The sequence below is a fragment of the Litoreibacter sp. genome (genome assembly GCF_058136045.1).
Genome location: NZ_JBYVDD010000004.1, coordinates 55,142 through 109,503 on the forward strand (window position 1 = coordinate 55,142; position 54,362 = coordinate 109,503).

Genomic DNA, 54,362 nt, shown 5'->3' on the forward strand with positions numbered 1-54,362 from the left:
TTGTTTGGCCCCGGCGAGGAGCGCCATTCGCAAAGTCAGCTAATGCGGCACTGGACGCTCGGGCGCGCCACCGTCACCTGCATGATCTATCTGCCTGATCAGGTGAACCCTGACGCTTTGCCCGCGCGCATCAAGCACCAGCCCGACGCCCTGAGCGAGGCCTGCATTTGCGTCACCCCCGCGTGGCCTGCACCTTAACTGGCGCTCAACTCCGCGAACCGTCGCGCGAACCGCCACCACAGCAAAACACACGCCAACGCCAGCCCCAGAACCAGCCCCAGCCACACGCCAACGCCGCCCATCCCGAAGGTGATACCCAGCACATAGCTGGCCGGCACGCCCGCGCCCCAATAGCTGAACGCCGCCGCATACATCGGCCAGCGCGTGTCTTGAATGCCGCGCAACAGGCCCAACGCCATAACCTGCCCCGCATCCGCCAGTTGGAACAATGCGCCCACCGCTAACAGACTGGCTCCATAGACAAAAATTACCTCTCGGTTGATGTCTCCGGGGGCCAAGAAGCCCGACATCAGCACCTCTGGTATCGTCAAAAACGCCAACATGGTCATCGCCACAACTGCCATCGACAGGGTCATGACCGCGCGCGCACCACCCGCCAGACGCCCCCAATCTGCCAAGCCCATCGCGCGACCTGCACGCACAGTTGCCGCCTGCGACAGGCCCACATGCGCCATAAACGTGGCAGCGGTGATTTGCAGCGCGATCCCGTGGGCAGCCAGCGGTAAAACCCCGATCAACCCGATGATCAACGAGGCGGCGGTGAACATTCCGCTCTCAGCTAAATTCGTCAACCCGATCGGCCAGCCCAGCTTGAACACATCGCGCATCGCCTCCGGGTCGGGCTTCCAAATGCGCTGGAATATCGCATGTGCACGGGTGCCTCGCCCGCGCGCCACATAGGCCACCAACACCAGCAGCGACGCCACTTCTGTGATCACCGAGGCCAGCGCCGCGCCGCGCAATCCCATCTCCGGGACGCCAAAATTGCCGAAAATAAACGCGTAATTCAACGCCCCGTTCACCGCCACGGCCACCATCGTCACCCACAACACCACCGCCGTGCGCTCCAACGCGGCAAGGTAGCTTTTGAGCACCATAATCAGCAGCGCTGCAATCAACCCCCAGCTCGCGATGCCAAGATAGTCTTGCGCCAACTCCGACAGTAAATCCTCTTGACCCAGCGCGCGCAAAACCGGTGCCGACCAGATCATCAGTGGCAACACCGCGCCCGCATAAATCAGCGACAACCACAACCCCATGCGGGTCACACGCCGGATGCGAACGTCATTGTCGGAAGCCGACGCTTCCGCCACCATCGGCATCACGGCAAAGGCAAATCCCGCCCCCATAATGAACAACACAAAGTAGAAGGTGCCCGCCAAAACGCTCGCCGCCAAGGCCGTCACATCGTACCACCCCAGCATCACCGCATCGACCAGATGCACCGAGAATTGCGCAAGGTGTGACCCCACCAAGGGCAGGCCTAGAATCAGTACAGCTTTAAGGTGTTGAGAGAACGTCATGCCCTAGCCGTAGGCTGAATTTCATGCTCCGGCAAGTGGTGACTAGCAGCTTTCACATGGCCTAAATTCCGCCAAAGTAACGCCCAGATCATCGGGCATTAATAGCAACAATTAGCTAAGAATTGGCCCCAATATTGAAGGGGCCCGCCCCTGTTGGGCATTTTACGAGGATCGCAGTACAATGATAAAAACCGCATATACCCCACCGAAGCGCACCCTGATTGCCCGCTTTTTCGCCGACACTTGCGGCGCAGTGGTCGTCGATTGGGTCATCCTGACTGCTGCCATTGCAGGCATTAGTATAGCCGTGGCCTCCGTCGCCTCTGACGGGCTGCAAAACAGTTCTCGCGACATCAAACGCTGTATGAAAATTCAGGGCAAAATGTGGACCAAGGACAACAACGCCACCTATCAAAAACGCCTCAAACGCATCAAACGCCGCTGCGCCAAGCTCTAGGGTGTGACGCATTCTACGACGCATAAGGCCGCCCCGATTTCCAAGGCGGCCCCAAGCCTGTTCACCTCAAACCCTCGCCACTAATGGCCGTGACCGCCGCCATCGTCCTCATTGCCGAACAGTTGGGCGTCCAACTTCTCTTCAGCTTCCCACTGGGTTCGAAACGACTTTTGGCATTTCGCCTCGCTGCCGAGATTGCATTGCCCCGTGGCATTCAGGTCGCCGCGATACGCAGACGGCGGCATATCCGCGGGGTACAAAAACAGCGTGTGTGACACTATCGTCTTGCCCCGGTCCTTTTCCGTGACCCTGCTGCGAACGACGCGGTAATCCTTCTGCCCGAACGTGTACATCACCCCAATGTCTTTATAGTCATCATAGGTTTCAAAGCAGCCTGCCAGCATCAGCACCGCACCTGCCATTATAATATTTCGAAGCATTTATTTCCCTTTCCATTGCGGGAGGATTCCACAGTAATCGAGAATTTCGAGCATGTTTCTACAAGGTGAGTCCAGTAGCCCGTTCCCGCATTTAAGATATTACAACACCAGAGGAATTGTGCGTTGAGCTAGGTCAACCAAGCACCGTTTCCTCACCCAAGACAGCCAAAAGGCCACTGCAATCTGCAATGGCCTCCCACCCGTTACTTCAAGCACAGAATTGCCCCGCAAGTCAGAGAGGCATTCCACTCATTTCCGTGTCAGTGCCCGTCACCCTCACCGCCATCACCGCTACCGCCGGCTTGGGCTGCACCCGCCCGCGCTATACGCTCTTTCGGGCTTCGCAGCCGATTTGGCTCATATTTAGTATGAAAATCTACGCTCGACTGGAATTTACGCCCGCACAAAGACGCACTCCCTTCCTCGCACTCCGACACGGCATTCGAGCCATGATACTCCGAGGGCGGCATCCAAACCGGATAGAGTAAAAACACACGGCTCACTGTCTCCGTGCCCCCCTCGTATTCTTTCGACCGTTTGGTGCTTTGAATGACGCGGTAATCCTTGCCATTGATGGTTTTAACGATCCCCAAATCTTTGCTCTCGCCATAGGTGTCGATACACCCCGCCAGTGCCAGAACGACGCCCGCCATAATGCTCATTCGAAATTTCATGCTTTCCCCTTTGCATATACGCGTTGCCACCTGACACCTTTAAGCGCGCCAAGTCGACAAAACTATTGTCGCATAGCCTACATGCGTTAACAAAATTCCAAACGAACCACCTCTTTCCCCGCCGCGTCCCCTCTGCCATAATCGCGCGCAAATCAAATAAAAACGAGCAGCGGTATGAACGATCTCCTCTCTGGCGGCCAAGACGACGACTACAACGCCTCCTCCATCGAGGTCCTTGAGGGCCTAGAGCCTGTGCGCAAACGTCCCGGCATGTATATCGGCGGCACCGACGAGCGCGCGCTGCATCACCTTGTGGCAGAAGTTCTCGACAACTCCATGGACGAGGCCGTCGCAGGCCACGCCAACCGCATCGAGGTCACACTAAACGCCGACTACTCCGTCACCATCCGCGATAACGGGCGTGGCATCCCGATTGATCCACACCCCAAATTCCCCGACAAATCCGCCCTCGAGGTCATTCTTTGTACGCTTCATGCAGGCGGCAAGTTTTCCGGCAACGCCTACGAGACCTCCGGCGGGTTGCACGGCGTCGGTGCCTCCGTGGTTAACGCGCTGTCTGACAGCATGATCGTGCAGGTTGCACGCAACAAAGAGCTGTACGAGCAACGCTTCTCTCGCGGTATCCCACTTGGCCCGGTCGAGAAAATCGGCGCGGCCCCCAATCGCCGCGGCACCACCGTCACCTTTCACGCCGACGAGGAAATTTTCGGCAATCACCGCTTCAAGCCTGCGCGCATGTTCAAATCCATCCGCTCCAAGGCCTACCTCTTCTCTGGTGTTGAAATCCGCTGGAAAACCGAGATCGACGACGGTGAAACCCCAAAAGACGCCACCTTCCACTTCCCCGGCGGCCTGTCCGATTACCTGCGCGAAACCCTTGGCAAATCCACCACCTACGCGGAAAACCCCTTTGCAGGCACCGTCGATTTCCAATCCCGCTTCCAAGTCCCCGGCAAGGTCGAGTGGGCCATCAACTGGACACCTGCGCGCGATGGCTTCATCCAAAGCTACTGTAACACCGTTCCCACCCCCGAGGGCGGCACGCATGAGAGCGGCTTTTGGGCCGCCATCCTCAAAGGCATCAAAGCTTACGGCGAATTAATCTCTAACAAAAAAGCCGCGCAAATCACCCGCGACGACCTGACCACAGGCGGCTGTGCGCTGGTCTCTTGCTTCATCCGTGAGCCGGAATTCGTCGGCCAAACCAAGGACCGCCTCGCCACAGTCGAGGCTCAGCGGCTAGTGGAAAACGCTGTGCGCGACCATTTCGACAACTGGCTTGCCTCCGATACCAAATCGGCCGGCGCAATCCTTGATTTCCTTGTGCTGCGCTCAGAGGAGCGCCTGCGCCGCAAGCAAGAAAAAGAAACCTCGCGCAAATCTGCCACCAAGAAGCTGCGCCTGCCCGGCAAGCTTACCGATTGCACCTCGAAGACCCGCAAAGGCACCGAGCTGTTCATCGTGGAAGGTGACAGCGCGGGTGGCTCTGCCAAGGGCGCGCGCAATCGGGTCAATCAGGCGCTGCTGCCGCTCAAGGGCAAAATCCTCAACGTGCTTGGCGCGGCCTCCTCCAAATTGCATTCCAACTCAGAAATTTCCGATATTTGCGAGGCCCTTGGCGTTAACATGGGCACGCGCTTCAACGTCGAAGACCTACGCTACGAGAAAATCATCATCATGACCGACGCCGATGTGGACGGCGCGCATATCGCCTCACTGCTGATGACCTTCTTCTACGTGCAAATGCGCCCGATGATTGACCAAGGCCACCTCTACATGGCCTGCCCACCGCTCTACCGCCTCACCCAAGGCGCAAACCGCCTCTACGTCGCGGATGATGCCGCCAAAGACACCGCACTTGCTAAAGGCTTGGGCGGACGCGGTAAAATCGACGTGCAACGGTTCAAAGGCTTGGGCGAGATGGACGCAAAAGACCTCAAAGAAACCACCATGGACCCAAAATCCCGCCAACTCATCCGCATCACCGTGCAAGAAGACGAGCCGGGAGAAACCGCCGATCTGGTCGAGCGCCTCATGGGCAAAAAGCCGGAACTGCGGTTCGAGTATATTCAGCAAAATGCGAAGTTTGTTGAGGATGTGGATGTTTGAGGGATATGCTAAAATTTTAGACATTTAGAGGATAAGTTCGTTGATTATTGAATATTCTACACTGCCAAGAGATCCTACTGATGCCTTAGAAGTTCTATTGGAGGCCCTAATCAAGGAAATTCCCGCATCAAACAATACACTGAGAGCTTACCGAGCCACACAACGACACAAAGCCGACCAAATTACTACTCGTCTTGCTGCAACATTAAAGGTTGCACAAAGGGTCCCTGATCCAAATATTCGCTCGATTGCAATGGGTAATCTAGAGCCGGAACCGGACAGGTCACTCAGCAAGATACATTCAGATTTACTTTCGGTGATTGACGCTTTGCATGCGTCCAAAATTGACGATCATTTTGTTGATCCGGAAGATGTCGCCGCCTTTGATTCTGCTGAGCTATCTGACGCCGACAAAGGAGAAATTCGAGTGCTCATGAGTGATGCGCGGGGGAAAGTTAATGTTGCGCAGTTCCTGACGGGTAAACAAAAACGTTGGATACTTTACCGAATTGGCCAAATTGAAGATGAGCTTTATAAACCATTATCAGTGTTTAAAACATTTTTAGCGGCTGCAGCTGATATGTCATCTTTGGTGAAAACGGTCGGCGAAGACGCCGAACCAATTGCAAAGGCTATCCAAATGGCCCGAACTGTCACACAGCGAAAAGTTGAGGGCTATCTCGAGCTCGAAAAACCGGAAGAACAAAAGAGAATAGAAGGCCCCAAGTAGCAAGCGTAGAGTGCATTTTCATTTGCACTACCAAACAAAACTCTCGCCCGGCGGCACGCCGGGCAGCGCCCGACCGGAGCTCCATCCGTTCTGATCTTGCAACCGATCCACTGGACAGGTTGCAAGACGACCTTCATCCTCCTCCATGGGGAGGGCCTTCGCACCCTGCCCCGAGGTCCAAGCATGCCCTCTCCAAAACCCGTAGGGCGGGGTTCACCCCGCCACGCTCTAAACGACACACCACACCGGCGGGCTAAACCCCGCCCTACACCGTCATCACGCGCTCCGACCATTCCGGCCCGACACGCCCCAACCGGATATCGCGATGGATCGACGAATGCGGCCAATCAACCGCCCGCTCTACATACCCGTGCTTTACGGGGTTCAACCAACAATACTCCACATGCGCGCGGTAATCGGCCTCATCGCGAATGCAATGCTCCCAAAACCGCCGCTGCCACACTTTCCCTTCTTGTCGCATGACTTTTGACTTTGACCGTAGGGTGGGGTTCCACCCCACCGTTCCTTGAACCATTCTGTCATCTACACTTGCGGTGGGTTGAAAACCCACCCTACCGATCTCCCGCGTAAACCGCGCTTTGATCGCACCCCAGCGTGTTGAAAAATCCGCGTCCCCCACAGGCAAAGTCCAGACGGCATGCAGATGGTTCGGCAAAACCACCATTGCATCCACCTCAAACGGCCGCTCTCTGCGCGTCTGCCTTACCGCATCTCGCAGCAGGTCAATGTGCTCCACCAACAATCGCCCACGGCGATCAGCCAGATTGACGCTAAAGAAGTAACGCGCGCCGGTTACACAGGCTCGGTGGTAGTTGGGCATGATCCCCCCTTACCCAACATACGTTAAGCTCACGTAAACCACCCCGCGCCCCCTCGCGCGGCGCATCCAAATCGCACGCTACCGTACAAAATGCGCAAAACCCTGTACGTGCTGTACCCCACGTACCGCCGCGCCTATTTTTGCAAGCTGCGCAGGTACTCCGCCACCAGCAACAGCGGCTCCGGCACGGGCGTCATTACCCCGTCCAGTTCAATCTGGTCCATCGGCCCCGAAAAGAAGCTGCCAAACTCCGGCATCGCCGTCTCGAACCGTGGGTTCCGATGGAACCCGTCAATCGTGCTCAGCACCATCTGCATCGGGAAAACCCCACCATTCCGGTTGCTTAGCAGCGTCAAATCTGCGGGCTTGCGCTGCAATCCAGCCCCAACCCAACCGCTCCCCGTCGCATCCGCCCCGTGGCAGGCCGTACAATTATCGGCAAATAATGCAGCCCCCGTCGGAACCTCAACCTCCGCGCATCCCGCAATCCCGGCAAGCATCAGTAAATAGACAATTTTCATTTGTTCCTCACAGTAGTTCAGGAAAATTTTAACACCTTTCCCGAAAACTATCTTGAGCCAGATCAACCCCTTGCCCCCAACCCAAAGACGCGCCACTCTACCCTCATGCGAATTGCCATTCTCCTTGTATTCCTGACCCTTAGCGCCTGCGGGCGCCCGCTCTCCGATGCGGAATCCCGCTTCGCCGCACAGTTCCATGGCCCCGATCTCGACACCTCCAAAATCCGCCTGCGCCCCGCGCCCATCCTCAAGCTCTACAGCACCACCTACCCCGTCGCCCCGCGCACCACCTGCGCCCGAAAACTGCTGCCCCCACCACAGGGGCCCACAACAACAGGCACCCCCGCCGCCACGGTTATATTCAATACAATCAACGTGAACCCGGACTTCAACGCACGCGATTACATGCCCGCCTACCCCGATGCGGCCTTGTTGCTGGCCGCCATGTTCCTCGCCCACGAGCTGGTTCACATCTGGCAATGGCAAAACCGCGACATCACCAATTATCACCCCCTAAAAGCCGCACATGAACATCAATCCAGCCCGGACCCCTACCTATTCGACCTCGCCAATCAGGCACAATTCCTCGACTTCGGCTACGAGCAACAAGGTGCCATCGCCGCCGAATACGTCTGCTGCGCCGCCCTCGCCCCCAAAGCCCCGCGCACCGCACGGCTGGAACGCCTGCTTAGCGCACATTTCAAACTCGAAGACATGACGCCACAACTCAGCCAAACCAAAATGGTGCTGCCATGGGATGGTGTTGAAATTTTAGAAATTTGTAGCTAGGTTTGCATTCTTCCATGAGATCAGGAAGCAAAAAGAAAACGTCAGGGAACACCGACGAAAACCTTCTTCACCCGCCTCATGAATGCCACCAATCTTGGCATCACGAAAAAAACCCGATTAAATGATCTCAAGGCTCGGGAAAATGGCTTTTTGACCTCGCCTTCATTCAATCAATGCCCCGCGAGCACACGCATGCCTGCCTTGATGCGCTAGATAAATCGCCGGCACAGTTGCGCCAAGATCTGTTTGCGCTCGCAATGACAAACTTCAAACGAGGTGGTTTTTTCGTTGAATTCGGGGCCACCGACGGGTTGGAATTATCCAATACCTGGATGCTTGAACAGGACTATAGCTGGTCTGGGATTTTAGCCGAACCCGCGCACATGTGGCACACTGATTTGCAAGCCAACCGAAGCTGTAGCATCGAAAACGACTGCGTCTGGCGGACAACCGGCGAGACATTGGAATTCACTCAGGCTCCTCGCGGTGAAAACTCTGCGATTTCCCAATTCACAAACGCACGCCGCAAAGCCCGCGGAGACAATTATCAAGTTAAAACAATCTCGCTAAACGACCTTTTGATCAACCATAAAGCCCCTAGTATTATCGACTTCATGTCCGTCGACACCGAAGGGTCTGAGTTGGACATATTGCAGGCCTTCGATTTTTCAAAACACCAATTCCGTGTGCTTACAGTCGAACATAATTATGCGCCTCAACGCGAGGGGCTGCATGCATTGCTGACAAAAAATGGCTATCATCGCGTGCTTGAGAAGGTGTCCAGATTTGACGATTGGTATTTAGGGCCTGACGAAGCTGAATATTTCGATAAAGCTGGGGCACCAAAGTAGCCGCCTATTATGTATCTAGGCGGCCGCCTGCACGCTTCTGGCCCGGCTCTCGCCACTCGGAACGGGGCGCTCTAAAACTAAATCAGGTCTCACCACGACGGCACAAACCCCGTGCAACATCTGTCAGCAATTCCCTCTGGCTACGCTGCAAATGCAGCCACCTCGAATCATCGTAGATACTCTTCGTCTCTAAGTCAGACCTTGCAGGCTCCGCCACAAATCATCCGCGACCTCAACGGCCAAGACTTCGACCCGAGACGCCCCCGGAATACGTGCACCCGGTTGCTGTGCCACCGCATCTGCCACCCGCACCACCCGGGCATCAAAAGCATCCGTATAAACCCCCGGATCCATCAACATATAGAACTGCCCAAGCCCATGCGGCGGCCCATCGGCCAGCTTCAACCCGCCCACATCAAGCGAGTTAACAGAGCCAGTCATCGCCGCAGCCATCACTTCGCCCATCAGGCCAAACCCCCAGCCCTTATAGCCACCCGCCGAAACCAATGCGCCACCCAGCGCCGCTGTAGGGTCCGTTGTCGACTCGCCATCAGCATCGACCGCCCAGCCAAGCGGGATACGCTCGCCGGCAGCTTTTGCCATGGTGATTTTCCCCAAGGCCACGGCAGATGTTGAAAAGTCAAAGTGCATCGCGGGCGCGTCTGGCCCCGGCACTGTCATAGCAATGGGGTTGGTGCCGATCACGGCCTTATTGCCCCCCGGAGGGGCCACAACAGGTGACGCATTGGTGAAGCCAATCGCGACCAAACCCTGCGCCGCGATTTGTTCGGTGAAAAACCCCAGCGACGTGCAGGTATGCGAGTGCGCGACCGCCAGTGACGCCGTGCCGTTCGCCTTCGCTGCTGCCACCGCCTCGGGCAACGCGCGTGTAAAAGCGGCTTGCGCAAAACCAAACTTCGCATCCGCTTTCACCGATCCGGGCCGGGGGCGCGTAATCTCTGGCTCGACCCGCCCCTGCACCCGCCCCGAAGTCAGTTGCACGCAGTAACTTTCCAGATAATAAAGCCCGCAAATGACGTTTCCGGTCTCCTCGGCACGCCGCACAGAGCGCGCGACTTCTCGGGCAACCCACTCAGCCGCCCCATGCCGGACCAATGCCCCGACACTCAAGGCTTCAATCTCGTCCAGCGTTACGGTCGTCATGGCTTAGCCCGCCTTTTCTTCCAATATCATCCACTCTTCTTCGGCAGCATCGAGGACAGCCTGCCGTTCCACCAAGGCATCCATGGCCTTTTGGAACTTGGCCGGGTGATCGGTGAACAAGTTCGGATCAGACATGAACTCCACCAGTTTTGCAATCTCCGTCTCCAAGCGTGCCATCTCAGCGGGCAAGGCCTCCAAGCGGTGTTTCTGCGTGAATGACAATCCTGCTTCACCTTTGCTTGCCTCAGCCTCGGCACGCCCCTTGGCGCGACGCGATTGCACCGGCTTATCTGACAGAACCGCCTCCGCTCCGCCCTCGGCCGCTTGCGCCTTATAGTCCGACCAACCGCCCGCATAGGCCGTCGCTTTGCCGTCCTTCAGCGCGATGGTGGTCGAGGCCACACGGTCAAGGAAATCACGGTCGTGGCTGACCAAAATAACCGTGCCGCTGTAATCCCCGATCAACTCTTGCAGCAGATCCAGCGTCTCGATGTCCAAATCATTCGTCGGCTCATCGAGGATCAACAAGTTGCTCTCGCGCGCCATGATCCGCGCCAGCAAAAGTCGCGCTTTCTCGCCGCCAGACAGGGACCGGATAGGCGCGCGCGCCTGTGCCTCATCGAACAGGAATTCCTTGAGGTAGCCCACCACATGTTTAGGCGTGCCGCGCACCATGATGTGGTCGCCTTGGCCACGCACACGGGTACTTGGGTCTTCAGTTAACGCCGCCCAAAGCGTGTCATCAGGGTTCAGCGCATCACGGTTTTGGTCAAACACCGCCATGTTCAGATTGGTGCCGATTTTCACCGTACCGCTATCGGGCGCAACCTCGCCGGTCATCAGCTTTAGCAGCGTGGTTTTGCCTGCGCCATTCGGTCCCACCAAGGCGATCCGGTCGCCCCGGTTCACCTTCAGCGAGAAATCTTTGACGATAATTTGGTCCCCAAACGCCTTGGAGACCTCCTCCATCACAAACACCTGCTTGCCGGACTTACTACCCGCATCCAGCGCCATGGCCGCAGCCCCTTGCCGCTTGATCTGGCCTGCTTTTTCGGCCCGCAAATCTTGCAAGGCGCGCACCCGGCCTTGGTTGCGCTTGCGCCGCGCCGAGATACCTTCAACGGCCCAACGGGCCTCGGCCTTGATCTTGCGGTTTAGCTTGTGGCGTTGCTGATCTTCTTCTTCCCACGCCTTGTCGCGCCATTCCTCAAAGCGGTCAAAACCTTGCTCTTGACGGCTGACTTGGCCCCGATCAATCCACAACGTGGCTCGGGTCAAGGCGCGCAAAAATGCCCTATCGTGCGAGATCAAAATATAGGCGGCGCGGGTCGAGCCAAGATGTGCCTCAAGCCAGGCAATCGCCTCAATATCCAAATGGTTGGTCGGCTCGTCCAGCAGCATCAACTCCGGCGCTTCGGCCAACAGTTTAGCCAAGGCCGCGCGACGACGCTCGCCACCCGATGCAGCACCTACCTCCGCCTCAAGGTTCAACTTCAACCCCTCGGCAGCGCTCAGCAGCTTATATTCTTCGCTCGGCTCCATCTCGCTCAAAGCAAAATCGCCCAACGTGGCAAAACCGCTCAGGTCAGGTTCTTGCTGCATGTAGCCCGTGGTCACCCCCGGCCCCAAGAAACGCGCGCCGGTGTCGGGCTCAATCAAGCCACCCATCACCTTCATCAAGGTTGATTTCCCCGATCCGTTGCGCCCCACAAGCGCGACACGGTCGCCTTGCTGAACCACAAGACCAAGGTCTGAGAAAATTGGATCTCCGCCGAAAGTCAGCGAGATGTCGGAAAGCTGGAGAAGGGGTGTACGTGCCATGCCCCTCCGCTAAGACCTCCGCTCGGGGGCGTCAACATGGCTTCTTTGTTCTTATAAATACGGGCGGCGCTGCGTTTAGCCTATAACAGCCCGAAGTAGACGCTTTCGCGCTGGTGGAATCGCGCCGATCTCTAGCCCGGTAAACACGTGCAATGTGTTCAAATCCCCGTCCACAACCGCATGATCACTGACCCAGCCGCCCATCATCAAATAAGTCCGCAGCAGCGGCGGCATGCCTTTCATGGCAGCTTTCAGGTCTGGCCTACGCAACCGCAACTTGCGCGCAAACGGAAAAATTCGCGCCGCTTTAACCCGCGGCAGCCAGCGCTTAGGGGCCAAATGGCGGTCTTTAAGCAACGAGAACGCATCCAGATGCGCCTCCACCGAAGTGCCTTTGAACGACGAGCACCCAAACAACATCTCCACGCCAGCCTCGTCAACATAGGCAGTCAACGCGCCCCATGCGATGCGCAGAATGTCGGGGTCATGGTGATTTGGGTGAATGCAAAACCGACCCACCTCGGCCATCGCGCCTTCAAATTCAGCCAGCTGCGCCAGCCCGTAATGCTGGGCGGAATAGCTCTGTTCAATCGCACGCCCACTATCAAGGGGCATCAGCCGAAAGCAGCACACCAAGGTGCCTGATTGCACCTCTTCTACCAAAACATGCTCGCAGAGATCATCAAAGACGTCGGCGTCCAAACCCTCACCCGGGTCGCGAAACGCAAGGTAGCGTAGGCGTTGTGCCGCCTCCACATCTTCCACCCCCACCGCAAAGCGGGCGGTGTAGCGACCTTTGCTCAGCAGTAGCATCTCGGCTCCTCCCGCATGGCCGCGCGCCACAATAGCGGGCGACCTCCTTAGCATTACCTAAGTATCACAAGGGCTGTTTCGCAAGCTCTCGTAACAAAACCGTAAAGTTCGCAAGCTCTCGTAACAAAACCGTAAAGATTGAGGGGTACTTAGCCGCCCAAAGCCTCGCCTAGGTCGATCCGGCCAAAGTTGCGGATAATTTGGCGGATAAAGGTCGCATCGCGCACGGTTGTCTCGGTCACACGGCGTGACAGTGTGACAACCCGGCCCTCTTCCAGCCCGAACCGCTCCACATTTTGCAACACATCATCCTCACCAAAGCGCAGGGCCACCACTTGGCGGTCAACCTCTGTCGGCTTCTTGTAAGCGAAATGACGCACCTTGCTGCCCACGAAGAACCAATCCCCGCCGCGCAACACCCCCGAGGCTGACGGCTTGCCGATCAGATCCTCAACCGAGCCGCGCGTGTCCACGCCCACGGTAAGGGACTGCAAGTCCTCTTCCAGCGGCACATAGCCGTGATTGCGAATAATTTCCGCGCAACCAGCCACAACCAGCAATGCGGCTGCTGCGGCCAATGTAATCAGTCGCGATGCCCGTTTATTTTTTACGTGCCGCATGAGCGACCCCCGTTTTTTGTTCGTGTCTTGCTCTACTCGCCCCCAAAGGCTTACAGAAGGGCTTACAGAAGGACGCCCACGTGATCAAGAAAGATAGCTCCCCCATGGCGAACCAGCCAACCGTGTTGAGGCTGGCAGAGATGCCAACCCGTAAATCCACACCGATCCTCTATATCCCCAATGCCGCTGCAATGGCAGCCTTAGCGCAAGAGATGGGGATTACCGCGCTGCGCAAAATGCGCCTCGAGGGCACCTTGCAACCTGTTGGCAACTCCGACTGGCGGCTGGACGCGCGCCTTGGCGCAACAGTGGTGCAGCCCTGCGTCGTGAGCCTTGTCCCCGTGACCACCCGAATTGAAGAACCCGTGGCGCGGCAATACATCTCGGGCTGGCGGTTCGCTGACGAATCCGAGACCGAGATGGACGGCGATGACGTCTCCGAGCCACTGCCTGCCACGCTTGATCTGGCCGAGATTGCAGCCCAAACGCTGGCCTTGGTGGTCCCGCCCTTCCCGCGCGCTGACGGTGCAACGCTAGAGCAGGCCAACTTTGCCCAACCCGGAACCACCCCGCTCACTGACGAAGATGTGAAGCCATTTGCGGGTCTCGCGGCCCTCAAGGCCAAGCTGGAAACCCCCGACAAAAACTAGGCGCGCCCACGTAAGGCGCGAATCCCCTTGCCAAACGTAACGGAATGCGTATTTTCGCGCTTCTTGAGATTATCACTCTGGACGGACCGCGCCCAAAGGTTTAGACGCCCACGGAACACCGTCACCAGACGTTAGAATTATACACACGGGCCCCAAAGCGGCCCCTTAACACCAAAGGTTGAGACATGGCCGTCCAGCAGAATAAAGTATCCAAGTCCCGTCGCAACAATCGTCGTGCCCATGACGCGCTGGTGGCTGACAACCCAAACGAGTGCACAAACTGCGGCGAGTTGAAGCGTCCACACCACGTATGCCCATCATGCGGCCACTACGCTGACCGCGAAGTGGTTGTTTTGGCAACCGAAGTCGACCTAGACGAAGACGCCGCTTAAGCCTAGGCTGCGTCGCACTCTATATAGCGACAAACAGACAGGCGTTTCAGTGGATTCATCTAAAACAGTTATCTCCATTGACGCCATGGGTGGCGATTTGGGGCCTGCCGCGATTGTGGCAGGCATGGCCAAATCCGCCGCCAAAAACCCCAACATTCATTTCATCGTGCACGGCGACAAGCCGGAGCTGGAAGCGCATATCGCCAAGCGCCGCATCGCGGACCGCTGCGAAATACGCCATACCGACGATGTGGTGACGATGGACGCCAAGCCCTCTCACGTTATGCGCCACGGCAAATCGACCTCCATGTGGTCCGCCATCGAGGCCGTGCGCGCAGGCGATGCCACGGTTTGCGTTAGCTGCGGCAATACGGGCGCGCTAATGGCGGTCTCGATGATCCGGCTGCGTAAAGTGCCCGGCGTGAACCGCCCCGCCATTGCCTGCCTGTGGCCGTCGCGCAACCCCTCGGGCTTTAACGTGATGCTCGATGTGGGGGCTGATATCCGCGCCGACCAAGACGATTTGCTGCAATACGCCCTGATGGGTCTCAGCTATGCACGCAACGGCTTTGACATCGCCCGCCCGCGCATTGGCCTGCTCAATGTCGGCACCGAAGACCACAAAGGCCGCGCCGAACTAAAAGTCGCCCATGAGATGATCGAGGCCGCCGCCGAGGCCAATGATTTCGACTATGTTGGCTTTGTCGAGGGCGGCGACATCCCCTCTGATAAGGTGGATGTGATCGTCACCGACGGGTTTACCGGCAATGTGGCGCTCAAAACCGCGGAAGGCACCGCCAATTTTATCTCCGAGAGCCTGCGCGCGGCGTTCAAATTCTCGCCCCTGTCACGCATTGCCGCGCTGTTCTCCTACCCCACCTTGCAGCGCCTCAAAAAGCGCATTGACCCGCGCCAAGTCAACGGCGGGGTGTTTTTGGGGCTGAACGGCACGGTGGTAAAATCCCACGGCTCTGCCGATGCCACCGGGGTATCCGCCGCAATCAAACTGGCCGTGCAATTGGCACAATCGGGCTTCTCCGAGAAGCTGGCCGCGCGGGTTGCATCCGCAAACGATGCAGGCCAAGTTGAAGGCCCGGTCAAAAAGACGCCGGGTGACGCGAAGGGCAAACCTAAAACATGACCATGATTCGATCCGTCCTGCGTGGCATGGGCCACGCCCTGCCAGACCGCGTTGTTGAAAATTCCGAGATGGAAACTTTCGTAGATACAACCGACGCTTGGATCAAATCGCGCTCCGGGATCGAGCGGCGCCACTTTGCTGCCGACGGCCAAACCACCTCTGATCTGGCAACAGACGCCGCCCGCGCCGCGCTGGCTGATGCTGGCATGGACGCCGCCGACATTGACGCCATCGTCGTGGCCACCTCGACACCGGACACCACATTTCCCTCCGTTGCCACCATAGTGCAGGGCAATCTTGGAATGACATCGGGCTTTGCGTTCGATGTTCAGGCCGTGTGCGCTGGCTTCGTTTTTGCCATGTCGAACGCCGATGCAATGATCAAATCCGGTCAGGCTAAACGCGTTTTGGTCATCGGCGCAGAGACCTTTTCTCGCATCATGAACTGGGAAGATCGCACCACCTGCGTCTTGTTTGGCGATGGTGCTGGCGCGGTGGTTCTAGAGGCCCAAACCGGCACTGGATCAGCCGATGACGCGGGCATTCTGGCCACCGATCTGAACTCTGACGGCAGCTATCGCGATCTGCTGTATGTGAACGGTGGCGTCTCGACGACCCAGACCTCTGGCGTGTTGGTGATGCAGGGCAAGGAAGTCTTCCGCCATGCCGTCGAAAAACTCGCCAAAACCGCTGATGCGGCTCTGGAAAAGGCCGGTCTCAGTTCGGCAGATGTGGATTGGGTGGTGCCGCATCAGGCGAACCTGCGCATCATCAAAGCAACCGCTACAAAGATGAAAGTGTCGATGGATCAGGTCATTGTGACGGTCCAAGATCACGGCAACACCTCCGCCGCATCGATTCCTTTGGCACTGTCGGTGGCCAACTCTCAAGGTAAGTTTTCCCCCGGTCAGTTGTTGGTAATGGAGGCAATTGGCGGCGGATTGGCTTGGGGTTCGATAGTTTTACGCCTCTGAGGGGTGAAAAACCAATCAAACTGCGCATAAAGCGCGCAATCCAAGCCCTTGATATTGACTCGTAAATTCCCCCAAGCCTATCGTCGTCAAAAGATTTTTTAGGGGGACGACATGACTGCCAAAACATTGACCCGTATGGACCTAAGCGAAGCTGTGTTCCGAGAGGTCGGCCTATCGCGTAACGAGAGCGCCGAATTAGTCGAAAGTGTGCTCAAACACATGTCCGACGCGTTGGTCGAAGGCCAGCAAGTAAAAATCTCATCTTTCGGCACATTTTCCGTGCGTGAGAAGTCTGCCCGCGTTGGGCGCAACCCCAAAACCGGGGAAGAAGTCCCAATCCACCCCCGCCGGGTGCTGACCTTCCGCCCATCACATCTGATGAAAGATCGCGTGGCCACCGGCAACAAGTCCTAACCCGACCAATGAGGGAGGCCTGATCTATGGCGACCAAAGCGCGCGATGCGTTCCGCACTATTTCCGAGGTGGCCGATTGGCTGGATGTGCCCGCACATGTGCTGCGCTTTTGGGAAAGCAAGTTCACTCAGATCAAACCCGTTAAACGGGCCGGAGGGCGGCGCTACTACCGCCCCGATGACATGGAGTTGATCGGTGGCATCAAGAAGCTGTTGCATGAAGATGGGATGACCATTCGCGGCGTCCAGAAAATGCTCAAAGAGGATGGCATCAAGGCCGTCAGTGCTATGTCTCCCTCACTTGACGCAGTGGATGATGCGGCCAGCCCGCGCACGATACGTCAAAAAGATGCCGTGGCAGATCTCGCCGAAACGATGGAAGACGTGATGCCGCCCGAGACGGACGAGTTGGAAGACGACGACCCCGAAACCCTCGCGGCATGGGATGCCGACGCCGAAGAAGACACTGCCCCCGAGACACCAGAGGCACCAGAGCGCGCGCCACTGGACGTCGACACCACCGCACCCGAGCCACCCGAGCCCGCAGAAGAAGAACAGGTGGCCGAACCTGAGCCGGCCCCCGAGGCCGAGCCAGAAGAACAGGCGGCTGCATCTGAGCCAGAACCAACCCCTGAGCCTGAGCCAGAAGAGGTTCCAGAAGCCCCGTTTATTGAGGTTGCTGAGGAAGAGCCGCAAATCGGGGGCGACAATGTTGTAGAACTGGCCCCGCGCGCAGACCCCGCCCCAGAGTCGGAACCGGAAGCCCGCGAAGAAGCCACCGCCGATCCAGAGCCAGAAGCTCAACCGAAGCCCGCATTGAATCTGGACGCTATAGAAGCCAAAGCGCCCATCGAAGAACAAAGCGCACCAGCGCCAAGCCCGGATCTACAGGCCGACACGACCGACACCACCCCCGAGAAAACCGTGCCGCCTGCCCCCGAACTTGAGGAAAAACCTGAACCCGAGGCAGAACCGGAAGCGCAAGCACCCCCAGCTGAACCTGAAACCACGCTCCCCCCAAGCGCACCAGTTCAGCTTGATCCGAACCGCGAAAAAACCTTGCCGCCCACCGCCACGCCGACACCTCCACCGACGCCTCCCGCACCAGAACCCGCACCCGCACCCGCCGCAGAAATCGCCGAAACTGTGGAGCCATCCGCCGAAGGCTTCCAACTGTCCGAGGCCCAAAAGGCCGCGCAGGCCCTCAAGCGCAAGCTGCGGGGCGCGGATGACATCAGGTTGCACTCCGCGACCGCATTAGCAGCCCCCGTAGCCCGACTTCAGACCCTGCGCGACAGGCTTGCGCGTGATCTGCCCACCCCGTAGATCGCCCCCGTCCCCGTGATTGCCCCTGCTCTGCAAAATTCGCCGCATAATTATGGCCAGCCCCCTTGCCACCGCTTGGAATTGGGCTATGACATGACGCCATTAGTCGGGCTATGGCGCAGCCTGGTAGCGCGTCCGTCTGGGGGACGGAAGGTCGCAGGTTCGAGTCCTGCTAGCCCGACCAATAACAAAACGCCCGTGTGCTTTCGCGCCGGGCGTTTCGTGTATCTAAGGGACAGATGATGGCAGATTTCACTCCCGGCGTGCTCGCCGATCACCAAATGCAGGCACTCCTCGACACCGGCGCGATCACCGCCGAGGAGCCCATAACGCCCGGCCAGATCCAACCCGCCTCGCTTGACTTGCGCCTTGGCACCCACGCCTACCGCGTCCGCGCCTCGTTCCTGACTGGCCGCGACCACCCTGTCGAGCGCCGCCTCAAAGATTTCACCATGCACCGGATCGACCTGACCAAGGGCGCCGTGCTGGAGAAAGGCTGCGTCTACGTGGTGCCCCTGCTCGAGCACCTCGCTCTGCCCGACGACATGTCCGCCGCCGCCTCCGCTAAATCCTCCATCGGGCGGCTTGACCTGCTGACCCGTGTGATCACCGACTACGGCGTCGAGTTTGACCGCGTGCCAGCGGGCTATGTCGGGCCGCTCTTTGCCGAAATCTGCCCGCGCTCGTTCTCGGTCGTGGCGCGGACCGGGCAAATGTTGAACCAGATCATCTTCCGCCTGGGCAAAACCGTAATGGATGACACCGAGTTGCGCGCCCTGCACGCCGCCTCTCCCATCGTCTCCGGCGAGGCTGTGATCTCCGACGGCTTGGGCTTCTCGGTCGATCTAAAACCTGAAAACGGCGATCTGGTCGGCTACCGCGCCAAGCCCCATACGGGCGTGATTGATCTGGACAAATTAGACCACTACGACCCGTCAGACTTTTGGGAAGAAGTGCGCACCACCGAGGCCCGCATCATCCTCGACCCCGGCGCGTTCTACATCCTAGTCAGCCAGCAAAGCATTGTTATTCCACCAAATTGTGCCGCTGAAATGGCGCCGTATCTGGCGATGGTCGGGGAGTTCCGCGTCCATTACGCTGGCTTCTTTGACCCCGGTTTCGGCTATTCCTCCGCAGGTGGCTCCGGCTCGCGCGGCGTGCTTGAAGTCCGCTGCCACGAGGCCCCGTTTGTGCTGGAGCACGGCCAAACCGTCGGCCGTCTGGTCTATGAACACATGTCCGAAATCCCAACCCAACTCTATGGCGTGGACATCAAATCAAACTACCAAGGCCAAGGGCTGAAACTGTCAAAACACTTCAAGACGCCAGCCTGACGCCAAAGCGCAGACAACACGGCGCACCTAGACCCCAAACGCTAAGCGCGCTTGTCCTTTCTGTATTGCAAGGGCGGCTTTCCCTGCGCTTTGTGAAACTGCTCAATAAAATACGAAACGCTTTCATAACCAATCTCAAGGGCGATTTGAGTGACGCTCTGGTCGGTGTGTTCAAGCAGTGCGCAAGATTTTTCCAGCCTTCGCCCAATATTCCATTGCGTATATGACGTGCCATAAATCCGCCGAAAATCTCTGTTGAAGGAGGCAATGGATCGACCGGAAAGGGCCGCGAGTTCGCCACTGGACAGATTTTGGGTTTCATACAGTCGCATTATGGTGCGCACGCCCCTTTGCCCCGCTGGCTCAGGCTCATGAAGCGCCGCGAGCAGGTCACCATCATGCAGCGTATCAAGCAAAAGCATAAGCTCTGACATCTTGGCACGAACCAAATCATCATTGACGCTCAACGGTTCATAAATTTGCACCATATTCTCCATAAACGCTGTCAGGCTGGGATGCGCCGAAATGCGCTCGGCTTTTGGTGCGGTTTGAGACGCTGAATTGGGGTGCTGGCTGGTTAGCTCTCTTAGAAACTTGTCGCTGTAGAAGATCAAGATGGCCTGAAGCGGCCCATCTTGTGAGGCAAAGTCGGACTGCAATCGAACGTCCTTTGGGATCGCAATCAAATCCCCCGCGCAAAGTGTAATAACCTCGCCATCTTTATCGTAGAACCGTTCCCGGCCACCAATCACATAGCAAATAAACGCCTGTGTCGAGATGAAATCCAACCCTCGCAAATCATCATGCACTGTCTTGTGCATAACGCTGCCATGGGGGCCGCGTAAAATAACGCGGTTGAATGAAAACTCATCCAATGCCTTCGGAAGAATTGTCACATGATTGTCGTTGAGCATCATATCCCACTTCATCCAACACGCCATTGGTCCGCGACAATCTGTCAAAGACCCGTGATCGCTTTGTTATATTTTTGATCCGAATAAGCAAGCCCACATGGCCCCATATCTGGATGATGCCCCTGCACTTATCTTGAAAGGAAAATATGATGAGCGTTTGGGTAACATTGGAAATGCAGGTGAAAGACGGCCAATACGGCACGCTTGAGCCATTCCTCGCAGAAAAGCTACCTCTGGTCCGGGGATTTGAAGGCGCACTGGGCGTCACTGTGTATTTCACACAAGAAACCAACAAAATGCTGATCGTTGAAGAGTGGAAATCGAAAGACCACCACGTCGCATATATTAGGGCAATCTCGGAAAATGGCGTGTTGGAACACCTCGCGTCATTCATGACGGCCCAACCAACAATCACCTATTATGCGAGGTTGGCGATTTGATATTCCCCCAAAGCATCGTGCTTGATCGCCGCCAAGTTTTAGCGGGGGCGGCGATGGGATGCCTTGTCACAATGGTGCCAACACCTGCACCGGCTAGACGCCCCGCTGCCATTCGCTATGAGAGCACATGTGTCCCAGCAAACGATGCAGGGCCAAGGCTTCGCCATCTGCGCCAAAGCCCGTCCTCGGTAAGCCAGCTTGCTTTGGGGAATGATGCGCACATCCTTATCTTGAGCGGTGCTCTTGATGGGGCTGGCGGTGTCCGGTTGGAAATCTAAATCAAAGGTCCAACTGCACAAAGTTTCGCGCGGTTGGGCCAGAGAGCATCACTTCGAGAAACCGGTACCTTCTCCTCAGCGCGCGTCTTCAGCCCTTAAAACCGGCCAATCCGCCGCGCCATCCGCACCGCCTGCTTCGTCCGCTTGGTCTGCGCCCCTGCCGCGCGGCGCTGCTCCGGCGTCAGGTCTTCGCCCCTCTGGCCCCGCTTGGCCGCCACGTCGACACCCTTGTTGATGCCCATATTCACCACGCGCCGCATCACCATGCGGATCACCATGTTAATCATTTGGTTCATATCATTGCTCCTATTTCGCCCTTTGATAGATAGGGCTTAATCCTCAAAAAGCTCATTTTGCCCCTCAAGGCTTTCATCCTCATCATCGTCAAACACCATATCCCCCCCCGGGGGCGGGCGGTTGTCCAGCAACCCGGCCGAGCGTAATTCCTTCAGCCCCGGCAGATCGCGTGCATTCTCTAGCCCGAAGTGATCAAGGAAGCCTTGCGTCACCACAAAAGTCACGGGCCGCCCCGGCGTCATCCGGCGGCGCCCGAACCTAATCCACTCCATCTCGATCAACTGATCCACAGTACCACGCGACACAGACACGCCGCGAATTTCCTCAATCTCGGCGCGCGTCACCGGCTGGTGATAGGCCACAATCGCCAAAGTTTCGATCGCGGCGCGCGATAATTTACGGGTCTCCACGGTCTCTTTTTGCATCAAAAAGCCCAAGTCCCCAGCAGTACGCATCGCCCAAGCATCACCCACCCGAACCACATGCACACCGCGACCCTCGTAGCGTTTTTTCAGGTATACCAAAGCCTCGGCTGGATCCGATCCATGCGGCATCCGGTCCGACAACTCCTTCACCGTCACCGCCTCAACCGAGGCAAATAATATCGCCTCCACCATGCGCTCCTGCTCGCCCATTGGGGGGGCTTCAAATAAAGATTCTTCTTGTATTTCAGACACTAGCTGTCCTTTTTTCGCATTTGCAGCGGGGCAAAAGCCTCGCTTTGTCGCAGTTCCAATTGGCCCTGCTTTACCATTTCCAACGAAGCCGCAAACGTCGATGCCGTGGCTGATCGGCGCTTTTCCGGGTCCACTTGCCACTCGTCTGGCAGCCATGAATTCAAGTCTGACCAATCACCCGCATAGCCGATCAAACCGCGCATCCGCTCCAACGCTTGCTCCATCGTGTACACTTTTTTGCGGTCCATCACGAAGGGACGAAACTCATCTTTGGTTTTGATCCGCGCATAGCCTTGCATCAAGTCTAGCAGGGTCGCCGTGTACGTCACCCTGCGAATGCGCGTCACGTCTTCCGGCAGACCACGCGCAAAGAAATCACGCCCCAACTGGTCGCGCGCCATTAGCTTGGCCGAGGCCTCGCGCATCGCGCTCAACCGCTCCAACTGGAAGGCCAAATGCGCTGCCAATTCCTCGCCAGAGGGGCCATCTTCTGTCGGATCAGGGGGCAACAGTAGGCGTGATTTCAAGAACGCCAGCCAAGCCGCCATCACCAGATAATCCGCTGCCAGCTCTAGACGCAGCTCCTTGGCGCGCTCAATGAAACCCAAATATTGCTCAGCCAATTGTAAGATCGAAACCTTACGCAAATCAACTTTTTGGGTGCGTGACAAGGTTAACAGCAAATCCAACGGGCCCTCGAACCCGTCCACATCAACAATCAACGCCTCCGCCGCTACGCGCGCCTCGACGCCGCCCTGCTCCCACTCGATCTCGCTCTGGTCCTGCTCGCTCATGCGCTACCCCGCAACTAGGGTCCGAAACTCGTCTTCAAGCGCCAAAATGTCAACATCTGTTGGGCTTTTCCGCTGGGCCAAGGCCCGCTCCGCACGCGTCACCATTGCATCCGTCATTGTTCCACAGGCCTCAGCCACCGCTTCCATATCCGCCATTTTACCATTGCAATGCAGCGCGATATCGCAACCGGCGTCCAGCGAGGCCCGCGCCCGCTCGCCAATTGTTCCCGACAAGGCCTCCATCGAGATGTCATCGGTCATAATCAGGTTATCAAAGCCAATATCTTCGCGGATCACCCGCATCGCACGCGGCGAGGTCGTCGCCGGTAGCTCGTCGATGCAAGGGAACACAATATGCGCGGTCATCCCCATCGCCATATGGGTCAGGCGCTTGAACGGGGCGAAATCCACACGGTCTAATTCTTCGCGCCTCACATCTACCCGGGGCAAATCTTTATGCCCGTCCACCACCGCGCGCCCGTAGCCAGGGATGTGTTTCAACACTGGCAACACGCCGCCATCCAGCAATCCGCGCTCGGCCTCCAAGCACATCTCCACCACGGTTTCCACGTCTGATCCATAGCAACGATTGCGCAAAACCGGATGGCTTACGGGCCAAATCACATCCGCCAAAGGTGCGCAGTTCACGTCAATTCCGACCTCTGCCAGCTCTGCCGCGATCAACCGATTGCGCACATACATCGCGCGCGCGGCATTGGCTTTTCCTGCCATCTGCATCTGATCCAACGCCGCCGGATATTCGCGCCAATGCGGGGCGCGCATCCGCTGAACACGCCCGCCCTCTTGATCAATTAGGATCGGGGCGTTCCAGCCAACACAGGCGCGAAGCTCCGCCGTTAAAGCCGATAATTGCGCCCGATCCTCGACATTTCGGGCAAAAAGGATGAACCCCCATGGATTTGCACTTGCAAAAAAGCGATGTTCCGCGCTTGAGAGACGAAGCCCCTCACAGCCAAATATATATGCACCAGAGAGCATTGCGATCACCTCTTAAACTAGTCCCAGCCTGCTAGACTTGCACAAACGGAACATGGGGCGCTTTAACGCGCCAAAACCGGGATACAGGCTGCTTTTCCTGCGACTAAAACTGCACAGAACCGCCGGGACGCGTTTAAATCATCAAAACCAATCGCCCGAAGCCGGTAAAATGTGCGCCCGCCCGAGACCGCTTCTTGGATCACGCGGGACTTGCCATCGATGTAAGTTTCAAAGCGCAGGGCAATTTTATCCCACTCATTGCGCGCCGTTTGTGCATCATCAAAGGCCCCGAGTTGAACCAACCGCGTCCCTGACGAAATCGAGGCCGGGTCAACCTCTTGCACCCCACCAACGCCACGTATCGACGCGATTGCCGAAGCCACTGCCGCCTGCGACTGTAGGGCCACCAAATCAACTTCCGGTTTTCGCACTGGAACCGGAGAGCGCTTCACCCCCGGAATTGCCGGATTAAGGATTGGCCGGGCCAAGTTCATCGCCACTTGCTCCTCGGCAGGCGCGGTATTTTCCAAAGGCTCTACGCCCACCGCCAAGCGTTCAGCCAGCGCCAAAGCTTGGGCCACGGGATCATCTACATCGACATCCGCATTCAACGACACGACCGTCCCAACGGCCTCTTGCGTCACGCCTTCCGCCTCAACTTCAGTCATAGATGGGGATGGCGCTATGATATCCTCATGGGTCAAATCAATCGGCTCGGGCGCCAAGATTACCTGCCTCGTTGGCCCTTCGGCCTCGCCCTCGGATTGCACCGAATTTACAGCCAAACCAGTATGTTGCGCCAATTGTCCACCGGGATCAGCAGGCTGCACACGCGCAGGCCCTTCCAAGGCGCGGATCACCGGCACATTCGAGACATCACGCACCGTCAACTGGTAGCCCCAGACAACCAGTCCCAAAACCAGCGCCACAGAGCTGCCAGCCCCCACGAGGTTCATCATACGCGAAAAAGCCCCCTGTTTCGGGGCCTCAGGCGCATTAAACGCGCCGAATTCCAGATCTGCCATACTCGCCTCTCCGCCCCTGAATTTGCTTCAGGTGGTCTGTCTTTATGCCTGCTCGTTGGCTCCAAAACCGGCGCGGATCATTACGTGTCAGCGCATCTCGTTGGCAGGAGCCACCCCTAGAATACCAAGACCTGCGGAAATAACAATCGCCGTGGCGCGTGCGAGGGCAATTTTTGGCAAACTAGCGCTCTCGTCACCTTGCAAGAAGCGCAACTCAGTCACATCATTGCCCCGGTTCCACAGCGCGTGCAGCTCTCCGGCCAACTCGTACAGGTAGAACGCAATGCGGTGTGGCTCGTTCGTGCGACCGGCAATTTCCACCAAACGCGGCCATTCCGCCAACTTCGTTGCCAGCGCCAATTCCGCCTCATGCGTGTTGCCCGACAGGTCAGCTTTTGCCAACACCTCGTCCGACATATCCCAGCCAGCCTCGCCTGCTTTGCGCAAAACCGAACACACCCGCGCGTGGGCATATTGCACATAGAAAACCGGGTTGTCTTTCGACTGTTCCAGCACCTTAGAGAAGTCAAAATCCAGTGGTGCATCTTGCTTGCGGGTCAGCATCACAAAGCGGGTCACATCTGCGCCCACCAAGTCCACCACGTCGCGCAAAGTCACAAATGTGCCCGCGCGTTTTGACATCTTGAACGGCGTGCCATCTTTGAACAAACGCACCAATTGCGTCAGCTTGATATCCAGCGACACCTGCCCGTCAGACAGGGCCGACACGGCCGCCTTCATGCGCTTCACATAGCCGCCGTGATCCGCGCCGAATACATCAATTAACTCGTCGAAGCCTCTGGAAACTTTATCAAAATGATACGCAATGTCTGGCGCAAAATAGGTCCACGCCCCGTCCGACTTCTGGATAGGACGGTCCACATCATCGCCATGAACAGTAGAGCGAAACAGCAATTGCTCGCGCGGTTCCCAGTCTTCCGGCACCTTGCCCTTTGGCGGCTCCAACGTGCCGCGATAGATCAACCCCTTACCCTCAAGATCGGCAATTGCCGCCTCGATCTGGCCCGTGCCATACAAGGATTTCTCGGAATAAAACACGTCCATCTCAACGCCCAGTGACGCCAAATCCGCGCGGATCAAATCCATCATCGCCTCGGTCGAGAAGGCGCGCACATCGGCCAGCCAAACGTCCTCACCCTGCCCCAAATAGGCCTCGCCGACCTTGGCTTTCAAGGCCTCCCCCACAGCGACCAAGTAGTCCCCTGGATAGGTACCGTCTTCGAAAGCAACCTCTTGGCCATGCGCCTCCAAATAGCGCAAATAGACCGAGCGCGCCAAAACATCGACCTGCGCACCACCGTCATTGATGTAGTATTCGCGCGTCACCTTATAGCCCGCATAATCCAGCAGGCTGGCCAATGCATCGCCAAAAACCGCGCCGCGCGTGTGGCCCACATGCAATGGCCCGGTCGGGTTGGCCGAGACATATTCCACATTAACCTTGCGCCCCGCCCCCATATCCGAGCGCCCGAACGCCGTGCCTTGCGTCAGCGCTGCCGTAACGACCCCCGCCCAAACGCTTGTCTCTAGCCGTAAATTCAAAAACCCCGGCCCAGCCACCTCGGCCAATGACACCCGCGTATCCGCCATCAACTTGGCGGCCAACGCATCGGCAATATCGCGCGGCTTCATCTTGGCAAGTTTTGCCAACACCATCGCCGCATTGGTCGCCATATCGCCATGCGCCGCATCGCGCGGTGGCTCGACCGCCACATTGGCAAAATCCAAGCCCTCGGGCAAAACGCCCTCAACCACCATCGCCTCTAAAGACAAGACCACCAAAGCCCGCATGTCGGAAAACAGGTTCATCATTCTTCCTCACTCAATCACTGGCGCGGTGTAGCACGCCACAGCACACCGTCCACCCCATCATTGTTCCAAAAATATCCCGGGGTTTGGGGCAGCGCCCCATAACTTACCCCCGATCTACCACATAACTATTAGCCGTAACGCCGCCAATCAGCCGCTCATGCTCTTGCAAGGCAAACCGATCCGTCATGCCCGCAATATAATCCGCCACAATGCGCGCCAAAGCGGTCTCGCCGCGCGCCTCGTCCACATCCTTGCGCCACTGCTTGGGCAACAACTCCGTCCGTGACATAAACAACGGGAACAACTCATCCACCACCTGCGTCACCTGCACCCGCATCTCAACCACTGCTGGCGCGCGATACATGCGGGTGAACAAAAACTTGCGGATCACCTTCAATTGCTCCCAAATCTCGGGCGAGAACTGCACCATCGCGCGCCCCGCCCCGCGAATATCCGCCACATTTTCTGGCGCTAAATCCGTCAAACGCCCCTGCGCCACCGCGATCACATCCTCAACTAAAACCCCAAAGAACCGGCGCAGCGCCTCATGACGGCGGCGATAGTAATTCAGACCCGGATACAACACATCAACCCGCGCGAAACACGGCCCAACCAGGGGCAATTCCGCCAACTCATCGGTGGAAAACAACTCCGCGCGCAGCCCGTCATGCAAATCATGGTTGTTGTAGGCAATGTCATCCGCCAAGGCCGCCACCTGCGCCTCGGCGCTGGCATAGGTTCCCAACTCCAGATCGTGGCGCACTGAATATTCCGACAGCGCAAATGGCAAATCCCCCACAACCGGCCCGTTGTGTTTTGCAATGCCCTCAAGCGTTTCCCATGTCAGGTTCAACCCGTCCCATTCCGCGTAATGGCGCTCCAGAGAGGTCACAATCTTCACCGCCTGTGCATTATGATCAAACCCGCCATAGGGCGCCATCAACCGATCCAACGCCTCTTCACCCGTATGCCCGAACGGCGTGTGGCCCAAATCATGCGCCAAAGCCACAGCCTCGGTCAGCTCTTCATTCAGCCCCAAAACGCCCGAAATCGTGCGCGCCACTTGGGCCACCTCAATCGAGTGCGTCAAACGGGTGCGAAAATAATCGCCCTCATGCTCGATAAACACTTGGGTTTTGTGTTTCAGGCGCCGAAACGCGCTGGCATGAATAATCCGGTCACGGTCGCGCTGAAAACACGATCGAAACGCGCTCTCTTGCTCAGGGTACAGCCGCCCGCGGCTGTCGTTTGGGTGGCAAGCATAGGCAACCAGCATGTCAAAATCCTCATTCATCTTCTCCCAACATCCTACACGAGCCAAACCCCCATGACGAGGGCGTGACAAGGCCGCGCACCCATAGAAATCAAGCCCGTGACACCCTATATATAAGGGGCGAACAGGAGTTCATTCTCTGACCCAAAAGGACGCATATCATGTTCACCGTAGAAAAGACCGGCAAAGACCTTCTCCAGATTGAAATCGGCGGCAAAATCACCGCCGAGGAGATGGCGACAGGTCTCGACACCCTACTCCCTATGGCCAAAGATATGGCCCATGGCCGCATGCTCGCAATTTATCACGACATTGAATTCCCCGAGGCTGGCGCGATCGTCGAGGAAATGAAACGCCTCCCGCAGCTGTTTCAGGTCATCAGCCATGTTGAGAAGGTCGCGCTGGTCTCAGACCAAAAATGGGTCCGAGATATGGCCGAACTTGAAAGCAAAGTTTTGCCCGGCACCACGATCCGCAGCTTCGCCTCTAAGGACCGCGCACAGGCCGAGGCCTATCTAGCGACCAAACCTCAAACCGAGGATGTGGATGACGACGATGATTTTGAAAACTTTCCGGTTTGATCTCCCGACATAATTTCTAGGCACCTTGAGATTATTCACCGCGCGCCCTAAGTTCTGTGCACACCCGCTCTCAAACAGGATGCGCGCGATGGATTTGAACCTGCCCCCCAAAGTGACCGACCGCGCCTTTGCACGGCTGGTGGAAATTGGCGCGGCCCAACAAGGCCAAGCCTTGCGCGTCGCCGTCGATGGCGGCGGCTGCTCGGGCTTTCAGTACGACATCTCACTGGACGCCCCGGCGCAAGATGACCTGTTGCTGTCCAAGGATGGCGAAACTGTCGTTGTCGACGCGGTGTCCCTGCCGTTCCTCGCCAATGCGGTGATTGATTTCTCGGAAGAGCTCATCGGCGCACGCTTTGTCATTGAGAACCCCAACGCCACCTCCTCATGCGGCTGCGGCGTCTCGTTCTCGATGTAGCGAACGCAAATAAGGCCCAGAACAAGCTGCGCCCGAATTCACATAGTCATCCTAAGATATTCATGTGGAACGTCAGATGACTTTGACCTTTGCGTCAACAACTGACCCAATTTCGGGAAATGTTGTAAAGCTGCTATCTGTCCAGAATGCAGCGAAGGTCTCTAAAGAGCCCAGAGCAGAAGCGTCAGATTTATGCTGCGAGTGCAAGCAGCGCGATTAATTCTACAATTGTCTCGGTGCAGAAATTTGTGGTGCTTCGCAAAGTTCGACCATTTATTCAACGGCGTCATGAAAAGCTCGACTAAGGGTTGCCAATCCGATATTTTGGCTCCCAAAGTATGTTTTCAACTGCACAGTGACGCGGGAACGGGGGAAAACAAGATGAATATTGAGCAGGAGATTACCGCTTACAACGATCAACGCGAAAGCGTAGCTGCAACGCGCAGCAAGTTGCGTCGCAAGCACTTAATTATTTTCGCGGCTCTGGGTATCGTGCTGGTCGCGGTGGGTTTATGGATTTACTTCAGCGGTAGTGACCCCGCCCTATATGCTGTTCCGTTTGTGGGCTTACTCGGTCTTCTTTTTACCTTAGAGAGGCTGCACCGCTCAGCGAACCAGCCCGGTAAAGACTTGCAGAAGACAGTGCGAGAACGCATTTTTCCAGCTTTGTTCAGTAGTATCCAAGACCTGCGCTTTCAGACTAACACCACAGGCTTTTTCGATGAGATTCCTGATGGCATCAAGCCGGACACTACCAAATACTGCGAGGGGCACGACCTGATCGAGGGGGTATATCAGGGACAATCAATCGCGGCCAACGAAATCACAGTTTTCGGTATAAGGGGACACGTTGACAAACATAAGCCAGTAGAGGTCTTCAAGGGTCTTGCGCTGCGGATTGGCCTAGATCACTCGGTACCGAACCTGAATGTTAGCTCAGACCCTGATGCAGTTCAGCGCTTGATCATGGGGCAATATCGCGCGGTAGGAAATACTGAACAGCTCCCTTTCAATGATGAACATTTTGAAACGATCTACGATGTCGACTGCAAAAACGAAGGTTTCGCAGACTCGGTCTTTTCAGATGCAGGGCGCTCAACCTTCATGAGCTTACAAGGCATCCTAAGCAAATCGCCGATACAACTGGCAACAACTGGAAGTACCGCCTATGTCTTGGTGAGCAAAAGGGAGGACCTCTTTGAGCTGCCATCGATCGACCGCCCTTTTGATACTGAGACGGATGGGCAGCGATTGCAGAACGAAATGCAGGGGATTCTTGACCTGATCGAGGGGGTTCGTAAACTGCTCAAGACATGAGAATACTAAGGAATGCTGCCTCAGCGAAGTTAGAAACCCAAGGTCGGCAAAGTCCGAACTGCCGACCTCCGCCCATACCACGCCGAATGTCCGGTTTGGGTCAGAATTGCTTGACGTTTGGGCCAATATTGCGTGACGCACGCCCATTGATAGGATTCAGAAAACCCGCTGCATCGAGTCAAAGATGCGCGACGCTCCACAATTCAAAGCGCGCGCTTGTACTCTTCCAGCGCCGCATCCCATGCGGGCGAGTGTTCCAAAATTTCCGGGTCAAACGGCATAAAGTAAAGCCCCTGAATGGCCCCACGCGACGCCTGCACGTCCTCGGATTCGGGGACGCCGCAGGCTGTTAGTGCCAAAACGGCACCTAAAACCAGTACTACTCTCATTGTCTGCCTCATGCAGTGTTTTGTTTTTATTTATTAATTGTTTCTTTTGTAGAAACAGAACACGCAAATGGGGCGCAAATATGACATTGCACCCCGAATCAGTCCGGCAGTTGTGTTTTTTCGGCCACAAAGTTGCAGCCAAACGCTGGTTTTATCTCTTAGCGCAGGTTCGAGCGCAGCAAAGATTGCTGCAACGAGGCGCGGGTCACGGTCGCGTCATTGGCTACGACCACTTTGGTGGTTGTGATCACCTTCGATCCATCGGCACGGGTCACGATCTCAACATAGGTCACGGTCTTCGCACTAGCTGCGCCAACAAGCGCCAGACTGGCGGCTGCGACGAGGGGTATTAAGCGGTTCATTGCATTTCCCTTCCTGTAATTCTCAGCCAAGGGATATGAGGGCCGAAACGGGCGCAAATGCGGCGCGACTGCGGTCATTTCACGTTTAAACAGGGGGTTTTGCCTTAAAGCGGCCCCAAACAGCTACGGCCACGCCGGTGCACCGAAACGTGGCCGCAACAGCGCCGCAAAATCGGGACAAGCCCGTCAGGCGACTTCCTTACCGTCTGATTTGGGCGTATCTTCGTCCGTATCAGCCGGTTTCTCGGGGCTATCAGGTGCAGGCAAGGCCAAGGCCTCATCCGGCATCTGCTCGGGCAAATGCAATTCAATATGGCCAGTTTCCGGGTCCAATGTAACGCGCGGTTTTACCGGCAGCAGCTCTATCGCGCTGTTCAGTTCCGCACTTAGACGCTCGATGGTTTGGCGTTGGGTCTCCACCACTGCCTTGCCACGCCCGCCAAATAAAAACTTCAACATCAGATCCCCAATCCATCAGGCCTTCTTGCTATATACGGCGCAGCCCCCCTCGGTACGCGGGGAAAACATCCACAGTTAGCGCAGATATGCGCGAGCAATTCTCTTGCCCTGCCATGATCACTGGGGGATACCATAGCGCCAGACAAAAGGGGTCGGTCCATGAAAATCGCCACATTCAACATCAACGGCATAAAAGCGCGCATCAACGCATTGACCGACTGGCTCTCCGAGGCCCAGCCCGACGTGGCTTTGCTGCAAGAGATCAAAACCGTGGACGAGGGCTTCCCGCGCCAGCATTTCGAGGACATGGGCTATAACGTCGAAACTCATGGCATGAAAAGCTTCAACGGGGTCGCAATCCTGTCCAAATTACCGCTAGAGGACGTCACCCGTGGCCTGCCCGGCGATGACGAGGACATTCAGGCCCGCTGGATCGAAGCCACGGTGATCGGTGACAAACACCCCGTGCGCCTGTGTGGGCTGTATCTGCCCAATGGCAACCCCTGCCCCGGCCCCAAATACGACTATAAACTCGCGTGGATGGAGCGGATGTATGCCCGCGCGCGCGATCTAATGGCCGCGGAAATGCCTGCAATGATGGCCGGTGACTACAACATCATCCCGCAAGCCATCGACGCCGCCCGCCCCGATGTCTGGCGCGAAGATGCGCTGTTTCGCCCCGAGAGCCGCGCCGCCTATCGCCGCATCCTAAACCTTGGCTTCACCGAGGCGTTTCGCACCCGCAACCCCGCCCCCGAGCACTATAGCTTCTGGGACTACCAAGCCGGTGCATGGAACCGCAATCACGGCATCCGTATCGACCACCTGTTGCTCACCCCACAGGCCGCCGACTTGATGGTGGATTGCCAGATTGACTACGATATTCGGGGCCGCGAAAAGCCCTCCGACCACGTTCCTGTCTGGGTAGACCTCGCGGCATAAGCTGGCCGCATGAAAAAACCGCCAGCGGCTTGAGCGCGCTGACGGCTTCATAGTCTTGTACAAGTTTGGCGCGTTAGTCGTCGCGGTGGACTCTTTCACGGCGCTCGTGACGCTCTTGCGCCTCAAGGCTCATCGTTGCAATCGGGCGCGCATCTAGACGTTTCAACGAGATAGGGTCCCCAGTCTCATTGCAATATCCGAACTCACCTTCATCAATGCGGCGCAGAGCACCGTCAATTTTGGAGATCAGCTTGCGCTCACGGTCACGGGTGCGCAATTCCAGCGCCATATCCGTTTCCTCAGAGGCGCGGTCGGCAACATCTGGAATATTGCGCGTCCCATCCCGCATCGTTTCAATCGTCTGGGCGGTCTCATCCATAATGGAGGCCTTCCAGTCCATCAGTTTACGGCGAAAATACTCCGTCTGACGCTCATTCATAAACGGCTCGTCTTCAGCCGGACGATAGTCTTCTGGCAGAAAATATTCGGCTTTCATCCCAGGTTCCTCACTACTGTTACGCGAGGCGTTTGAGGACGACTCAAACGACCTATACGTTAGCTTCCCTGCGTCCTCGTATCTGAACACCGCCCCCTTGTCACGCAGATAAGGTCGGTTACATTGGGCAAGATCGCCATCGCAATATGGTTAATGAACTCCACGCCACAGAGGCTTGTTTTACTTATGGTTTCCACGACACCCAACACGCAGCCCTTAAAATTCACCGGAACCGATAGCTACATCGCGACCGAAGACCTGACAGTCGCGGTGAATGCCGCCGTCACACTCGAGCGGCCCTTGCTGATAAAGGGCGAACCCGGCACCGGCAAAACCGAGCTGGCCCGCCAAGTTTCCAACGCCCTTGGGCTGGAAATGATCGAATGGCACATCAAATCCACCACCAAAGCGCAGCAAGGTCTGTATGAATACGACGCGGTTTCACGTTTGCGTGACAGCCAACTGGGCGACGCAAAGGTTAACGACGTCGCCAACTACATCAAAAAGGGTAAACTCTGGCAGGCGTTCGCGCGCGACGAGAAATGTGTGCTGCTGATCGACGAGGTAGACAAGGCCGATATCGAGTTCCCCAACGACCTGCTGCAAGAGTTGGACCGGATGGAATTCCACGTCTACGAGACTGGCCAGACGGTTAAGGCCCGCCAACGCCCGATCGTCATTATCACCTCGAATAATGAGAAAGAGCTGCCCGACGCCTTCCTGCGCCGCTGCTTCTTTCACTACATCCGTTTCCCTGACATCGACACGATGCGCGCCATTGTTGATGTGCACTTCCCCGGCCTGAAGCCTGCGCTTCTCACCGCCGCCCTGACCCAGTTTTTTGAGATCCGCGAAACCTCGGGGCTGAAAAAGAAACCCTCCACCTCCGAGGTGCTGGACTGGCTAAAACTACTGCTGGCCGAGGACCTCTCGGCGGAAGACCTGAAACGTGACGGGGCGTCTGCATTGCCGCGCCTGCACGGGGCATTGCTCAAGAACGAGCAGGACGTGCATTTATTTGAACGTCTGGCCTTCATGGCGCGCGGCCAGCGTTGAGTGACGCAATAAACGGAAACAATGGCCCGCAAAAAGCCCAATTCACCCCCAACTCGCGCCCCAATCTCGAGGTTAATACGTCGTTAATCGAGCAAAAGGCGGGATGACACCGTGAGTAAACTATCCGTGCGGCCAGTAACGGCCCTATGTATTGAACCGAAACCGGCCCTAATAAGCCGTGTAGCGCAACATTGTGTCCACAGTGCCACGGTTGAACGACTTCGCGTAAATATAGCCCCAGATTGCAGAATCACAGGTATAACGCTGTGATGCGTCGCCTAGTTCTCCCGATTCTGTGCCTAATGGCAGCCTGCGTTCCAAGCACCGATACCGAGGTGCCCGGACGCAACGCCCGCATGGCTATTGATTTGCCGCCGATGAAGACTTTCGCGACACAACGTGGCGGCGGTGTAAACCGGCCAAACTCCCAGATATCGCAGGACTTTCTAGACCTGACTTTCAAGATGGAAAGCGGGCGCCCCTTGCCGTGGCTGACCAAATTCCAAGGCCCGATCAAAATTACAGTTCAAGGTCAAGCTCCCGCCTCTCTCGAGGGCGATTTATCCCGCCTTATCGGGCGGTTGCGCTCCGAGGCTGGCATCGATATTTCCCGCGCAAAGCGCGGTGAGACCGCCCAAATCACCGTTGAGGCGATCCCGCGCAAAACCCTGCAAAAAGCTGTCCCGCAGGCGGCTTGCTTTGTGGTGCCCAATGTTTCCGGCTGGTCCGAATTCAAGCGCAATCGCGGCAATGGCACCACCGATTGGACCCGCCTGTCGAACCGCAAAAAGGCCACCGTCATCATTCCCAATGACGTGTCCCCGCAAGAGGTCCGCGACTGCCTCCACGAGGAAATCGCACAGGCCCTTGGGCCGCTCAATGACCTGTACCGGCTGCCCGATAGCATCTTTAACGACGACAACTTCCACACTGTTTTGACCGGTTTCGACATGCTGATCTTGCGCGCCTACTACTCGGCAGAGCTGCGCAACGGCATGACCCGTGGGCAGACTGCCCGTGTTCTCCCCGGCCTGCTGAGCCGCCTGAATCCCCGTGGCAACCGCGCTTCAAATACCGGGGCAAACCGCACGCCAAAACAGTGGAATGACGCAATCACCGGCGCGTTGGCGCTGCGCACGTCCCAATCACAACGCACCCTGCAAGCGGCAAAGGCCGTCAAAATTGCGCAGGCACAAGGCTGGAAAGACAACCGCCTCGCCTTTTCGCTTTTCGTGCAGGGCCGCGTGTCGCTTGCCTCCAAGCCCGAAACCGCCATTTCCGCCTTTGTGCAGTCGGGCAACATCTACAAGCAACTCTACGGCCACTCGGTCCATTCCGCCCACGTCAACACCCAGATGGCGGCCTTTGCCCTGTCGTCGGGCCAGCTTGATGTCGCGATCCGCCTGACCAACGAGAGTATTCCCGCCGCACGCAACTCCTCCAACGCCGCCCTTTTGGCCACGTTAATGATGATTAAAGCCGAAGCCCTGCAAGCCGCTGGCCGCAAGGAAGAAGCGCGCCGCGTCAGGCTCGACAGTCTGGGCTGGGGCCGCTATGGCTTTGGCTCAGAACGCAATGTGCGGGCGCGGCTTAATGAGATCAAAGCATTGGCCCCCCGCCGGGTACGGAGCTAAGAAAACATGGCCCCAGTCATCGGGTTGGTCCTCGGCGCACTTATCGGTGCATTGGTCGCAAAACGCAGGGGCGGAAACCGCCTCGACATGGCACAATATGCTGGTGGATTTGCGATACTCTTTGCAATAGCCGGGCTGTTTGTCGCCATCTTCTTGTTCCGCTCTGCTATCGCCGCCTAATGTTCCTGCCCTTCTTCGACACTCTGCGCGCGGCCAAAATCCCCGTCAGTTTGCGCGAATATCTGGCCTTCCTTGAGGGCATGCAAGCGGGCCTTGCCACCTATGACATCGACGGGTTCTACTACCTAGCGCGCACAATCATGGTGAAGGACGAGCGTCACCTAGACCGATTTGACCGCGCTTTTGCTCACTGTTTTCAAGGTCTTGAGCAGATCACCCCCGAGGATGTTATCGAAGCCATGGACCTCCCCGAGGACTGGCTTCGCAAAATGGCCGAGAAGCATCTCAGCGCCGAGGAGAAAGCCGAGATCGAATCCTTGGGCGGCTTTGACAAGCTGATGGAGACGCTGAAAAAACGTCTTGAGGAACAAAAAGGCCGTCATCAAGGTGGCAATAAATGGGTCGGCACCGCTGGCACCTCGCCTTTTGGGGCTTACGGCTACAACCCCGAGGGCATCCGCATCGGCCAGCAGGAATCACGCCACCAACGCGCGGTCAAAGTCTGGGACAAGCGCGAGTTTCGCAACTTGGACGACACCATCGAGTTGGGCACGCGCAACATCAAAGTCGCGCTCAAACGTCTGCGCAAATGGGCCCGAGATGGCGCCGCCGAGGAGTTGGACCTGAACGAGACCATCCGCGCCACCGCCGAGAACGGCTACCTCGACGTCAAAACCCGCCCCGAGCGGCGCAACGCCGTTAAGGTTTTGCTATTTCTCGACGTTGGTGGCTCCATGGACCCGCATATTCGCGTCGTCGAAGAGCTGTTCAGCGCCGCGCGCACCGAGTTCAAACATCTGGAGCATTTCTACTTTCACAATTGCCTCTACGAGGGCGTTTGGAAGGATAATTCGCGCCGCTGGAACGACCAAACCCCGACCCAGGAAATCCTGCGCACCTACGGGTCGGACTACAAATGCATCTTCGTCGGCGACGCCTCCATGTCCCCCTACGAGATCGCCTACCCGGGTGGCGCGAACGAGCATATGAACCCCGAATCCGGTCAGGTCTGGCTGGAACGCGCCCGCGATCAATGGCCCTCACACCTGTGGATCAACCCGCTGGAGCAACGCTATTGGCGCTACACGCAATCCACCGCGATGATCCAGGAAATCTTTGGCAAAGACCGCATGGTGCCAATGACCTTGCAGGGCATCGAGGCCGGAATGAGAACCCTCACACGCGGCTAGGCTGCAATTTTCAGCAAACGCGCCGCAGGGCCTTTGACGCAAATCCGGGCGGCGCGCAGCTCGTCATCCTCTTGCCCGCAGCCGGGAAACAGGCTCTCCAATTCCGCGCGCACCGAAGCCTCCAACCCCGATACCGCCATCGCTCCGGGCAGGAAACTCTCGGTTGCGATCCCGTCCGACATCACCACCTCGTGGCGCGCAAATGCGATGTGTAGATAGCAAACCCCTTCGCTGCGCATCTGCTGGCGGATCGAGGTTCCATTCACCAAAAAAGCCGCTGGCACCAACGCCTCTTCCGCGCCGAAATAAAGCTGCGTTTGCGCGCAGGACATCAAAATCCGGTGCTGCGGCGAAACCTGCATATCACGGGCCGGCATCCCCGGCGCGAAAGCATTCGCCGCAACATGCACCGGGCGCAGACGCGGCTGCAACCACAGGTCCTGCCCGCTCAGATCAGTACGCCCGACCCAATGCACCGGCTGCGCACCATGATCCACAGTCTGCACCAGATCACCCGGCTTCAACTCCTCGACCAAACGTGGTCCCGACGGCGTATCAATCAAAGTGCCGGGGGTAAAACAAGGCGGCGTCGCATAGCCGGAATAGGGCGTGCTGCTCCCGGCGGGCCCCTCGCTCGTTGCAATCACAACCAGCGGCACACCCTGCGGCGGGAAGCCCCCAACACCGCCCACAAATGCCACCCCCTCGACCGTGCCATAGGACGCACCGCCCCCGGCCTCATTGATGTTAAACCCAATCAGCGTATAGGTATTTCCGTCAGGATCTTGCACCGTCAGGGTATATTCTGCCTCGACTCGCAGGCCGCTGGCATGGCTCACACCATCATAGGTCTGCGCGCCATCAAGCACTTGCCCGCCCTCTGAATCGTTGAAATTCGCGTCATCATCGCTGACTTGAACGGACTGCCAATCATTGCTGTTCAGCGTGATCGTCTGGCTCATCAAATGTGAGCCGTCCCCTTGCGTGATACCCGACAGCGAGGCCCCGCCCGAAATCGAAATCTCGGATGCCTCCAAGGTAAAAACAGTATAACTCGCCATAACTCACTACTCCGAACAAGGGCCTCCTACGCGGACCACGGAACCCACGCAAGGTACGACAGGGCCTTCACCAAATTTAGGCAAAATTGTTCTCATTCATGGGCAATTTATGGCCCTTTAAATGCCACCCAACGCAAAAGCCCCCCCGTTTCCGGAGGGGCGATTACAGTCTTGGGAGACATTTTTTCTTAGAGGATATGTTACTTTACGTGACGTTCAGCAGCAGATTCGTTGCCCAGCGCGAAGAAGGATAACAAGTCACTCGCGCCTTTGGTTGCTTGACCGGCAGTCACGGCAACTTTGCTTTCAGCAGCACTGTCATTGGCGGATGCTCCGGCCAGTTGTGCGGCGAAAACATCGCCAACAGAGGTGTTAGAGACAACACGCTCGGCGGCGCTGTCATTGCCCAGAGCGAAGTATGCCTGCACGTCGGATACATCAGCAAATGCTGGGGCTGCGACAGTCAGGGCGATGGCGGCTGCGATGATAGTTTTCATTGTATGTACTCTCTTTTTTCTATGTGGTGGGCGCTCGGCCCGTTGTTTGTGTCGGCGTGTTGTGCCGTTCGATGGACCTAATATGGGGCATACACATTCGCGCTTCAACGCCCATAAATAGCAAAAATATGATACTTATGTGCATTTATGCACATACTTACCTACTGCCCCGCGCAAGCCGTAACGCCCGCGTGAAAACCCGCTCACAGCCCGTGAGGCGGCTGAAACATCCCCCGAATCCACCCAGCCAGACCGGGCTTGCCACACCGCCTCACACCCCCCATATCTAGGGTATGCTCAAACTGACCCCGATCCTCCTCGCCATCCTCTACGCGCTGGTGAGCTATAAATTCTCTGCTTGGAACACCGCCAAAGCGCTTGATCGGCAATCATCACGCCTGAGCGATCCCGCGCTGAACCTGCTCACCCTCGACATGGCCACAGCGCTGGACCTCCCGAAAATCAAAGTACACATCTACGAGATAGAGCCGATCAACGGCCTCGCCGCACCTGACGGGCGCATCTTCATCACCCGTGGCTTTTTCAACAAGTATAAAGACGGCACCGTCACCGCGACCGAGATGGCCTCGGTCATCGCCCACGAATTAGGCCATGTCGCCTTGGGCCACTCGCGCCGCCGCATGATCGACTTCTCCGGCCAAAACGCCATCCGCGTAGCTTTGGCCACCGTGCTGGGACGCATCATCCCCGGCGTCGGCATCTGGATCGCCAATATGCTCACCACGATGCTGGCCGCGCGCATCTCGCGCAGCGACGAGTACGAGGCCGACGCCTACGCCTCCGCCCTGCTCACCAAATCCGGCATCGGCACAGGCGCGCAAAAATCACTGTTCCATAAACTCGACACCATGACCGGCAACCTCGGGGCCAGTACACCCGCCTGGCTGCTCAGCCGCCCGAAAACCCAAGACCGCATCGCCGCCATTGAGGCAAACGAGGCCAAATGGGGCACCACCTCCGCCTAAAACCTCTTTGAGTTTCTTTTTGCCGAAAATACTCTGGGGGTCTGGGGGCTAGCCCCCAGCCAATCGTCGCGCAACGCGCGGCGAAACCTTCACACAGCCACGCTCACAGCCTTACCCAACCGTGGCAACCGTGCCCGCTTCATCAGGTTGCGCAACACCAACGCCTCACCCGACATCTCGCAAGCCACTTGGTGCACAGCACGCACAACCGGCTCAACAGCGTCAGGGGCCTCCAGCCATAAACCCACCAAAAACTCATCCGGGCTTTGCCGCCGCACCCCTTCAAACGCTAAGGTCTGGCGCGGAAAATCCTTGGCGTTCATCGTCACGATCACCTCGGCCGACCCCGCAATCGCCGCCGCCAAAACGTGAATGTCATTCTCATCAGGCAAATGCAGCCGCGCCATGTCGCCCGCCCTCGGCTCAACCGCCGCCTTGGGAAACTTCGCCTTCAACACCGCCACGTCGCCACGCGCCAACGCATGCGCCTCGGACCCCAGCTTCAGCGTTGCCCGCGCCCATTCCTCTAAAATGCGCTCAGACCACAAAGGTTGATACAACCCCGCCGCCGCGCAGCCCACCAATACTTCTCGTAGTACCGTGGGGTAGATCACGCAGGCATCAAGCAGCGCACGCATCAGTCAAGCCGCAGAAATATCGCCTTCAAATAACCGCTCTCGGCCAGTGCCGGATGCATCGGATGATCCGCCCCCGCCGTGCCCGAATGGATAATCTGCGCTTGGCGCCCTGCCCGTCCCACGCCACGCAATGACGCTTGACGGAACTTGGTCAAATCAGCGGCATGAGAGCATGAGCACAACACCAAATAACCGCCCGGCTTCACCAGTTTTGCCGCCATAGATCCCACGCGAGAATAGGCTGTCAGCCCGTTTGATAGCGCCTGCTTATTGGGCGCGAATGCTGGCGGATCGGCCACCACCACGTCAAATAATGCACCCTCGGAATGCAACGCTTCCATCACTTTGAACGCCTCGCCTTTGCGGGTCTCAAACTTGTCGGCCACGCCAGAAGCTTGCGCCCCCTCCTCGGCCAATGCCAAGGCTGGCTCCGAGCTATCTACGGCCAAGCCCGATTTTGCCCCCGCCGCCAAAGCCGCCAAAGAGAACCCGCCGACATGGCTAAACACATCCAGCACCGAGGCGCCTTCGCACAGCTTGGCCATCCATGCATGATTGTCGCGTTGATCAAAGAACAGCCCGGTTTTCTGGCCACCTTGCACATCCGCCATATAAGTCGCGCCATTCATCGGCACTTCGATCAGCCCTTCATGGCCGCCAATCAGGGTCGAGGACACATCATCCAGCCCCTCCAACCCGCGCGCCCGCCCGGCTGCATTTTTCAACACAGTCGTGGCACCAGTTACTTGCACCAAAGCAGCCGCCAAAGCCTCGCTGGCTTGATCGGCCCATGATGCATTGGGCTGCATCACCAATACGTCGCCAAAGCGGTCAACGATCACACCCGGAAGCCCATCGGCCTCGGCATGGATCAAGCGGTAAAACGGCGCATCATAAAGATGCTCGCGCAGTGCCAGCGCACGGGTAACCCGCGCAACCAGCCAGTCTTGATCCAAGACAGCCGCCGGATCGCGATCCATCACGCGGCAAATAATCTTTGAATTATGGTTAATAGTCACCACGGCCATTGGCTCGCGGTCGCTATCCTCTAGTACCGCCAGCGATCCCGGCTCAAGGCGGCGGGTTCGACGGTCGGTGACCAACTCGTCGGCATAGACCCAAGGCGCGCCACCACGGATGGTTTGCGCGTTAACCTTAGGCTTCAGGCGGATTACAGGATAGGGCGATGCGGAAAAAGGGGACATTGTCATGCCCCCTCCCTTAATTGGTATTTATGCCGGGCGAAAGCCCATCTGTTGCTAGTTCACAGCGCCAGTATCAACATCTTGACCGACAATGGCCGCAGAGCGTGTCACAACTTTAAACGCCTGCCCGCCATTGAAACCACGACGCATAATCCCCGCCAAATGGCTTTGGATGCGCACCTTTTGGGTCAAGCCCTTGCGCTCGGCGGCAAAGGCTTGATCACCACCATAGGCTTTCAGATCAACTTCCATATCAATCGGGCCATGCAGCGCCACACCCGTCGCAGCGTCAACCACAGTCAGGGTGAAAATCATGTTATGAACCCCACCGACCGAGTAGCGTGCTTTCTCTGTCAAAGCGTGGAAGCGCTTCATTTCAATATCAAAATAGACCGGACGCTCGCCCTTCAAATGGCTCAACCCGGCGGTCAAGCCATCATCCATGATCTTGGCCACTTGCATGCGGCGATCCCCGAACGGATCCTCACGCCAAACAATATCGGCCACTGGGTAATAGCGGTTCGCCTCGGAAACCCGCAGCTCACCCGACACCCGAACCCGCACATCGGCAAGGCTCCAGCCCGCGCTCTGAGCCGTAAGATCGACACCCACAATCGGGGTCGCCTCAGTTGCGTTGCGTGTCGTAGAGACATTCGGCGCAGTGCTCGCGCAGGCGCTCAGACCAGCAGCAAATGCAAGGGCGGCAACAAATTTAATCAGTTTCATCTCATCAACCTTTCTGGCGTCATGGATTCGACGCATCATGCTTAAAGATTGGTTAATGGATGACGGTAGAATTGGGCTAAAATAAGAAAATCCCGGTCCGCTTTAAAGGCAGAGCCGGGATTTTGGTAAGACATCGCAGGCCCTAGACGGGCCCTATAGCGATAAGTTTAGGCCGTTTTTGCGCTTGCAAAAGACACGGCGGACAACTTAGCCGAAACCCATGCACGGGCATTGGAAACCATCTGCGCGGTGTATTCAGCACGCAGTTTACGCGCTTCGCGCTCAATAGCTTCGACGTCGATGGTGACAGAGTTCACATTGGTCATTTCAAAGATCCTTTTGATCAGTTTGCTTGAACAACAGATAGGTCAGCTTTGCTGCCGCGACACCTGCCAAAAGGTGAAATGCCGCCATGCAAATTGCGCATGGCACCGCGTTAACCCTCTGCCAGACAAGCATTCTGCCCGTTCCACTGGACCTCTGCCCAAAAATATCCGACCCTCCACCATGAACCGTACGACCTTGCACACCCAGCCAACGCAGCACAAAGGACGCCCCATGATACCGACCAGCGACGCCCCGCGCATAGCCTCTGCCCCCCGCCTCCAAGCCCCCAAAGGGGCCGTGGACACGCATATCCACATGCTTGCCGCCGCCTCCGAATTCCCCCTCTCGCCCACCCGCGCCGAAAATCCCGCCGCCGGGGTGGATATGGACGGCTTCATCTCCCGCTACCGCACCCAGATGCAAACCTTGGGCATTTCGCGCACCGTGATCGTGCATTCCATCGTCTTCGGTGCAGATAACTCCGTCACCCTAGAGGCCATTCGCCGCCTTGGGCGCACCAACACCCGTGGCATTGGGCTGGTCTCGGATGGGGCCGCCGAGGCCGAGCTGGACACCCTCGCCGAGGCTGGCGTTAAAGGCATCCGCCTGAACTACATCCACGGCGGCATATTAAGCTGGGAAGGCGCCAAGGCCCTCGCTCCGGCCTTGGCCGCGCGCGATATGCACCTGCAAATTCTGGTTAATGCAGGCGAGCATATCCCCCAAATCGCCGATGACATTCGCGCCGTCCCCTGCCCCGTTGTGGTTGACCATATGGGCTGGCCGGACCTGTCCAAAGGCGTCACCGACCCCGGGTTTCAGCAACTCTGCGCCTTGCTGGTCGAGGGCCACGCCTACGCCAAACTCTCCGGCCCCTACCGCGTGAGCGAGCCGCCTTTTGACGCTGCGACCCCCTTCGCCGCCGCCCTTGCTGCCGCCAATCCGGAGCGGTGCCTCTGGGGCAGCGATTGGCCCTATATCATGCTCGCCGATGCAACCATGCCCGAGGCCGGTCAATTGCTGGACAGGTTCCACGATGCGGTCACTGGCACCGCCGACCGCCAGCGCATCCTGACCGATAATCCAGTGGCACTTTACGGGTTCGAGTGACGCCACGTTTGGATTGCACGCGGGCTGGTTTCGGCCAAACTTACGCGCACGTCACCCAACGGAGAGCCCCATGCCCACACCCCTAGACGCGATCACCGCCCTGCTCGATGAGAAAGCCAAAGGCGCGATCAAAGGCACCGCCAAACTGGTGATCAAGGACATGGGCTCCGTCGTGTTGTCCAGCGATGGCGCGGTGCAATCCGACGCCGAGGCCGACGTCACGCTCTCGGCCACCGAGGCCACCTTCCGCGCCATCCTCGACGGCTCTCAAAACCCGATCATGGCAGTGATGGGCGGTAAGCTAAAAGTAGACGGCAACCAAATGCGCGCCTTAAAAGTCAGCGAGATTTTGACCGCGTAAACGGTCCCGATCACCCCCCATATTTGGCATTCCGCCGCCACTGCTTCATAACCCTCCTTAGCGATACTCAAGAATGGAGAAGCGGAGCGGAATGGCACGACGAAAAACCGGAACAAAGCTGCCCTCTCCGTTCTTACAACGCCTCCGCCTTTTGGAGGACCGCATGGCGGAAAAAACAGGATACCCCTATGATTTACCGTGGCTCCAGAGCGAAGACTTTGAAATCTGCTTCACCACACCTGTTACAATTATTGTTGGTGAAAACGGCACTGGGAAATCCACTTTAATCGAGGCAATCGCCGCACTTAGCGGCTATGATGAAGCCGGGGGTGGGAAAGGGTATCGCCCAGTAGATCACTCGTCCGCCATAGATAAAAGTGGCGCAGGTCTCGAAGATGTCATACGGGCCTCATGGCTTCCAAAAGTCACCAATGGTTGGTTTTTCAAGGCAGAATCATTCTTCTCCGTCGCGCGATACCTTGATCAGACGGCCCTTGAATTCGGAGGGATTGCTCCGGATTTTCTGTCATGGAGCCACGGGGAAGGGTTTGTGCGTTTCTTTGAAGAGCGTATGTCACAGCAGGGCATCTATTTCATGGACGAGCCAGAAAGTGCTCTATCACCCAAACGCCAACTTGAGCTTTTGCGAATTTTAAACCGGATACATGAGCGCGCCAATTCTCAGGTTATCATGGCAACCCATTCGCCAATTTTAATGGCCCTGCCAAGCGCCCGCATTTTGGAGATCACAAAGCATGGGATCCATGAAACCCAGTTTCGCGACACCCAGCACTTCAAACTCTACAAATCGTTCACAGAGGACCCGGAAGGCTTCATCTCTGAGGCGATGCAAGACACCGAGCAAAGCCAGTTTTGAAGACCACCATGGGCGCCACAACCTGAACGGCAACGCCGCCCCCGCTCAAGCCAGCTTCAACCGTTGCGGACGTGCGCCCTCAGACCATGTTTTCGCCGCGGCCCCGAACCCCTCAAACAAAGGGCGCGAGACCGGATCTTGCGCCGCGCGATACTCAGGATGCCATTGCACCGACAGACAAAACCCCGGCGCATCTTTGATATAGATCGCCTCGGGCGTGCCATCGGGCGCTAGCCCGTCAATCACCACCCGCTCGCCCGGCTCTTTGATCCCTTGGCCGTGCAGCGTGTTGGTCATCACCTCGCACGCGCCCATCAGGCGGTGAAACGGGCCGCCTTCGGTAAACGTGACCGCATGGCGCAGCTCGAACTTTTCTTCCAGCGTCCCATCAGGTGGCATGCGGTGATTGCTACGCCCCGGCAAATCGCGAATTTCAGGATAAAGCGAGCCACCCATAGCCACATTCACCTCTTGAAAGCCGCGACACACACCCAAAACAGGCTGGCCCCGCTCCACACAGGCGCGGATCAGCGGCAACACAACCGCATCGCGTGCGCGATCAAACGCACCATGCGCCTCGGTCTCCGCCTCGCCATATTCTTCAGGGTGCACATTGGGGCGACCACCGGTGAATAAAAACCCGTCGCACAGCTCCAGTAAATCCGCCACATCGACCAATTCAGGGTCCGCAGGCACAATAAACGGCACGGCACCAGACACTTCCGCCACCGCCTCGCAATTCATCCGTCCTGCCGCATGGGCTGGATATTGATCGTTAATAAGATACGTATTGCCAATAATGCCAACAATTGGGCGTGCCATATCAATTCTGCTCCGTTAACCCTTTTGCCACCTCTAACGCATGTCACCACATCGGTCGAGGCTCAGGCGCGCACAGCCACCCTGCGCGCCCAATACATAAAGACTAACGGCAAAACCCTAAGACCAGATTTAAATCTCGCCAGCCAATCCACCAGCTTCAATCCCGGCCAGCGCCGCAATCGCATCATTGTCAGAGCTATCGCCCGTCACACCCACAGCCCCGATCACCGCGCCGCGCTTGTCACGCACCAAAACGCCACCCGGGACCGGCACCACAGCACCACCAAACACCCCGTTCACCGCGTTCATAAAATAGGCCTGTTGCTCGGCCCGCGCCATCTGCGCCACCCCAGCCATGCCCAACATCACCGCCCCATAAGCCTTGCCACGCGCAATATCAAAACGCCCCGGGCTGGCCCCATCTTCGCGCTCGAACGCCTGCACATGACCGCCCGCATCCAACACCACAACCGATAACGGCTTCATCTCCAACTCATGCCCCTTGGCAATCGCTTTGCGCACAATCGTGCGCGCTTTATTCAGTGAAATTCCAGCCATGCTCTCATCTCCATCATTGTTCCAAAAATATCCTAGGGGTGCGGGGGCTAGCCCCCGCGGATCGGCGCATCAAAGATGCGGCGACACTAACTTGCTTTCAATTCCAAGCGCCGTGCATGCAACACCGGCTCGGTATAACCCGAGGGCTGAACCCGCCCCTTAAAGACCAGATCACAGGCCGCTTGGAACGCAATCCCATCAAAGCCCGGCGCCATCGCCACATAGCTCGCATCGCCCGCGTTTTGACGATCCACAACACCTGCCATCTTCTGCATCGCATCCATCACAGCCGCCTCAGACACCACACCATGATGCAGCCAATTGGCCAAAGCCTGCGATGAAATCCGGCATGTCGCACGATCCTCCATCAAGCCCACATCATTGATATCGGGCACCTTGGAGCACCCAACGCCCGCATCGATCCAACGCACCACATATCCCAATATGCCTTGCGCATTGTTCTCGATCTCGCGCGCAATCTCCTCATCAGACCAGTTTTGGCCATGCGCCACCGGGATGGTCAACAAATCTGCCAATGTGCCACGCGCGCCACCTGCCCTCAAACCGTCTTGCACGCCAAACACGTCCACCTTGTGGTAATGCGTGGCGTGCAATGTCGCGGCTGTTGGCGAGGGCACCCACGCACAGTTGGCACCTGATTTGGGATGCCCGATCTTGGCCTCTAACATCTGCTCCATCAAATCCGGCATCGCCCACATGCCCTTGCCGATCTGCGCGCGTCCTTGCAACCCGCAAGCCAACCCAATATCAACATTACGGTCCTCATAGGAAATGATCCAAGGCGTTGTTTTCATATCGCCTTTCTTCAGAAACGGACCAGACTCCATTGAGGTATGTATCTCGTCGCCAGTGCGATCCAGGAAACCGGTGTTGATGAAGGCCACCCGCGACCTCGCGGCACGAATGCACTCTTTAAGGTTCGCCGATGTGCGGCGTTCCTCATCCATAATCCCAAGCTTCACCGTATTGGCAGCCAATCCAAGAACCGTCTCTACCTCAGTGAAAATCTCATCCGCAAACGCCACTTCCACAGGCCCGTGCATCTTAGGCTTCACCACATAAACCGAGCCGCAAACCGAGTTGCCACCCTCGCGTGCCAGATCATGCATCGCAATCAACGTGGTGCACATCGCGTCCAACAAGCCTTCACCGATCTCGCCGCCATCACGATCTAGAACCGCTGGATTGGTCATCAGATGCCCAACATTGCGCACCAACATCAGCGCGCGACCTTTCAGCGCCAACGCGCCGCCAGCAGGCGTTATAAACTCAACATCATCTGCCAGAACACGCTCGAAACTCTTACCGCCCTTGGACACTGACTGGCTCAAATCACCCCTCATCAGGCCCAGCCAATTGCGATAGGCCACGACCTTATCTTCGCCATCCACGGCCGCCACGGAATCCTCGCAATCCATAATAGTCGACAGCGCGCTTTCCAAAACCACATCCGCAATGCCCGCCGGATCAGTCGCGCCAATTTGGTGGGCGCGGTCAACCACCACGCGAATATGCAACCCGTTTTTGACGAATAAAACCTCGCCAAAGCCATCCTTATAGCCCGCAAACTGCGCCGCGTCAGTCAGCGCAACCTTGCCGCCAGCGGTAAGCACAACCAGCGCCGTGCCGTCCAGATCAAAGCCCGTCACGTCGCCCCATTGGGCGCCAGACAATGGCACGGCGTCATCCAAATGCGCCTTGGCAAAGGCCACAACCCGTGCACCGCGCGCCGCATCAAACCCACCACTGCGCGGCAAATCACCCATCGCATCGGTGCCATAAAGCGCATCATACAAGCTGCCCCACCGCGCGTTGGCCGCGTTCAGTGCAAAGCGCGCATTGGTAATTGGCACCACCAGTTGCGGACCTGCGATCGTTGCAATTTCAGGGTCCACATTCGCAGTCTCGATGGCAAAATCATCGCCCTCAGGCAGTAAATATCCGATCTCACGCAAGAAGGCGGTATAGGCCTCTTGGTCATGTGCAGCACCTCGATGCGCAATATGCCAGTCATCAATTTGGGTTTGCATCGCCTCGCGCACCGCCAAAAGTTCGCGGTTTTTTGGACCAAGATCATGCGCAAGATGCGACAACCCCGCCCAAAAAATTTCGGGGCTGACGCCCGTGCCTGGCAACGCCTCGGCCTCAATGAATTTCGCCAGTTCGGCATCCACTTGAAGGCCATTCTTCTCAATACGATTGGTTTGGGTGGTCATCACATTCTCCCTTGGCGTGAGGCAAGGCGCAACGGCACCAGCCATCTGTTAGTGCTTATCTAGAAACAAAGTTTCCGATAGGCAACAAGCTTGGTCCAAAAATATTACCAATTTTTATTGTAAGCACTTTCAAATGAGCCGCCATAAGCAGTTGCACAGCCCTTGGCCCAGCCCTACCCTCTGCATCTGCACATGTCTTCGCCTATGATTAAGGACCCCCCCATGACGGATGCCACCACAACACTCGATCCGCGCACGATCTTCCTCAAAGATTACACGCCCCCGTCCCATTTGATCGACAGTGTGGAGCTACATTTCACCCTGCATCCAACGGCCACGCGTGTGCGCTCGCGCATTGCATTTCGACCCAATCCTGACGCCACTGATCGCACATTTTATCTGCATGGCGAGAAGCTAAAGCTAATCAGCGCAGCCATTAATGGGCAAGCCATCAGCCCCAAAATCACCGATCTGGGCCTGAGCGCGCAGGTGCCTGACGCGCCGTTCATTTTCGAGGCCGAGGTCGAGATCAGCCCCTCCACGAACACAGCGCTTGAGGGGCTTTATATGTCGTCCGCGATGTATTGCACCCAATGCGAGGCCGAGGGGTTTCGCAAAATCACCTACTTCCCCGACCGCCCCGATGTGATGGCCGTGTTCACCGTCACGATTGAGGGCGAGGAGAAGATCAAGCTGTCGAACGGTAATGAATTGGGCACCAATGAGCATGGGCACGTCAAGTGGCACGATCCATGGCCCAAGCCCGCCTATCTGTTTGCCTTGGTGGCGGGTGATTTGGTTAACCACCCCGACACCTTCACCACCATGTCCGGCAAACAAGTCGAGCTGAATATTTGGGTCCGCCCCGGCGATTTGCCCAAATGCGCCTTTGGCATGGATGCGTTGAAACGTAGCATGGCGTGGGACGAAAAAACCTATGGCCGCGAGTACGATCTGGACCTGTTTAACATCGTAGCCGTGGATGATTTCAACATGGGTGCAATGGAAAATAAAGGGCTGAATATCTTTAACTCTTCCGCCGTTTTAGCGTCCCCCGAGACCTCCACAGATGCCAATTTTGAGCGCATCGAGGCGATCATTGCGCATGAGTATTTTCACAACTGGACTGGCAACCGCATCACCTGCCGCGACTGGTTTCAGCTGTGCCTGAAAGAGGGTCTGACGGTCTATCGCGACAGCCAGTTTACCTCCGACGAGCGCTCCCCCGCAGTGAAGCGCATCGAGGACGTTATTGCCCTGCGCGCGCGCCAATTTCGTGAAGACAATGGCCCATTGGCACATCCCGTTCGCCCTGAGAGTTTTGTCGAGATCAACAATTTCTACACCGCCACGGTGTACGAGAAAGGCGCCGAGATCATCGGCATGCTCAAGACCCTGATCGGCGACGAGGCCTATTACAAGGGCTGCGATTTGTACTTCAACCGCCATGACGGGCAAGCCTGCACCATCGAGGATTGGCTGGCATGTTTTGAAGAGATTACAGGCCGCGATCTGGCGCAGTTCAGCCTGTGGTATTCCCAAGCAGGCACGCCGCGCGTCACGGTTAAAGACACATGGAAAGACGGCACTTACACGCTGACTTTCACCCAAATGACGCCACCCACGCCGGGCCAAGAAGTCAAAGACCCCAAAGTGATCCCCATCGCTGTTGGGCTGCTGAATGACGCAGGCGAAGAAGTCCAGCCAAGCCGTATTTGTGAAGTCACCGATGCGGTCCACGCCTTCCGCTTCACGGGCCTTAGCGCAAAACCCGTGCCCTCAATCAACCGCGGCTTTTCCGCGCCAATCATCTTGCAACACCAACAAAATAACGCCACTCGCGCATTTTTACTGGCCCATGACACCGATGCATTCAACAAATGGGAAGCAGGCCGCGCGTTGGCCAAGGACGTGATGATCTGCATGGTGACGGAAGATGCAACGCCCGATCAGGCCTATCTTGATGCGCTGATCGAAGTGGCGCGCGACACCACATTAGACCCCGCCTTCAAGGCGCTGGTCTTCTCGCAACCCTCGGGCGACGACATCGCGCAGACATTGTTTGACGCGGGCGCAACACCGGACCCGACCAAGATTTATCTGACCGCACAAACCCTGAGCCAATCCATCGCGCAGGCCATGCAAGACCAGTTGCCGCGCATCTATGCGGAGTGCCAAGTTGATGGCCCGTTCTCGCCGGATGCAGCATCGGCGGGCAAGCGGTCTTGGGGCAATGTAGCGCTGGCGCTGCTGAGCCGTCTTGATGGCGGCGCGCAGGCACGCACGCAATTTGAGGCTGCCGATAACATGACCCAACAGTTGGCCGCCCTTGGCTGCTTGTTGCGTGCGGAAATAGGCAAAGACGCATCGGCCGCGTTCTACGAGCAGTGGAAAGGTGACCGCTTAGTGCTGGATAAATGGTTCGCCATGCAGGTCGGTTATGCCAAGCTGGACGCCGCCCCTGCTGTGGCCAAATCCCTGACCGAGCACCCTGATTTCACCCTGACCAATCCCAACCGCTTCCGTGCGGTATTTGGCGCGTTGGCAGGCAACACGGCAGGCTTTCACGAGGCGGGAGGTTCAGGCTACGCCTTGCTCGCGGATTGGTTAATAAAGCTGGACGCAATGAACCCGCAAACCGCATCACGCATGTCCACCAGTTTCGAGACGTGGAAACGCTATGACGCCGACCGCCAAGCGATGATGCGCGAGGCGCTGAGCCGGATCAAAGCCTCGCCAAATCTAAGCGGCGACCTGCTGGAAATGGTCACACGCATTTTAGAAGCCTAGCGGACATAAATTAGCCAGACTCCTGACTATAAGAACCCTTAACTAGTTAACGAGATAGATCAAATGCCAGTTATTCTTGCCATTCTGGGTGCCATTGGCGGCGCCATTTACTACTACATTCGCACGCGTGGCCCGATCGATTCAGGCCGTGATTTGATTGAGGCGGCAAATGATGTGCGCCTTGCTGCGCGCCGGTTCGGGTTCAAGCGCAACGCCAATCGCCACCCGGCCGAGGATGTCGAGGACCCGAAAGTTGCCATTGCCACCCTCGCCGTGGCCTTTATAGAGCTGGACAAGCTGCCCTCTCAAGATCAGCAAATCGCACTTCTAAAGGGCCTCCAGAACAGCACGCATGTTACCCTAAACGATGCCGAAGAACTGGCCGTTCTGGGCCGTTGGCTGATGGGTCAATGCGGCGGGGCGGAGCAGACGATCTCTCGCCTGTCGCGCAAGCTGTACAAACTCGGCGGGCCGGAACAAGTCGCCCCCTTGATGGAAGTGCTCGGCGTTATTGGGGCCACCGGCGACGGGCGGCTATCGGACCGACAACGCGACGCAATCGACGACATCAAGCTTGCATTCAAGCTCTAGCATCACACGATAAAACCGGAGGCCATAATGGCGCGCAAAAAATCTATTCTCATCACGGGCGCAAGTTCTGGCATCGGGGCCGCGACCGCTGTTTTGGCCTCCAAATACGGCTATGATATCGGCATCCACTACCACTCAGACGTGAAGGGCGCGCAACTGGTCGCGCAGATGTGCGAGCAAGAGGGCGCGATCACTCACCTGTTTCAAGGCGACGTGGCGAACCCCGAAGATGTCGAGCGCATTTTCGAACAATTCGACGCCGCCTTCCCGCAATTGGACGCCTTGGTGAACAACGCGGGCATCGTGGACAAGCCACAACGCGTCGATGAAATGTCCTACGAGCGCCTGCGCCGGATGGTCGATGTGAACCTGATCGGCGCGATCATGGTGGCGCAACAAGGTGTGCTGCGCATGTCGAAAGCCTATGGCGGCGACGGCGGGGTGATCGTCAATCTCGGCTCTGCCGCCGCCCGGCTTGGAGCGGCGGGACAATATGTCGATTATGCCGCGACCAAGGCCGGAATTGATATTTTCACCAAGGGCCTCTCGGACGAAGTTGCGGGCGACGGCGTTCGCGTTGTGGCGATCCGCCCCGGCCTGATCGAGACTGCGATCCACGCCAAAGGCGGGCTGCCTGACCGGTGTGATGATCTGGCCCATTTGGTCCCGATGCAACGCCCCGGCGAGGCCGAGGAATGCGCCCATACGATCTTGTTTTTACTCGGAGAAGGTGCGAGCTACATCACTGGCACTTCCGTTGATGTATCGGGTGGCCGTTAACAGCCGGACCTCATATGCCCAACACTGCGACCCGTAGCGCGAACCTGACTGGCAGCATTCTGATGGTCGCTGCCATGGCCATTTTTGCCGTTGAAGACACCTTTATTAAGGCCGCCTCTGCGGTGCTGCCTGTTGGTCAAACCATGGTGATTTTCGGGCTGGGCGGGGCCGTGATTTTTGCCACCCTCGCCTTGATCAACAAAGAGCGGTTATTCACCGCCGATGTGGTCTCGCGCCCGATGCGCATCCGCGTGTGTTTCGAGATCGTCGGGCGGCTGTTCTATGTGCTTGCCCTTGCCCTGACGCCGCTTTCCGCCGCCACAGTGATCTTGCAGGCCACCCCTTTGGTGGTCGTGGCGGGGGCAGCAATAGTCTTTGGCGAGAAGGTCGGATGGCGCAGGTGGCTGGCAATACTTATCGGCCTGATCGGCGTGCTGGTTATTGTCCAACCCGGCGCGGAGAGCTTTTCCAGCCTGTCCATTTTGGCCGTGATTGGTATGCTTGGCTTTGCCGGCCGTGACCTTGCCAGCCGCGCCGCGCCTGCGGCACTTTCCACTGCGATTTTAGGGCTTTACGGCTTTCTGGCCTTGGCTTTTTCCGGCGCTATGTATGCGCTGTGGCAGGGGGCGCCGTTCTTGCGCCCGGACCTCACAACCAGCCTCTATTTAGCGGGCGCAATCATGTCGGGCGTTGCAGCCTATGCCTGCCTGATGAAGGCCATGCGCACCGGCGAGGTCTCGGCGGTGACACCGTTTCGCTATACCCGATTACTCTTTGGCATCGGCTTAGGCGTCTTGTTGTTTGGTGAGACACTTAGCCCGCCGATGATTGCCGGATCAGGCCTGATTGTGCTGTCCGGCCTGTTCATCATGTGGCGCGGCAAGACGCGTTAATCCGCAAGCACTTTAGGCTGCTCCATTGGCTGCGATTGAGCCACCTCCTGGCCTTTCGACACCGCCGCGGCAAGGCCCTCGGGGCGCGGCAGGGGCTTGGTATCAATGCGCCGTTTACAGTAGGTTTGCGCGCGCAACCATCCCGCCATCTCGCGGCGCTTTTTGGCTTTGGTCATCGGGCCCCAATCGGCGCCAACCCCGCCCAGCTTGCCGTTGGCTTTGCGCGCCACGGCATTATCGCGCGGCACTGTGTGGGCCATGATGCGCACCGCGCAACTTAGGTTGGCCGAGCCATCCTTGAGCGCCGCGCCCGTCCCCACCCGGCATTTATAACCCCGCGCGGTGGCCGGCAGGATTTGAGTTAACCCAAACCACAAACCGCCTCCCCCCACCGCGCGAGGCTTCCACGTGCTTTCATGTTTGGCGAGGGCGCTTAAGAACCCGTTCCAAAACGCAGCACGCTTGTCCGTATCATTCGTTGCATATGCCGGACACCAGTCATCCATGTCGCGCGGCACCATCTCCAGCAATGGCCGCCCATGCCCTTTAAGCGCCTCCAGCGTCGTGCGGGTCCACAAGCGGCCCTCGGGGCGAAAATCCCATCGCGCTGCCGGGATGTGGTCGTGCCTTGGATTTGGGCGCATAGTTTTGCGGCTCACACCACCCGAGCTTGCAACTTCCGTTACACCTTCCAAGAGTTTCACCTTAGGCGGTTCACTCTGCG

At 57.4% G+C, this 54,362-nt stretch carries 62 protein-coding genes and 1 tRNA gene (1 of these 63 cut by a window edge); 32 read left to right on the top strand and 31 right to left on the bottom strand.

The annotated features are described in order from the left end of the window. A protein-coding gene (locus AC3Y7R_RS05645; protein ID WP_490041049.1) for a hypothetical protein crosses the window boundary here: on the top strand, positions 1 to 198 show its end. Its footprint begins 330 nt before the window's first position; the window shows 198 of its 528 coding nt (coding positions 331-528); its start codon lies beyond the left edge, outside the window; it ends in the stop codon at positions 196 to 198. Here the strand turns inward: AC3Y7R_RS05645 and AC3Y7R_RS05650 are convergent. Further along, positions 195 to 1,544 (bottom strand): MATE family efflux transporter, encoded by a 1,350-nt coding sequence (locus AC3Y7R_RS05650; RefSeq protein ID WP_490041050.1) that lies wholly within the window; start codon positions 1,542 to 1,544, stop codon positions 195 to 197. The two genes, AC3Y7R_RS05645 and AC3Y7R_RS05650, sit on opposite strands and share 4 nt — an antisense overlap. Before the next feature lie 181 nt (positions 1,545 to 1,725). Here AC3Y7R_RS05650 and AC3Y7R_RS05655 point away from each other — a divergent pair, with 181 nt between their 5' ends. After that, complete coding sequence (locus AC3Y7R_RS05655; protein WP_490041051.1) at positions 1,726 to 2,001, top strand: hypothetical protein; 276 nt, start codon at positions 1,726 to 1,728, stop codon at positions 1,999 to 2,001. A gap of 80 nt (positions 2,002 to 2,081) precedes the next feature. On the opposite strand, the gene AC3Y7R_RS05660 is transcribed toward AC3Y7R_RS05655, so the two are convergent. Both AC3Y7R_RS05660 and AC3Y7R_RS05665 read right to left on the bottom strand, forming a co-directional pair. After that, the gene (locus AC3Y7R_RS05660; protein ID WP_490041052.1) at positions 2,082 to 2,441 is read right to left on the bottom strand and encodes a hypothetical protein; all 360 of its coding nucleotides are present in this window, start codon (positions 2,439 to 2,441) and stop codon (positions 2,082 to 2,084) included. 260 nt (positions 2,442 to 2,701) lie between these two features. Next, entirely contained in the window at positions 2,702 to 3,115 is a 414-nt protein-coding gene (locus tag AC3Y7R_RS05665; protein WP_490041053.1) for a hypothetical protein, read from the bottom strand. A 174-nt stretch (positions 3,116 to 3,289) separates the two neighbouring features. Here AC3Y7R_RS05665 and parE point away from each other — a divergent pair, with 174 nt between their 5' ends. Both parE and AC3Y7R_RS05675 read left to right on the top strand, forming a co-directional pair. Beyond that, positions 3,290 to 5,245 (top strand): DNA topoisomerase IV subunit B, encoded by a 1,956-nt coding sequence (parE, locus tag AC3Y7R_RS05670; protein WP_490041054.1) that lies wholly within the window; start codon positions 3,290 to 3,292, stop codon positions 5,243 to 5,245. A 40-nt stretch (positions 5,246 to 5,285) separates the two neighbouring features. Continuing rightward, positions 5,286 to 5,975: a hypothetical protein gene (locus AC3Y7R_RS05675; protein WP_490041055.1), complete on the top strand. Its 690-nt coding sequence runs from the start codon at positions 5,286 to 5,288 to the stop codon at positions 5,973 to 5,975. A 265-nt stretch (positions 5,976 to 6,240) separates the two neighbouring features. On the opposite strand, the gene AC3Y7R_RS05680 is transcribed toward AC3Y7R_RS05675, so the two are convergent. Together AC3Y7R_RS05680 and AC3Y7R_RS05685 are read right to left on the bottom strand one after the other, a co-directional pair. After that, the gene (locus AC3Y7R_RS05680; RefSeq protein ID WP_490041056.1) at positions 6,241 to 6,816 is read right to left on the bottom strand and encodes an REP-associated tyrosine transposase; all 576 of its coding nucleotides are present in this window, start codon (positions 6,814 to 6,816) and stop codon (positions 6,241 to 6,243) included. Between the two features lie 134 nt (positions 6,817 to 6,950). Further along, positions 6,951 to 7,337, bottom strand: coding sequence for a c-type cytochrome (locus AC3Y7R_RS05685; protein WP_490041057.1), 387 nt, complete (start codon positions 7,335 to 7,337; stop codon positions 6,951 to 6,953). Positions 7,338 to 7,442: 105 nt separating this feature from the next. On the opposite strand from AC3Y7R_RS05685, the gene AC3Y7R_RS05690 reads away from it, so the two are divergent. Together AC3Y7R_RS05690 and AC3Y7R_RS05695 are read left to right on the top strand one after the other, a co-directional pair. Then, a complete protein-coding gene (locus AC3Y7R_RS05690) occupies positions 7,443 to 8,126 on the top strand; it encodes a hypothetical protein (RefSeq protein ID WP_490041058.1) in 684 nt (227 codons plus the stop codon). A 173-nt stretch (positions 8,127 to 8,299) separates the two neighbouring features. Further along, the gene (locus AC3Y7R_RS05695) at positions 8,300 to 8,977 is read left to right on the top strand and encodes an FkbM family methyltransferase (RefSeq protein WP_490041059.1); all 678 of its coding nucleotides are present in this window, start codon (positions 8,300 to 8,302) and stop codon (positions 8,975 to 8,977) included. A gap of 189 nt (positions 8,978 to 9,166) precedes the next feature. Here the strand turns inward: AC3Y7R_RS05695 and AC3Y7R_RS05700 are convergent, their stop codons facing one another. The 4 genes from AC3Y7R_RS05700 to AC3Y7R_RS05715 all read right to left on the bottom strand — a co-directional run bounded on the left by AC3Y7R_RS05700 (position 9,167) and on the right by AC3Y7R_RS05715 (position 13,395). After that, on the bottom strand, positions 9,167 to 10,141 hold the full coding sequence (locus tag AC3Y7R_RS05700; protein WP_490041060.1) for an Ldh family oxidoreductase: 975 nt from the start codon (positions 10,139 to 10,141) through the stop codon (positions 9,167 to 9,169). A gap of 3 nt (positions 10,142 to 10,144) precedes the next feature. Then, positions 10,145 to 11,962 carry an ABC-F family ATP-binding cassette domain-containing protein gene (locus AC3Y7R_RS05705; RefSeq protein WP_490041061.1) on the bottom strand — a complete coding sequence of 606 codons (1,818 nt, stop codon included), beginning with the start codon at positions 11,960 to 11,962 and terminating at the stop codon, positions 10,145 to 10,147. A gap of 75 nt (positions 11,963 to 12,037) precedes the next feature. After that, positions 12,038 to 12,775 carry a GNAT family N-acetyltransferase gene (locus AC3Y7R_RS05710; RefSeq protein WP_490041062.1) on the bottom strand — a complete coding sequence of 246 codons (738 nt, stop codon included), beginning with the start codon at positions 12,773 to 12,775 and terminating at the stop codon, positions 12,038 to 12,040. A 149-nt stretch (positions 12,776 to 12,924) separates the two neighbouring features. Next, on the bottom strand, positions 12,925 to 13,395 hold the full coding sequence (locus AC3Y7R_RS05715) for an outer membrane protein assembly factor BamE (RefSeq protein ID WP_490041063.1): 471 nt from the start codon (positions 13,393 to 13,395) through the stop codon (positions 12,925 to 12,927). Positions 13,396 to 13,499: 104 nt separating this feature from the next. Between AC3Y7R_RS05715 and AC3Y7R_RS05720 the strand changes: the two genes are divergently transcribed. From AC3Y7R_RS05720 to AC3Y7R_RS05755, 8 genes are all read left to right on the top strand, one after another. Further along, positions 13,500 to 14,045 (top strand): YceD family protein, encoded by a 546-nt coding sequence (locus AC3Y7R_RS05720; protein WP_490041064.1) that lies wholly within the window; start codon positions 13,500 to 13,502, stop codon positions 14,043 to 14,045. 185 nt (positions 14,046 to 14,230) lie between these two features. After that, positions 14,231 to 14,437, top strand: coding sequence for a 50S ribosomal protein L32 (gene rpmF, locus AC3Y7R_RS05725; protein ID WP_490041065.1), 207 nt, complete (start codon positions 14,231 to 14,233; stop codon positions 14,435 to 14,437). 49 nt (positions 14,438 to 14,486) lie between these two features. After that, positions 14,487 to 15,578 (top strand): phosphate acyltransferase PlsX, encoded by a 1,092-nt coding sequence (plsX, locus tag AC3Y7R_RS05730; RefSeq protein WP_490041066.1) that lies wholly within the window; start codon positions 14,487 to 14,489, stop codon positions 15,576 to 15,578. 2 nt (positions 15,579 to 15,580) lie between these two features. Further along, complete coding sequence (locus tag AC3Y7R_RS05735) at positions 15,581 to 16,552, top strand: beta-ketoacyl-ACP synthase III (protein WP_490041407.1); 972 nt, start codon at positions 15,581 to 15,583, stop codon at positions 16,550 to 16,552. A 111-nt stretch (positions 16,553 to 16,663) separates the two neighbouring features. Beyond that, positions 16,664 to 16,966, top strand: coding sequence for an integration host factor subunit alpha (ihfA, locus tag AC3Y7R_RS05740; protein WP_490041067.1), 303 nt, complete (start codon positions 16,664 to 16,666; stop codon positions 16,964 to 16,966). Between the two features lie 26 nt (positions 16,967 to 16,992). Continuing rightward, positions 16,993 to 18,291 carry a MerR family transcriptional regulator gene (locus tag AC3Y7R_RS05745; RefSeq protein WP_490041068.1) on the top strand — a complete coding sequence of 433 codons (1,299 nt, stop codon included), beginning with the start codon at positions 16,993 to 16,995 and terminating at the stop codon, positions 18,289 to 18,291. A gap of 107 nt (positions 18,292 to 18,398) precedes the next feature. Further along, positions 18,399 to 18,475, top strand: a tRNA-Pro gene (locus AC3Y7R_RS05750). A gap of 58 nt (positions 18,476 to 18,533) precedes the next feature. Beyond that, complete coding sequence (locus AC3Y7R_RS05755) at positions 18,534 to 19,625, top strand: 2'-deoxycytidine 5'-triphosphate deaminase (protein WP_490041069.1); 1,092 nt, start codon at positions 18,534 to 18,536, stop codon at positions 19,623 to 19,625. A 41-nt stretch (positions 19,626 to 19,666) separates the two neighbouring features. On the opposite strand, the gene AC3Y7R_RS05760 is transcribed toward AC3Y7R_RS05755, so the two are convergent. Continuing rightward, a complete protein-coding gene (locus tag AC3Y7R_RS05760; RefSeq protein ID WP_490041070.1) occupies positions 19,667 to 20,554 on the bottom strand; it encodes an AraC family transcriptional regulator in 888 nt (295 codons plus the stop codon). A 134-nt stretch (positions 20,555 to 20,688) separates the two neighbouring features. Here AC3Y7R_RS05760 and AC3Y7R_RS05765 point away from each other — a divergent pair, with 134 nt between their 5' ends. Then, the gene (locus tag AC3Y7R_RS05765) at positions 20,689 to 20,979 is read left to right on the top strand and encodes a putative quinol monooxygenase (RefSeq protein WP_490041071.1); all 291 of its coding nucleotides are present in this window, start codon (positions 20,689 to 20,691) and stop codon (positions 20,977 to 20,979) included. Then, positions 20,976 to 21,257, top strand: a complete 282-nt coding sequence (locus AC3Y7R_RS05770) for a hypothetical protein (protein ID WP_490041072.1) — start codon at positions 20,976 to 20,978, stop codon at positions 21,255 to 21,257. Before AC3Y7R_RS05765 ends, AC3Y7R_RS05770 begins: the two co-directional genes overlap by 4 nt. Before the next feature lie 95 nt (positions 21,258 to 21,352). Here the strand turns inward: AC3Y7R_RS05770 and AC3Y7R_RS05775 are convergent, their stop codons facing one another. The 7 genes from AC3Y7R_RS05775 to AC3Y7R_RS05805 all read right to left on the bottom strand — a co-directional run bounded on the left by AC3Y7R_RS05775 (position 21,353) and on the right by AC3Y7R_RS05805 (position 28,158). Continuing rightward, complete coding sequence (locus AC3Y7R_RS05775) at positions 21,353 to 21,553, bottom strand: hypothetical protein (protein WP_490041073.1); 201 nt, start codon at positions 21,551 to 21,553, stop codon at positions 21,353 to 21,355. 36 nt (positions 21,554 to 21,589) lie between these two features. Continuing rightward, on the bottom strand, positions 21,590 to 22,189 hold the full coding sequence (gene scpB, locus AC3Y7R_RS05780; RefSeq protein ID WP_490041408.1) for an SMC-Scp complex subunit ScpB: 600 nt from the start codon (positions 22,187 to 22,189) through the stop codon (positions 21,590 to 21,592). A gap of 41 nt (positions 22,190 to 22,230) precedes the next feature. Next, positions 22,231 to 23,025, bottom strand: a complete 795-nt coding sequence (locus AC3Y7R_RS05785) for a segregation and condensation protein A (RefSeq protein WP_490041074.1) — start codon at positions 23,023 to 23,025, stop codon at positions 22,231 to 22,233. A 3-nt stretch (positions 23,026 to 23,028) separates the two neighbouring features. Beyond that, a complete protein-coding gene (nagZ, locus tag AC3Y7R_RS05790) occupies positions 23,029 to 24,024 on the bottom strand; it encodes a beta-N-acetylhexosaminidase (protein WP_490041075.1) in 996 nt (331 codons plus the stop codon). 62 nt (positions 24,025 to 24,086) lie between these two features. Beyond that, positions 24,087 to 25,049: an SPOR domain-containing protein gene (locus AC3Y7R_RS05795; protein ID WP_490041076.1), complete on the bottom strand. Its 963-nt coding sequence runs from the start codon at positions 25,047 to 25,049 to the stop codon at positions 24,087 to 24,089. Positions 25,050 to 25,136: 87 nt separating this feature from the next. Beyond that, a complete protein-coding gene (gene argS / locus AC3Y7R_RS05800; protein WP_490041077.1) occupies positions 25,137 to 26,879 on the bottom strand; it encodes an arginine--tRNA ligase in 1,743 nt (580 codons plus the stop codon). 106 nt (positions 26,880 to 26,985) lie between these two features. Continuing rightward, on the bottom strand, positions 26,986 to 28,158 hold the full coding sequence (locus tag AC3Y7R_RS05805) for a deoxyguanosinetriphosphate triphosphohydrolase (RefSeq protein ID WP_490041409.1): 1,173 nt from the start codon (positions 28,156 to 28,158) through the stop codon (positions 26,986 to 26,988). 158 nt (positions 28,159 to 28,316) lie between these two features. Here AC3Y7R_RS05805 and AC3Y7R_RS05810 point away from each other — a divergent pair, with 158 nt between their 5' ends. The 3 genes from AC3Y7R_RS05810 (at position 28,317) to AC3Y7R_RS05820 (ending at position 30,471) form a co-directional block, all read left to right on the top strand. Continuing rightward, positions 28,317 to 28,736 (top strand): SpoIIAA family protein, encoded by a 420-nt coding sequence (locus tag AC3Y7R_RS05810; RefSeq protein ID WP_490041078.1) that lies wholly within the window; start codon positions 28,317 to 28,319, stop codon positions 28,734 to 28,736. A 94-nt stretch (positions 28,737 to 28,830) separates the two neighbouring features. Further along, the gene (locus AC3Y7R_RS05815; protein WP_490041410.1) at positions 28,831 to 29,154 is read left to right on the top strand and encodes a HesB/IscA family protein; all 324 of its coding nucleotides are present in this window, start codon (positions 28,831 to 28,833) and stop codon (positions 29,152 to 29,154) included. A 381-nt stretch (positions 29,155 to 29,535) separates the two neighbouring features. Continuing rightward, complete coding sequence (locus AC3Y7R_RS05820) at positions 29,536 to 30,471, top strand: DUF3137 domain-containing protein (RefSeq protein WP_490041079.1); 936 nt, start codon at positions 29,536 to 29,538, stop codon at positions 30,469 to 30,471. 203 nt (positions 30,472 to 30,674) lie between these two features. Here AC3Y7R_RS05820 and AC3Y7R_RS05825 read toward each other — a convergent pair whose 3' ends face one another. The 3 genes from AC3Y7R_RS05825 to AC3Y7R_RS05835 all read right to left on the bottom strand — a co-directional run bounded on the left by AC3Y7R_RS05825 (position 30,675) and on the right by AC3Y7R_RS05835 (position 31,681). Beyond that, the gene (locus AC3Y7R_RS05825) at positions 30,675 to 30,860 is read right to left on the bottom strand and encodes a hypothetical protein (RefSeq protein WP_490041080.1); all 186 of its coding nucleotides are present in this window, start codon (positions 30,858 to 30,860) and stop codon (positions 30,675 to 30,677) included. Positions 30,861 to 31,018: 158 nt separating this feature from the next. Next, positions 31,019 to 31,222 carry a hypothetical protein gene (locus AC3Y7R_RS05830; RefSeq protein WP_490041081.1) on the bottom strand — a complete coding sequence of 68 codons (204 nt, stop codon included), beginning with the start codon at positions 31,220 to 31,222 and terminating at the stop codon, positions 31,019 to 31,021. A gap of 186 nt (positions 31,223 to 31,408) precedes the next feature. Continuing rightward, complete coding sequence (locus AC3Y7R_RS05835; RefSeq protein WP_490041082.1) at positions 31,409 to 31,681, bottom strand: hypothetical protein; 273 nt, start codon at positions 31,679 to 31,681, stop codon at positions 31,409 to 31,411. A 159-nt stretch (positions 31,682 to 31,840) separates the two neighbouring features. On the opposite strand from AC3Y7R_RS05835, the gene xth reads away from it, so the two are divergent. Then, on the top strand, positions 31,841 to 32,623 hold the full coding sequence (gene xth, locus AC3Y7R_RS05840) for an exodeoxyribonuclease III (protein WP_490041083.1): 783 nt from the start codon (positions 31,841 to 31,843) through the stop codon (positions 32,621 to 32,623). A 73-nt stretch (positions 32,624 to 32,696) separates the two neighbouring features. Here xth and dksA read toward each other — a convergent pair whose 3' ends face one another. Continuing rightward, positions 32,697 to 33,119, bottom strand: coding sequence for an RNA polymerase-binding protein DksA (gene dksA / locus AC3Y7R_RS05845; protein WP_490041084.1), 423 nt, complete (start codon positions 33,117 to 33,119; stop codon positions 32,697 to 32,699). Positions 33,120 to 33,305: 186 nt separating this feature from the next. Here dksA and AC3Y7R_RS05850 point away from each other — a divergent pair, with 186 nt between their 5' ends. From AC3Y7R_RS05850 to AC3Y7R_RS05865, 4 genes are all read left to right on the top strand, one after another. Continuing rightward, positions 33,306 to 34,175, top strand: coding sequence for an AAA family ATPase (locus AC3Y7R_RS05850; protein ID WP_490041085.1), 870 nt, complete (start codon positions 33,306 to 33,308; stop codon positions 34,173 to 34,175). Positions 34,176 to 34,444: 269 nt separating this feature from the next. Continuing rightward, positions 34,445 to 35,809 carry a DUF2927 domain-containing protein gene (locus AC3Y7R_RS05855; protein WP_490041086.1) on the top strand — a complete coding sequence of 455 codons (1,365 nt, stop codon included), beginning with the start codon at positions 34,445 to 34,447 and terminating at the stop codon, positions 35,807 to 35,809. 6 nt (positions 35,810 to 35,815) lie between these two features. Then, entirely contained in the window at positions 35,816 to 35,989 is a 174-nt protein-coding gene (locus tag AC3Y7R_RS05860) for a hypothetical protein (RefSeq protein WP_490041087.1), read from the top strand. After that, the gene (locus AC3Y7R_RS05865) at positions 35,989 to 37,179 is read left to right on the top strand and encodes a vWA domain-containing protein (protein WP_490041088.1); all 1,191 of its coding nucleotides are present in this window, start codon (positions 35,989 to 35,991) and stop codon (positions 37,177 to 37,179) included. The genes AC3Y7R_RS05860 and AC3Y7R_RS05865 overlap by 1 nt, the downstream gene beginning before the upstream one ends. Here AC3Y7R_RS05865 and AC3Y7R_RS05870 read toward each other — a convergent pair. Beyond that, entirely contained in the window at positions 37,176 to 38,240 is a 1,065-nt protein-coding gene (locus AC3Y7R_RS05870; protein ID WP_490041089.1) for a Hint domain-containing protein, read from the bottom strand. The genes AC3Y7R_RS05865 and AC3Y7R_RS05870 overlap by 4 nt on opposite strands. 200 nt (positions 38,241 to 38,440) lie before the next feature. Next, positions 38,441 to 38,737, bottom strand: coding sequence for a hypothetical protein (locus tag AC3Y7R_RS05875; protein ID WP_490041090.1), 297 nt, complete (start codon positions 38,735 to 38,737; stop codon positions 38,441 to 38,443). Between the two features lie 293 nt (positions 38,738 to 39,030). Between AC3Y7R_RS05875 and AC3Y7R_RS05880 the strand changes: the two genes are divergently transcribed. Beyond that, positions 39,031 to 39,723: a M48 family metallopeptidase gene (locus AC3Y7R_RS05880; protein ID WP_490041091.1), complete on the top strand. Its 693-nt coding sequence runs from the start codon at positions 39,031 to 39,033 to the stop codon at positions 39,721 to 39,723. A gap of 89 nt (positions 39,724 to 39,812) precedes the next feature. Here AC3Y7R_RS05880 and AC3Y7R_RS05885 read toward each other — a convergent pair whose 3' ends face one another. The 4 genes from AC3Y7R_RS05885 to AC3Y7R_RS05900 form a co-directional block, all read right to left on the bottom strand. After that, a complete protein-coding gene (locus AC3Y7R_RS05885) occupies positions 39,813 to 40,361 on the bottom strand; it encodes an RSP_2648 family PIN domain-containing protein (RefSeq protein WP_490041092.1) in 549 nt (182 codons plus the stop codon). After that, positions 40,361 to 41,572: an RSP_2647 family RNA methyltransferase gene (locus AC3Y7R_RS05890; RefSeq protein ID WP_490041093.1), complete on the bottom strand. Its 1,212-nt coding sequence runs from the start codon at positions 41,570 to 41,572 to the stop codon at positions 40,361 to 40,363. The genes AC3Y7R_RS05885 and AC3Y7R_RS05890 overlap by 1 nt, the downstream gene beginning before the upstream one ends. Positions 41,573 to 41,620: 48 nt before the next feature. Continuing rightward, a complete protein-coding gene (locus AC3Y7R_RS05895; RefSeq protein WP_490041094.1) occupies positions 41,621 to 42,292 on the bottom strand; it encodes a DUF6778 family protein in 672 nt (223 codons plus the stop codon). Between the two features lie 167 nt (positions 42,293 to 42,459). After that, the gene (locus AC3Y7R_RS05900; RefSeq protein ID WP_490041095.1) at positions 42,460 to 42,618 is read right to left on the bottom strand and encodes an RSP_7527 family protein; all 159 of its coding nucleotides are present in this window, start codon (positions 42,616 to 42,618) and stop codon (positions 42,460 to 42,462) included. A gap of 232 nt (positions 42,619 to 42,850) precedes the next feature. On the opposite strand from AC3Y7R_RS05900, the gene AC3Y7R_RS05905 reads away from it, so the two are divergent. From AC3Y7R_RS05905 to AC3Y7R_RS05915, 3 genes are all read left to right on the top strand, one after another. Further along, positions 42,851 to 43,729 carry an amidohydrolase family protein gene (locus AC3Y7R_RS05905; protein ID WP_490041096.1) on the top strand — a complete coding sequence of 293 codons (879 nt, stop codon included), beginning with the start codon at positions 42,851 to 42,853 and terminating at the stop codon, positions 43,727 to 43,729. Positions 43,730 to 43,799: 70 nt separating this feature from the next. Further along, positions 43,800 to 44,090: an SCP2 sterol-binding domain-containing protein gene (locus tag AC3Y7R_RS05910; RefSeq protein WP_490041097.1), complete on the top strand. Its 291-nt coding sequence runs from the start codon at positions 43,800 to 43,802 to the stop codon at positions 44,088 to 44,090. A gap of 91 nt (positions 44,091 to 44,181) precedes the next feature. After that, positions 44,182 to 44,967 (top strand): AAA family ATPase, encoded by a 786-nt coding sequence (locus AC3Y7R_RS05915; RefSeq protein ID WP_490041098.1) that lies wholly within the window; start codon positions 44,182 to 44,184, stop codon positions 44,965 to 44,967. A 45-nt stretch (positions 44,968 to 45,012) separates the two neighbouring features. Here AC3Y7R_RS05915 and AC3Y7R_RS05920 read toward each other — a convergent pair whose 3' ends face one another. The 3 genes from AC3Y7R_RS05920 to AC3Y7R_RS05930 all read right to left on the bottom strand — a co-directional run bounded on the left by AC3Y7R_RS05920 (position 45,013) and on the right by AC3Y7R_RS05930 (position 48,584). Continuing rightward, on the bottom strand, positions 45,013 to 45,789 hold the full coding sequence (locus AC3Y7R_RS05920; protein ID WP_490041099.1) for a gamma-glutamyl-gamma-aminobutyrate hydrolase family protein: 777 nt from the start codon (positions 45,787 to 45,789) through the stop codon (positions 45,013 to 45,015). A gap of 129 nt (positions 45,790 to 45,918) precedes the next feature. Continuing rightward, on the bottom strand, positions 45,919 to 46,347 hold the full coding sequence (locus AC3Y7R_RS05925) for a GlcG/HbpS family heme-binding protein (protein WP_490041100.1): 429 nt from the start codon (positions 46,345 to 46,347) through the stop codon (positions 45,919 to 45,921). Positions 46,348 to 46,433: 86 nt separating this feature from the next. Then, positions 46,434 to 48,584, bottom strand: a complete 2,151-nt coding sequence (locus AC3Y7R_RS05930; RefSeq protein ID WP_490041101.1) for a malate synthase G — start codon at positions 48,582 to 48,584, stop codon at positions 46,434 to 46,436. Positions 48,585 to 48,806: 222 nt separating this feature from the next. On the opposite strand from AC3Y7R_RS05930, the gene pepN reads away from it, so the two are divergent. The 4 genes from pepN to AC3Y7R_RS05950 all read left to right on the top strand — a co-directional run bounded on the left by pepN (position 48,807) and on the right by AC3Y7R_RS05950 (position 53,638). After that, positions 48,807 to 51,374 (top strand): aminopeptidase N, encoded by a 2,568-nt coding sequence (gene pepN / locus AC3Y7R_RS05935; RefSeq protein ID WP_490041102.1) that lies wholly within the window; start codon positions 48,807 to 48,809, stop codon positions 51,372 to 51,374. 63 nt (positions 51,375 to 51,437) lie between these two features. Beyond that, positions 51,438 to 51,965: a hypothetical protein gene (locus AC3Y7R_RS05940; RefSeq protein ID WP_490041103.1), complete on the top strand. Its 528-nt coding sequence runs from the start codon at positions 51,438 to 51,440 to the stop codon at positions 51,963 to 51,965. Positions 51,966 to 51,992: 27 nt separating this feature from the next. Further along, positions 51,993 to 52,745, top strand: coding sequence for an SDR family oxidoreductase (locus tag AC3Y7R_RS05945; protein ID WP_490041104.1), 753 nt, complete (start codon positions 51,993 to 51,995; stop codon positions 52,743 to 52,745). A gap of 14 nt (positions 52,746 to 52,759) precedes the next feature. Beyond that, entirely contained in the window at positions 52,760 to 53,638 is an 879-nt protein-coding gene (locus AC3Y7R_RS05950; RefSeq protein ID WP_490041105.1) for a DMT family transporter, read from the top strand. Here AC3Y7R_RS05950 and AC3Y7R_RS05955 read toward each other — a convergent pair. Beyond that, positions 53,635 to 54,333 carry a transglycosylase SLT domain-containing protein gene (locus AC3Y7R_RS05955; RefSeq protein WP_490041106.1) on the bottom strand — a complete coding sequence of 233 codons (699 nt, stop codon included), beginning with the start codon at positions 54,331 to 54,333 and terminating at the stop codon, positions 53,635 to 53,637. The genes AC3Y7R_RS05950 and AC3Y7R_RS05955 overlap by 4 nt on opposite strands. Positions 54,334 to 54,362 lie beyond the last annotated feature (29 nt).

Coding starts and splice junctions, on each gene's coding strand:
- AC3Y7R_RS05690 (WP_490041058.1), top strand. CDS start 7,443: ATGCGAATTGCCATTCTCCTTGTATTCCTGACCCTTAGCGCCTGCGGG.
- AC3Y7R_RS05765 (WP_490041071.1), top strand. CDS start 20,689: ATGAGCGTTTGGGTAACATTGGAAATGCAGGTGAAAGACGGCCAATAC.
- AC3Y7R_RS05880 (WP_490041091.1), top strand. CDS start 39,031: ATGCTCAAACTGACCCCGATCCTCCTCGCCATCCTCTACGCGCTGGTG.
- AC3Y7R_RS05715 (WP_490041063.1), bottom strand. CDS start 13,395: ATGCGGCACGTAAAAAATAAACGGGCATCGCGACTGATTACATTGGCC.
- AC3Y7R_RS05895 (WP_490041094.1), bottom strand. CDS start 42,292: ATGAAACTGATTAAATTTGTTGCCGCCCTTGCATTTGCTGCTGGTCTG.
- AC3Y7R_RS05940 (WP_490041103.1), top strand. CDS start 51,438: ATGCCAGTTATTCTTGCCATTCTGGGTGCCATTGGCGGCGCCATTTAC.
- AC3Y7R_RS05810 (WP_490041078.1), top strand. CDS start 28,317: ATGTTCACCGTAGAAAAGACCGGCAAAGACCTTCTCCAGATTGAAATC.
- AC3Y7R_RS05775 (WP_490041073.1), bottom strand. CDS start 21,553: ATGAACCAAATGATTAACATGGTGATCCGCATGGTGATGCGGCGCGTG.
- xth (WP_490041083.1), top strand. CDS start 31,841: ATGAAAATCGCCACATTCAACATCAACGGCATAAAAGCGCGCATCAAC.
- AC3Y7R_RS05830 (WP_490041081.1), bottom strand. CDS start 31,222: ATGAACCGCTTAATACCCCTCGTCGCAGCCGCCAGTCTGGCGCTTGTT.
- AC3Y7R_RS05755 (WP_490041069.1), top strand. CDS start 18,534: ATGGCAGATTTCACTCCCGGCGTGCTCGCCGATCACCAAATGCAGGCA.
- pepN (WP_490041102.1), top strand. CDS start 48,807: ATGACGGATGCCACCACAACACTCGATCCGCGCACGATCTTCCTCAAA.
- AC3Y7R_RS05680 (WP_490041056.1), bottom strand. CDS start 6,816: ATGCCCAACTACCACCGAGCCTGTGTAACCGGCGCGCGTTACTTCTTT.
- AC3Y7R_RS05660 (WP_490041052.1), bottom strand. CDS start 2,441: ATGCTTCGAAATATTATAATGGCAGGTGCGGTGCTGATGCTGGCAGGC.
- AC3Y7R_RS05795 (WP_490041076.1), bottom strand. CDS start 25,049: ATGGCAGATCTGGAATTCGGCGCGTTTAATGCGCCTGAGGCCCCGAAA.
- AC3Y7R_RS05950 (WP_490041105.1), top strand. CDS start 52,760: ATGCCCAACACTGCGACCCGTAGCGCGAACCTGACTGGCAGCATTCTG.
- AC3Y7R_RS05865 (WP_490041088.1), top strand. CDS start 35,989: ATGTTCCTGCCCTTCTTCGACACTCTGCGCGCGGCCAAAATCCCCGTC.
- AC3Y7R_RS05760 (WP_490041070.1), bottom strand. CDS start 20,554: ATGAAGTGGGATATGATGCTCAACGACAATCATGTGACAATTCTTCCG.
- AC3Y7R_RS05890 (WP_490041093.1), bottom strand. CDS start 41,572: ATGACAATGTCCCCTTTTTCCGCATCGCCCTATCCTGTAATCCGCCTG.
- AC3Y7R_RS05870 (WP_490041089.1), bottom strand. CDS start 38,240: ATGGCGAGTTATACTGTTTTTACCTTGGAGGCATCCGAGATTTCGATT.
- AC3Y7R_RS05860 (WP_490041087.1), top strand. CDS start 35,816: ATGGCCCCAGTCATCGGGTTGGTCCTCGGCGCACTTATCGGTGCATTG.
- ihfA (WP_490041067.1), top strand. CDS start 16,664: ATGACTGCCAAAACATTGACCCGTATGGACCTAAGCGAAGCTGTGTTC.
- AC3Y7R_RS05710 (WP_490041062.1), bottom strand. CDS start 12,775: ATGCTACTGCTGAGCAAAGGTCGCTACACCGCCCGCTTTGCGGTGGGG.
- AC3Y7R_RS05735 (WP_490041407.1), top strand. CDS start 15,581: ATGATTCGATCCGTCCTGCGTGGCATGGGCCACGCCCTGCCAGACCGC.
- scpB (WP_490041408.1), bottom strand. CDS start 22,189: ATGGGCGAGCAGGAGCGCATGGTGGAGGCGATATTATTTGCCTCGGTT.
- AC3Y7R_RS05885 (WP_490041092.1), bottom strand. CDS start 40,361: ATGCGTGCGCTGCTTGATGCCTGCGTGATCTACCCCACGGTACTACGA.
- AC3Y7R_RS05930 (WP_490041101.1), bottom strand. CDS start 48,584: ATGACCACCCAAACCAATCGTATTGAGAAGAATGGCCTTCAAGTGGAT.
- AC3Y7R_RS05835 (WP_490041082.1), bottom strand. CDS start 31,681: ATGTTGAAGTTTTTATTTGGCGGGCGTGGCAAGGCAGTGGTGGAGACC.
- AC3Y7R_RS05655 (WP_490041051.1), top strand. CDS start 1,726: ATGATAAAAACCGCATATACCCCACCGAAGCGCACCCTGATTGCCCGC.
- AC3Y7R_RS05705 (WP_490041061.1), bottom strand. CDS start 11,962: ATGGCACGTACACCCCTTCTCCAGCTTTCCGACATCTCGCTGACTTTC.
- AC3Y7R_RS05915 (WP_490041098.1), top strand. CDS start 44,182: ATGGCACGACGAAAAACCGGAACAAAGCTGCCCTCTCCGTTCTTACAA.
- AC3Y7R_RS05855 (WP_490041086.1), top strand. CDS start 34,445: ATGCGTCGCCTAGTTCTCCCGATTCTGTGCCTAATGGCAGCCTGCGTT.
- AC3Y7R_RS05665 (WP_490041053.1), bottom strand. CDS start 3,115: ATGAAATTTCGAATGAGCATTATGGCGGGCGTCGTTCTGGCACTGGCG.
- AC3Y7R_RS05785 (WP_490041074.1), bottom strand. CDS start 23,025: ATGAGCGAGCAGGACCAGAGCGAGATCGAGTGGGAGCAGGGCGGCGTC.
- AC3Y7R_RS05700 (WP_490041060.1), bottom strand. CDS start 10,141: ATGACGACCGTAACGCTGGACGAGATTGAAGCCTTGAGTGTCGGGGCA.
- AC3Y7R_RS05905 (WP_490041096.1), top strand. CDS start 42,851: ATGATACCGACCAGCGACGCCCCGCGCATAGCCTCTGCCCCCCGCCTC.
- AC3Y7R_RS05685 (WP_490041057.1), bottom strand. CDS start 7,337: ATGAAAATTGTCTATTTACTGATGCTTGCCGGGATTGCGGGATGCGCG.
- AC3Y7R_RS05805 (WP_490041409.1), bottom strand. CDS start 28,158: ATGCTGGTTGCCTATGCTTGCCACCCAAACGACAGCCGCGGGCGGCTG.
- argS (WP_490041077.1), bottom strand. CDS start 26,879: ATGAACCTGTTTTCCGACATGCGGGCTTTGGTGGTCTTGTCTTTAGAG.
- rpmF (WP_490041065.1), top strand. CDS start 14,231: ATGGCCGTCCAGCAGAATAAAGTATCCAAGTCCCGTCGCAACAATCGT.
- nagZ (WP_490041075.1), bottom strand. CDS start 24,024: ATGCTCTCTGGTGCATATATATTTGGCTGTGAGGGGCTTCGTCTCTCA.
- AC3Y7R_RS05745 (WP_490041068.1), top strand. CDS start 16,993: ATGGCGACCAAAGCGCGCGATGCGTTCCGCACTATTTCCGAGGTGGCC.
- parE (WP_490041054.1), top strand. CDS start 3,290: ATGAACGATCTCCTCTCTGGCGGCCAAGACGACGACTACAACGCCTCC.
- AC3Y7R_RS05695 (WP_490041059.1), top strand. CDS start 8,300: ATGCCCCGCGAGCACACGCATGCCTGCCTTGATGCGCTAGATAAATCG.
- AC3Y7R_RS05925 (WP_490041100.1), bottom strand. CDS start 46,347: ATGGCTGGAATTTCACTGAATAAAGCGCGCACGATTGTGCGCAAAGCG.
- AC3Y7R_RS05720 (WP_490041064.1), top strand. CDS start 13,500: ATGGCGAACCAGCCAACCGTGTTGAGGCTGGCAGAGATGCCAACCCGT.
- AC3Y7R_RS05850 (WP_490041085.1), top strand. CDS start 33,306: ATGGTTTCCACGACACCCAACACGCAGCCCTTAAAATTCACCGGAACC.
- AC3Y7R_RS05910 (WP_490041097.1), top strand. CDS start 43,800: ATGCCCACACCCCTAGACGCGATCACCGCCCTGCTCGATGAGAAAGCC.
- AC3Y7R_RS05820 (WP_490041079.1), top strand. CDS start 29,536: ATGAATATTGAGCAGGAGATTACCGCTTACAACGATCAACGCGAAAGC.
- AC3Y7R_RS05650 (WP_490041050.1), bottom strand. CDS start 1,544: ATGACGTTCTCTCAACACCTTAAAGCTGTACTGATTCTAGGCCTGCCC.
- AC3Y7R_RS05825 (WP_490041080.1), bottom strand. CDS start 30,860: ATGAGAGTAGTACTGGTTTTAGGTGCCGTTTTGGCACTAACAGCCTGC.
- AC3Y7R_RS05875 (WP_490041090.1), bottom strand. CDS start 38,737: ATGAAAACTATCATCGCAGCCGCCATCGCCCTGACTGTCGCAGCCCCA.
- dksA (WP_490041084.1), bottom strand. CDS start 33,119: ATGAAAGCCGAATATTTTCTGCCAGAAGACTATCGTCCGGCTGAAGAC.
- AC3Y7R_RS05920 (WP_490041099.1), bottom strand. CDS start 45,789: ATGGCACGCCCAATTGTTGGCATTATTGGCAATACGTATCTTATTAAC.
- AC3Y7R_RS05945 (WP_490041104.1), top strand. CDS start 51,993: ATGGCGCGCAAAAAATCTATTCTCATCACGGGCGCAAGTTCTGGCATC.
- AC3Y7R_RS05900 (WP_490041095.1), bottom strand. CDS start 42,618: ATGACCAATGTGAACTCTGTCACCATCGACGTCGAAGCTATTGAGCGC.